Annotated in this window: 55 protein-coding genes, 1 pseudogene and 1 riboswitch (1 of these 57 running past the window's edge); of the genes and pseudogenes, 23 read left to right on the top strand and 33 right to left on the bottom strand. The window is 71.2% G+C overall.

Features of this window, described 5'->3' with window-relative positions; all coding sequences use genetic code 11:
• Positions 1-150: 150 nt before the first annotated feature.
• Positions 151-2,910, bottom strand: a complete 2,760-nt coding sequence (locus tag JMF97_RS17050) for a M14 family metallopeptidase (RefSeq protein ID WP_203222461.1) — start codon at positions 2,908-2,910, stop codon at positions 151-153.
• Positions 2,911-3,228: 318 nt separating this feature from the next.
• Between JMF97_RS17050 and JMF97_RS17055 the strand changes: the two genes are divergently transcribed.
• The 3 genes from JMF97_RS17055 (at position 3,229) to JMF97_RS17065 (ending at position 5,390) form a co-directional block, all read left to right on the top strand.
• Positions 3,229-3,546, top strand: a complete 318-nt coding sequence (locus JMF97_RS17055; protein WP_203222462.1) for a hypothetical protein — start codon at positions 3,229-3,231, stop codon at positions 3,544-3,546.
• Positions 3,547-3,624: 78 nt separating this feature from the next.
• The gene (locus JMF97_RS17060; protein WP_203222463.1) at positions 3,625-4,104 is read left to right on the top strand and encodes a hypothetical protein; all 480 of its coding nucleotides are present in this window, start codon (positions 3,625-3,627) and stop codon (positions 4,102-4,104) included.
• Between the two features lie 77 nt (positions 4,105-4,181).
• Positions 4,182-5,390, top strand: a complete 1,209-nt coding sequence (locus JMF97_RS17065; RefSeq protein WP_307817000.1) for an MFS transporter — start codon at positions 4,182-4,184, stop codon at positions 5,388-5,390.
• A 15-nt stretch (positions 5,391-5,405) separates the two neighbouring features.
• On the opposite strand, the gene JMF97_RS17070 is transcribed toward JMF97_RS17065, so the two are convergent.
• Positions 5,406-6,206, bottom strand: coding sequence for an SAM-dependent methyltransferase (locus JMF97_RS17070; RefSeq protein WP_203222465.1), 801 nt, complete (start codon positions 6,204-6,206; stop codon positions 5,406-5,408).
• Positions 6,207-6,396: 190 nt separating this feature from the next.
• Here JMF97_RS17070 and JMF97_RS17075 point away from each other — a divergent pair, with 190 nt between their 5' ends.
• A complete protein-coding gene (locus tag JMF97_RS17075; RefSeq protein ID WP_203222466.1) occupies positions 6,397-7,017 on the top strand; it encodes a hypothetical protein in 621 nt (206 codons plus the stop codon).
• Positions 7,018-7,118: 101 nt separating this feature from the next.
• Here the strand turns inward: JMF97_RS17075 and JMF97_RS31340 are convergent, their stop codons facing one another.
• The gene (locus tag JMF97_RS31340; RefSeq protein ID WP_307816955.1) at positions 7,119-7,661 is read right to left on the bottom strand and encodes an RICIN domain-containing protein; all 543 of its coding nucleotides are present in this window, start codon (positions 7,659-7,661) and stop codon (positions 7,119-7,121) included.
• Positions 7,662-7,674: 13 nt separating this feature from the next.
• On the opposite strand from JMF97_RS31340, the gene JMF97_RS31345 reads away from it, so the two are divergent.
• Positions 7,675-7,905: a hypothetical protein gene (locus JMF97_RS31345; RefSeq protein WP_238359573.1), complete on the top strand. Its 231-nt coding sequence runs from the start codon at positions 7,675-7,677 to the stop codon at positions 7,903-7,905.
• Positions 7,906-8,286: 381 nt separating this feature from the next.
• Here JMF97_RS31345 and htpG read toward each other — a convergent pair whose 3' ends face one another.
• The 5 genes from htpG to JMF97_RS17105 form a co-directional block, all read right to left on the bottom strand.
• Positions 8,287-10,143 carry a molecular chaperone HtpG gene (gene htpG / locus JMF97_RS17085; protein ID WP_238359616.1) on the bottom strand — a complete coding sequence of 619 codons (1,857 nt, stop codon included), beginning with the start codon at positions 10,141-10,143 and terminating at the stop codon, positions 8,287-8,289.
• A 201-nt stretch (positions 10,144-10,344) separates the two neighbouring features.
• Positions 10,345-10,611, bottom strand: coding sequence for a GlsB/YeaQ/YmgE family stress response membrane protein (locus tag JMF97_RS17090; protein WP_203222469.1), 267 nt, complete (start codon positions 10,609-10,611; stop codon positions 10,345-10,347).
• Between the two features lie 136 nt (positions 10,612-10,747).
• Positions 10,748-11,326, bottom strand: a complete 579-nt coding sequence (locus JMF97_RS17095) for a GerMN domain-containing protein (RefSeq protein ID WP_203222470.1) — start codon at positions 11,324-11,326, stop codon at positions 10,748-10,750.
• Positions 11,323-12,678 carry a sensor histidine kinase gene (locus JMF97_RS17100; RefSeq protein WP_203222471.1) on the bottom strand — a complete coding sequence of 452 codons (1,356 nt, stop codon included), beginning with the start codon at positions 12,676-12,678 and terminating at the stop codon, positions 11,323-11,325. The genes JMF97_RS17095 and JMF97_RS17100 overlap by 4 nt, the downstream gene beginning before the upstream one ends.
• Positions 12,675-13,358 carry a response regulator transcription factor gene (locus JMF97_RS17105; protein ID WP_013734240.1) on the bottom strand — a complete coding sequence of 228 codons (684 nt, stop codon included), beginning with the start codon at positions 13,356-13,358 and terminating at the stop codon, positions 12,675-12,677. The genes JMF97_RS17100 and JMF97_RS17105 overlap by 4 nt, the downstream gene beginning before the upstream one ends.
• A gap of 153 nt (positions 13,359-13,511) precedes the next feature.
• On the opposite strand from JMF97_RS17105, the gene JMF97_RS17110 reads away from it, so the two are divergent.
• The 6 genes and pseudogenes from JMF97_RS17110 to JMF97_RS17135 all read left to right on the top strand — a co-directional run bounded on the left by JMF97_RS17110 (position 13,512) and on the right by JMF97_RS17135 (position 17,097).
• Entirely contained in the window at positions 13,512-13,937 is a 426-nt protein-coding gene (locus tag JMF97_RS17110) for an STAS domain-containing protein (protein WP_203222472.1), read from the top strand.
• Between the two features lie 37 nt (positions 13,938-13,974).
• Complete coding sequence (locus JMF97_RS17115) at positions 13,975-14,244, top strand: GlsB/YeaQ/YmgE family stress response membrane protein (protein WP_203222473.1); 270 nt, start codon at positions 13,975-13,977, stop codon at positions 14,242-14,244.
• Between the two features lie 86 nt (positions 14,245-14,330).
• Positions 14,331-14,900: pseudogene (locus JMF97_RS17120) on the top strand (STAS domain-containing protein); the annotation flags it as partial.
• 259 nt (positions 14,901-15,159) lie between these two features.
• Positions 15,160-15,939 carry a hypothetical protein gene (locus JMF97_RS17125; protein ID WP_203222475.1) on the top strand — a complete coding sequence of 260 codons (780 nt, stop codon included), beginning with the start codon at positions 15,160-15,162 and terminating at the stop codon, positions 15,937-15,939.
• 113 nt (positions 15,940-16,052) lie between these two features.
• A complete protein-coding gene (locus tag JMF97_RS17130; protein ID WP_238359619.1) occupies positions 16,053-16,565 on the top strand; it encodes a DUF6529 family protein in 513 nt (170 codons plus the stop codon).
• Positions 16,566-16,581: 16 nt separating this feature from the next.
• The gene (locus tag JMF97_RS17135) at positions 16,582-17,097 is read left to right on the top strand and encodes a Rieske (2Fe-2S) protein (RefSeq protein ID WP_203222477.1); all 516 of its coding nucleotides are present in this window, start codon (positions 16,582-16,584) and stop codon (positions 17,095-17,097) included.
• A 109-nt stretch (positions 17,098-17,206) separates the two neighbouring features.
• Here JMF97_RS17135 and JMF97_RS17140 read toward each other — a convergent pair whose 3' ends face one another.
• The 7 genes from JMF97_RS17140 to JMF97_RS17170 all read right to left on the bottom strand — a co-directional run bounded on the left by JMF97_RS17140 (position 17,207) and on the right by JMF97_RS17170 (position 25,808).
• Positions 17,207-19,186 (bottom strand): cellulase family glycosylhydrolase, encoded by a 1,980-nt coding sequence (locus JMF97_RS17140; protein ID WP_203222478.1) that lies wholly within the window; start codon positions 19,184-19,186, stop codon positions 17,207-17,209.
• A gap of 196 nt (positions 19,187-19,382) precedes the next feature.
• Complete coding sequence (gene urtE, locus JMF97_RS17145; protein WP_203222479.1) at positions 19,383-20,075, bottom strand: urea ABC transporter ATP-binding subunit UrtE; 693 nt, start codon at positions 20,073-20,075, stop codon at positions 19,383-19,385.
• Positions 20,075-20,842: an urea ABC transporter ATP-binding protein UrtD gene (urtD, locus tag JMF97_RS17150; protein ID WP_203222480.1), complete on the bottom strand. Its 768-nt coding sequence runs from the start codon at positions 20,840-20,842 to the stop codon at positions 20,075-20,077. The genes urtE and urtD overlap by 1 nt, the downstream gene beginning before the upstream one ends.
• Positions 20,839-21,999 (bottom strand): urea ABC transporter permease subunit UrtC, encoded by a 1,161-nt coding sequence (urtC, locus tag JMF97_RS17155; RefSeq protein WP_203222481.1) that lies wholly within the window; start codon positions 21,997-21,999, stop codon positions 20,839-20,841. Before urtC ends, urtD begins: the two co-directional genes overlap by 4 nt.
• Positions 21,996-22,883, bottom strand: a complete 888-nt coding sequence (gene urtB, locus JMF97_RS17160) for an urea ABC transporter permease subunit UrtB (RefSeq protein WP_013734251.1) — start codon at positions 22,881-22,883, stop codon at positions 21,996-21,998. The genes urtC and urtB overlap by 4 nt, the downstream gene beginning before the upstream one ends.
• Positions 22,884-22,955: 72 nt before the next feature.
• Positions 22,956-24,200, bottom strand: coding sequence for an urea ABC transporter substrate-binding protein (urtA, locus tag JMF97_RS17165; protein ID WP_203222482.1), 1,245 nt, complete (start codon positions 24,198-24,200; stop codon positions 22,956-22,958).
• A gap of 480 nt (positions 24,201-24,680) precedes the next feature.
• On the bottom strand, positions 24,681-25,808 hold the full coding sequence (locus JMF97_RS17170; protein WP_273543874.1) for a substrate-binding domain-containing protein: 1,128 nt from the start codon (positions 25,806-25,808) through the stop codon (positions 24,681-24,683).
• A 96-nt stretch (positions 25,809-25,904) separates the two neighbouring features.
• On the opposite strand from JMF97_RS17170, the gene JMF97_RS17175 reads away from it, so the two are divergent.
• On the top strand, positions 25,905-26,348 hold the full coding sequence (locus JMF97_RS17175) for a MarR family winged helix-turn-helix transcriptional regulator (RefSeq protein WP_203222483.1): 444 nt from the start codon (positions 25,905-25,907) through the stop codon (positions 26,346-26,348).
• A 306-nt stretch (positions 26,349-26,654) separates the two neighbouring features.
• Here the strand turns inward: JMF97_RS17175 and JMF97_RS17180 are convergent, their stop codons facing one another.
• The 9 genes from JMF97_RS17180 to JMF97_RS17220 form a co-directional block, all read right to left on the bottom strand.
• The gene (locus tag JMF97_RS17180; RefSeq protein ID WP_203222484.1) at positions 26,655-27,695 is read right to left on the bottom strand and encodes a serine hydrolase; all 1,041 of its coding nucleotides are present in this window, start codon (positions 27,693-27,695) and stop codon (positions 26,655-26,657) included.
• 92 nt (positions 27,696-27,787) lie between these two features.
• On the bottom strand, positions 27,788-28,534 hold the full coding sequence (locus tag JMF97_RS17185) for an SAM-dependent methyltransferase (protein ID WP_203222485.1): 747 nt from the start codon (positions 28,532-28,534) through the stop codon (positions 27,788-27,790).
• A gap of 54 nt (positions 28,535-28,588) precedes the next feature.
• Positions 28,589-28,936 carry a DUF6968 family protein gene (locus JMF97_RS17190; RefSeq protein ID WP_203222486.1) on the bottom strand — a complete coding sequence of 116 codons (348 nt, stop codon included), beginning with the start codon at positions 28,934-28,936 and terminating at the stop codon, positions 28,589-28,591.
• Positions 28,920-29,693 (bottom strand): urease accessory protein UreD, encoded by a 774-nt coding sequence (locus tag JMF97_RS17195; protein WP_203222487.1) that lies wholly within the window; start codon positions 29,691-29,693, stop codon positions 28,920-28,922. Before JMF97_RS17195 ends, JMF97_RS17190 begins: the two co-directional genes overlap by 17 nt.
• The gene (gene ureG, locus JMF97_RS17200) at positions 29,693-30,508 is read right to left on the bottom strand and encodes an urease accessory protein UreG (protein ID WP_307816958.1); all 816 of its coding nucleotides are present in this window, start codon (positions 30,506-30,508) and stop codon (positions 29,693-29,695) included. Before ureG ends, JMF97_RS17195 begins: the two co-directional genes overlap by 1 nt.
• Positions 30,498-31,250: an urease accessory protein UreF gene (locus JMF97_RS17205; protein ID WP_203222488.1), complete on the bottom strand. Its 753-nt coding sequence runs from the start codon at positions 31,248-31,250 to the stop codon at positions 30,498-30,500. Before JMF97_RS17205 ends, ureG begins: the two co-directional genes overlap by 11 nt.
• Positions 31,250-32,953, bottom strand: a complete 1,704-nt coding sequence (locus JMF97_RS17210; RefSeq protein WP_203222489.1) for an urease subunit alpha — start codon at positions 32,951-32,953, stop codon at positions 31,250-31,252. Before JMF97_RS17210 ends, JMF97_RS17205 begins: the two co-directional genes overlap by 1 nt.
• Positions 32,950-33,279, bottom strand: a complete 330-nt coding sequence (locus tag JMF97_RS17215; RefSeq protein ID WP_203222490.1) for an urease subunit beta — start codon at positions 33,277-33,279, stop codon at positions 32,950-32,952. The genes JMF97_RS17210 and JMF97_RS17215 overlap by 4 nt, the downstream gene beginning before the upstream one ends.
• Complete coding sequence (locus tag JMF97_RS17220; RefSeq protein WP_013734263.1) at positions 33,276-33,578, bottom strand: urease subunit gamma; 303 nt, start codon at positions 33,576-33,578, stop codon at positions 33,276-33,278. Before JMF97_RS17220 ends, JMF97_RS17215 begins: the two co-directional genes overlap by 4 nt.
• A 433-nt stretch (positions 33,579-34,011) precedes the next feature.
• Positions 34,012-34,124: riboswitch (SAM riboswitch) on the top strand.
• Between the two features lie 283 nt (positions 34,125-34,407).
• Here JMF97_RS17220 and JMF97_RS17225 point away from each other — a divergent pair.
• From JMF97_RS17225 to JMF97_RS17235, 3 genes are read left to right on the top strand one after another with little or no spacing between them, the layout of a single operon-like run.
• Positions 34,408-35,268 carry an ABC transporter substrate-binding protein gene (locus JMF97_RS17225; protein WP_203222491.1) on the top strand — a complete coding sequence of 287 codons (861 nt, stop codon included), beginning with the start codon at positions 34,408-34,410 and terminating at the stop codon, positions 35,266-35,268.
• A gap of 35 nt (positions 35,269-35,303) precedes the next feature.
• Positions 35,304-36,086, top strand: a complete 783-nt coding sequence (locus JMF97_RS17230; protein WP_203222492.1) for an amino acid ABC transporter permease — start codon at positions 35,304-35,306, stop codon at positions 36,084-36,086.
• Complete coding sequence (locus JMF97_RS17235; protein ID WP_203222493.1) at positions 36,083-36,814, top strand: amino acid ABC transporter ATP-binding protein; 732 nt, start codon at positions 36,083-36,085, stop codon at positions 36,812-36,814. The genes JMF97_RS17230 and JMF97_RS17235 overlap by 4 nt, the downstream gene beginning before the upstream one ends.
• 21 nt (positions 36,815-36,835) lie before the next feature.
• On the opposite strand, the gene JMF97_RS17240 is transcribed toward JMF97_RS17235, so the two are convergent.
• From JMF97_RS17240 to JMF97_RS17255, 4 genes are all read right to left on the bottom strand, one after another.
• The gene (locus JMF97_RS17240; protein ID WP_203222494.1) at positions 36,836-37,354 is read right to left on the bottom strand and encodes a hypothetical protein; all 519 of its coding nucleotides are present in this window, start codon (positions 37,352-37,354) and stop codon (positions 36,836-36,838) included.
• Between the two features lie 140 nt (positions 37,355-37,494).
• Positions 37,495-39,612 carry an AfsR/SARP family transcriptional regulator gene (locus tag JMF97_RS17245; RefSeq protein WP_203222495.1) on the bottom strand — a complete coding sequence of 706 codons (2,118 nt, stop codon included), beginning with the start codon at positions 39,610-39,612 and terminating at the stop codon, positions 37,495-37,497.
• Positions 39,613-39,735: 123 nt separating this feature from the next.
• A complete protein-coding gene (locus JMF97_RS17250) occupies positions 39,736-41,361 on the bottom strand; it encodes an ABC transporter permease (protein WP_203222496.1) in 1,626 nt (541 codons plus the stop codon).
• Positions 41,358-42,260 carry an ABC transporter ATP-binding protein gene (locus tag JMF97_RS17255; protein WP_203222497.1) on the bottom strand — a complete coding sequence of 301 codons (903 nt, stop codon included), beginning with the start codon at positions 42,258-42,260 and terminating at the stop codon, positions 41,358-41,360. The genes JMF97_RS17250 and JMF97_RS17255 overlap by 4 nt, the downstream gene beginning before the upstream one ends.
• Before the next feature lie 105 nt (positions 42,261-42,365).
• On the opposite strand from JMF97_RS17255, the gene JMF97_RS17260 reads away from it, so the two are divergent.
• The gene (locus JMF97_RS17260; protein WP_203222498.1) at positions 42,366-43,142 is read left to right on the top strand and encodes a TetR family transcriptional regulator; all 777 of its coding nucleotides are present in this window, start codon (positions 42,366-42,368) and stop codon (positions 43,140-43,142) included.
• Between the two features lie 22 nt (positions 43,143-43,164).
• Here JMF97_RS17260 and JMF97_RS17265 read toward each other — a convergent pair whose 3' ends face one another.
• Positions 43,165-44,496: a carbohydrate-binding domain-containing protein gene (locus tag JMF97_RS17265; protein ID WP_203222499.1), complete on the bottom strand. Its 1,332-nt coding sequence runs from the start codon at positions 44,494-44,496 to the stop codon at positions 43,165-43,167.
• A gap of 131 nt (positions 44,497-44,627) precedes the next feature.
• On the bottom strand, positions 44,628-46,145 hold the full coding sequence (gene glpK / locus JMF97_RS17270; RefSeq protein ID WP_203222500.1) for a glycerol kinase GlpK: 1,518 nt from the start codon (positions 46,143-46,145) through the stop codon (positions 44,628-44,630).
• Positions 46,146-46,403: 258 nt separating this feature from the next.
• Here glpK and JMF97_RS17275 point away from each other — a divergent pair, with 258 nt between their 5' ends.
• Positions 46,404-46,910, top strand: a complete 507-nt coding sequence (locus JMF97_RS17275) for an ATP-binding protein (RefSeq protein WP_203222501.1) — start codon at positions 46,404-46,406, stop codon at positions 46,908-46,910.
• A 24-nt stretch (positions 46,911-46,934) separates the two neighbouring features.
• On the opposite strand, the gene JMF97_RS17280 is transcribed toward JMF97_RS17275, so the two are convergent.
• Positions 46,935-47,249 (bottom strand): TraR/DksA family transcriptional regulator, encoded by a 315-nt coding sequence (locus JMF97_RS17280; RefSeq protein WP_203222502.1) that lies wholly within the window; start codon positions 47,247-47,249, stop codon positions 46,935-46,937.
• 486 nt (positions 47,250-47,735) lie between these two features.
• Here JMF97_RS17280 and JMF97_RS17285 point away from each other — a divergent pair, with 486 nt between their 5' ends.
• The 3 genes from JMF97_RS17285 (at position 47,736) to JMF97_RS17295 (ending at position 50,691) form a co-directional block, all read left to right on the top strand.
• Positions 47,736-48,071, top strand: coding sequence for an SCP2 sterol-binding domain-containing protein (locus JMF97_RS17285; protein WP_203222503.1), 336 nt, complete (start codon positions 47,736-47,738; stop codon positions 48,069-48,071).
• Positions 48,068-50,110: an amylo-alpha-1,6-glucosidase gene (locus tag JMF97_RS17290; RefSeq protein WP_203222504.1), complete on the top strand. Its 2,043-nt coding sequence runs from the start codon at positions 48,068-48,070 to the stop codon at positions 50,108-50,110. Before JMF97_RS17285 ends, JMF97_RS17290 begins: the two co-directional genes overlap by 4 nt.
• A 68-nt stretch (positions 50,111-50,178) precedes the next feature.
• Positions 50,179-50,691 carry an NUDIX domain-containing protein gene (locus JMF97_RS17295; RefSeq protein WP_203222505.1) on the top strand — a complete coding sequence of 171 codons (513 nt, stop codon included), beginning with the start codon at positions 50,179-50,181 and terminating at the stop codon, positions 50,689-50,691.
• 27 nt (positions 50,692-50,718) lie between these two features.
• Here the strand turns inward: JMF97_RS17295 and JMF97_RS17300 are convergent, their stop codons facing one another.
• On the bottom strand, positions 50,719-51,888 hold the full coding sequence (locus JMF97_RS17300) for an LLM class flavin-dependent oxidoreductase (protein WP_203222506.1): 1,170 nt from the start codon (positions 51,886-51,888) through the stop codon (positions 50,719-50,721).
• A gap of 167 nt (positions 51,889-52,055) precedes the next feature.
• On the opposite strand from JMF97_RS17300, the gene JMF97_RS17305 reads away from it, so the two are divergent.
• From JMF97_RS17305 to JMF97_RS17315, 3 genes are read left to right on the top strand one after another with little or no spacing between them, the layout of a single operon-like run.
• Positions 52,056-53,024 (top strand): aliphatic sulfonate ABC transporter substrate-binding protein, encoded by a 969-nt coding sequence (locus JMF97_RS17305; RefSeq protein ID WP_203222507.1) that lies wholly within the window; start codon positions 52,056-52,058, stop codon positions 53,022-53,024.
• Entirely contained in the window at positions 53,021-53,857 is an 837-nt protein-coding gene (locus tag JMF97_RS17310) for an ABC transporter permease subunit (protein WP_203222508.1), read from the top strand. Before JMF97_RS17305 ends, JMF97_RS17310 begins: the two co-directional genes overlap by 4 nt.
• Positions 53,830-54,555 (top strand): ABC transporter ATP-binding protein, encoded by a 726-nt coding sequence (locus JMF97_RS17315; RefSeq protein ID WP_203222509.1) that lies wholly within the window; start codon positions 53,830-53,832, stop codon positions 54,553-54,555. The genes JMF97_RS17310 and JMF97_RS17315 overlap by 28 nt, the downstream gene beginning before the upstream one ends.
• Before the next feature lie 63 nt (positions 54,556-54,618).
• On the opposite strand, the gene JMF97_RS17320 is transcribed toward JMF97_RS17315, so the two are convergent.
• Positions 54,619-55,667, bottom strand: the 3' portion of a protein-coding gene (locus JMF97_RS17320; RefSeq protein WP_203222510.1) for a YeiH family protein. It continues 106 nt past the right edge of the window; 1,049 of the gene's 1,155 nt are visible here — the last part of the coding sequence; its start codon lies beyond the right edge, outside the window; the stop codon is at positions 54,619-54,621.

Here is a 55,667-nt window from a genome sequence, read left to right on the forward strand (position 1 = left end):
GTCACCTCCACCCCGGCATCGTCACCCGGCTCAGCGAAAGCAGGCGAACCCACCGCCACCACACCGGCCAGCAGCGCACCGGACGCACCGGCGGCCAGCAGCCGCTTACGACTCCATGTGTTCATTCGTATCTCCGTCGTCGCTTGTCGGTTACTGGGCGGGCCGCGGGTCGGCGCAGTTGACGGCCGCGTACTCCTTGGTGACGGTGGTGGTCACCGTCTCGCCGCCGAGGGCACCCGTGGCGTGCGCCGAGGCGGAGCCCTCCGAGACCGTGCCGGAGCGGGTGTTGAACTGCTGGAAGGTGCTCGCGCCCGGCGCGACGTTGACGGCGGCCTTGGTGCCGTAGCTGCTCTCCAGGGAGATGCTGACGGCCGCGTCGTTCTGGTTGTGCGCCTGCACCGCGACGTACGCCTTGCCGGCCACGCACCGCACCTGCGTGGTCACCGTGACCCGCAGTGCCTCCGGGTCCCAGGCCTTCGTCGTGTTGTGGTTGGTGCCGGTGCCGTCGGGCACGTAGCCGTTCTCGACGTTGCCCTTCGAGTCGACCGAGAACCAGTTCAGGGTGGTGCCGTTCGGCAGGGTCAGGGTCTCCCCGCCCTCCCGGACGCCGCCCGAGCCGTAGAGGGTCGATTCGAAGGTGGGCCGGCTGCCGTCGACGGTGTAGAAGACCGCCGCCGGCTCGCTGGTGTCGAAGGTGACGTCGACCATGCCCGACGTGGCGCTCGGCGCGATGTTGACCGTGCTGGTCGGGGCCGCCGTGTCGGTGTCGTAGTCGCGGGCCACCCGCAGCATCTCGACCAGACCGTTGGAGAACTCCATGGTCTCTTCCTTGGCCGAGGCCCACGGCGGCTGGAAGGAGGTGCCGACCTCGAAGTTCCAGGCGTAGATGCCGTACTTGTACCAGAGCATGTCACCGGAGTTGCCGGCCGCCGAGTAGAGCACGTCGGCGATCGGACCGGTCCGCGCCGGGGTGACGGCCAGGTTGCGGTGCCGCTTGATGGCGGTCAGGATCCGCGACGAGGCGCCCCAGAACAGCGACTCCTCGGCCAGGGTCGGCCGCGGCGCCGAGATCCGGCCCGGGGTCGCGTACGAGCCGGGCGACCACATGAAGTAGTTGCCGGAGGAGTGCAGGTTCATCGAGAACTTGACGTTCGGCCGGGAGGCCAGCCAGTCGACGTTCTTGTTCTCCGGCTCGGACAGCTCGGCCGGACCGGCGTACGAGCCGCTGGTGCAGGAGTGCGAGGCGCCCGAGTAGCCGTCGAAGAGGCTGTACTCGGTGTAGTTGCGGTTGTTGTCCACACCCCAGGAGGTACGGCCGAGGAAGTCCCCGTTCGTCTCCGGCGTGCAGTGGTTGGTCATGCTCTTGCGCTGCGAGGCGAAGTCGTAGAACGAGAAGTGACCACCATCCGGGTTCACCGACGGGGCGATCCAGATGTCCAGGTTGTCGACCAGCTCGCGGGTGTTCGCGTCGTGCTCGTAGTTGCGCAGCAGCCGCTCGGCCGTCTCGATGGTCACCAGCGGCGGCACCCACTCACGGGCGTGTTCCTGGGCGTAGGCCAGGACACCGAGCTTGGAGCCGTCGCGGTGCTTGCCGATCCGGATGGCGTAGACGGAGTGCGGCTCGCGGGAGACCGACTCCGGCGCGGAGAGGCCGTCCGACAGCTGGGTCGGCGCGGCCGGCGCGACCACACCGGCGCCCTCGTTACCCCGATAGGTGTACGCCTTCAGCAGGGTGCCCGCCTCCGCGTTGAGCGCGGCGGCGACCTGCGCGGCGGTGCTGGTGACCGCGCCGGAGGCGTCGGTGGCCAGGCTGACCCGCACGTCGTTGCCGGTGACGGCCACCGTCAGCGCCGAGTCGGCGGCGCCGGGGTTGACCAGTTCGACCGAGATGTCGTTGCCACCCTCGTGGCCCCAGGCCAGCGAGTCGATGCCGACCCGGTTGGCGTTGCCGCTGCCGAGCACGGCCTGCGCCTTGCGCCGGTAGCCGTTGGTCTTGTGCGGCAGCTCGACGATCTCCGAGATGCTCGGGTACTGGGCGGCCAGGGTGTGGATCCGGTCGTACAGCTCCGTGGGGGTCAGGTAGCTGTTGACGAAGTCCTTCTGGTAGCCCGGGCCCTCGGGGGCGTCACCGGAGATCGGCAGCCACTCCTTGACCTTGGCCACCGCGACGTCACCGGTGGGGCTGGTGATCTGCACGTACTCCGGCCGGCTGGTCACGTTCGACGCGCCCCGGTGGTACATGTAGACCCCGGCGTCGACGAAGCGGCTGATGTTCTGCGTACCGCCGGAGCCCATCTCGGTGCCCGGCCCGCTGTCGCGCTGGACGGTGAGGGCGTTGTTGGCGTCCTGGCCGCCCGCCCACTTGGCCTCCACGGACAGCACCTGGTTGGTGCCGTTGGTGAAGTAGTCCGCCCGGATGATCTTGACGTCGGAGGCGGCGGACCGCGCCGCCATTCCGGCGCCGCCATCCATGAACTCCTGGTTGTCGGCCAGGTGGGCGGCGATGGTCGCCTCCCGCTCGGCGATCCGCGCCGCGGAGTCGGCCGGGGTGTGCAGCACCTCGCCGAAGGTGAACCCGGCGGCGGTCAGCGTGGCCACCTCGTTACCGGTCACCACCGCGTGGACGACGATGCCGTCCTCGCTCTGGTGGACGTGGTGGTCGAGGTCGACGCCGGTGGCCACCAGCGCATCCAACTCGTCCTTGTCGGCCAGCAGCACCTCGACCACGTTGGCCTGCTCGTCGGCCAGTCGGCCGAGGTCCTCAGGCACTTCGCTTACCGGGGTGGTGGCGTTCTGCGACACGACGGCGGCCGCCGGGTTGACCAGCAGCAGCACCGCGGTGCCGGCCGCCAGTGCGGCAGCCATGGGTACCCGGCGTCGCCACCGGGCACTGGAACGGAATTCGGACATGAGGCTCGTAGCCCCTTCTCGGTGTGCGGTGGGGGTTAGGCATGCGCCTCGGCCGCGCTCGACTTGTGCGGGCAGCGCGACGAGGCATCCGATGTAGACGCTGCCCGCATCACCGACTACGCAGCGTCACACACCGGACCGTTAGGAGTGATCAGGTTGCGGACAACTTTCACGCGCTGAAGGTCATCTGTCAATCGTCCCGAAGTATGGGCGGGTGATCACCCCCACCTCGGCCAACCGTCCAGGGTCACGTGTTTGACCTGCGTGCAGACTGGAGAGGCAAGAGCAAGGAAGCTTGAGTGCAAGGGGGGACCACCCGTGTCCGACAATGCCGGCAATCGGCCCAGCCACACCTATGACCGCCCGGAAGAGGTGACCGATCCACTGCTGTGGCGGCTCGCCCTGGACGTCGCCGAGGCGCACGCTCCGGCAGAGGACGGCGGCTGCGCTCACCTGCTCTGCGCCGGACAGGACTGGCCCTGCGGGCCCTGGGAGCAGGCACAGCGGGCGCTCAGCCTGGCACAGGGCGGCTCGACGCAGCAGACCAGGACCACCGAGCGGACCACCTACCCCGCGCCGTTCACGCTGCCGGGCTGGCAGGGCGAGCAGTCACGCGGCGACTCCGCCGCCGCCTGACCCTCCTCGACCTCGGACGCGCCGCTCACGGGGGCGGCGCCGCGGAGGGTCCGGTGCTTGTCAATGTAGCGTTGACGGATGCTTGACCCGCTGGACCGTCTCGCCGGGATACCGGCGGCCCGCGACCGCCTGGACGAGGCGGAACTGGACCTGATCGACCAGGCCCGGCAGGCCGGAGCGACCTGGCACCAGGTGGCCGGGGCGCTCGGCCTGAGCAGCCGCCAGGCCGCCGAACAGCGGCGTCAGCGGCTGGCCGCCGGCCGCCGGGCCCGCCGCGCAGCGGCCGACCGGCGCTGGCCGGGCGAGGTCGCCGGGTTGCGCGCCGCGCTCACCGGGCTGCACCGCTGGATCGAGGCGGACCGCCGGTGGGACGGCAGGCTTCCCGGCGCCAACCTGACCCGGCACACCGTCCTGCTGGCCCTGGACGCCGAGCCCGGTGCGCTCCACGATCTGGCCCGGCACGTCGCCGCCGATCTCACCGCCGCCGGGCATGAACTGCCCGGACCGGTCCGCCTCATCACCGCCGAACTGCACGCCACCCTGTCAATGCTGCATTGACAGGGTCTCACCAGTCTTGCCTCAACTCGACTCAGAACCGAGGCTGTGAGTCAGGTTGACTCAACCCTGGAGGCGTGGTGCGGCGCAACGCGGCCCTGTTCGTGACCATCTCCGTGTTGTCCGGCTTCGGCGGCAGCGCGATGGCGCTGGTCGCCGGCATCTGGATCCTCGACCTGACCGGGTCCAGCGGGCTCGCCGCGCTCGCCGGGCTCTGCGTGTACGCCCCCACGCTCGCCGGACCGTGGCTGGGTGCCCTGGTCGACCGGCTGCCCCGCCGAGGGCTGCTGATCACGACGAACCTGACCCTGGCCGCCGTGCTGCCCACCCTGCTGGCGGTGCACGGTCCCGCCCAGCTGTGGCTGCTGTTCACCGTCTGCGCGGTGTACGGCGTCGCGTACGTCGTCGTCGACGCCGGCGAGAGCGCCATCCTGCCGGCCGCCCTCTCCCCCGCCGAACTCGGGCACGTCAACGGTTGGCGGTCCAGCGCCCAGGAGGGGGTCAAACTCGTCGCCCCGCTGGCCGGGGCCGGCCTGTACGCCTGGCAGGGTGGACACCTCGTCGCCCTGCTCGCCGCCGTCCTGCCGCTGCTGGTGGCGGTCGGGTACGCGGCGTTACGCCTGACCCCGACCCCGTCGGCCAGCGCGAGGCGACGTGGTGTCGTCCGCGCCGGTCTCGCTGTCCTGACCGGCTCGGCGTCGATCCGGCGTACGGTGGGCCTCGCCGCGACCGCGATCGGCATGCAGGCCCTCACCACCGCCGCCGGGTACGAGATCGTCACCGTCGAGCTGGGCCTACCGGCGACCTTCCTCGGCGTGCTGCTCAGCGCGCAGGGCGCCGGCTCGGTCGCCGGCGGGCTGGTCGTCGGCCGGCTGATCACCCGGTTCAGCCCGACCACCGTGGCCGTCGTCGGCACGGCCCTGTTCGCGGCGAGCTGCCTGGGCCGCTGCGTACCGTGGTGGCCGGCGGTGCTCGCCGCCTCGGTGGTGGCCGGTGTCGGCCTGCCCTGGACGCTCGTCGCCGCCGTCACCGCGGTCCAGATGCACAGCCCTGACGACCTGCTGGGCCGCGCCTCCGCGACCGCCAACACGATCATGTTCGGGCCGATCGCGCTGGCCACCCCGCTCGGTGCCGCCGCCGTACTGCTGGGTGCCCGCCCGCCGCTCGTCCTCGCCGCCGTCGTCTGCCTCACCGCCGCCGTGGCCGTCGGCCGGCGCTCCCGGCCGGGTCGGCCCCGGTCCGGTCGGGCCGGCACGCGGTCACCGCAGCCGGCGCCGACCGGGGCCTGAGCCGTACGGCGGACTTCAGTTGGTCTTGCGGGCGACCACCGCGTACTCGGAGACGGGGGTGGTGTCGTTACCGTCCGGCCGCCAGTGGGAGCAGGTGACCAGGCCGGGTTCGAGGATTTCCAGACCGTCGACGAAAGCGGCGATCTCCGCCGGGGTACGCACGGCCATCGCCGCACCGCCGCCGGCCCGCCACGAGTCCATCGCCCGATCCACCGCCTCGGGGTTGACCTCCCGGGTGGGATGGGAGATGACCAGGTACCCGCCGACGGGCAACGCCTCGACCAGACGTCGCACGATCCGGGTGGCCTCGGCGTCGTCGACCACGAAGTTCAGGATGCCGAGCAGCATGACCGCCACCGGCCGGGTGAAGTCCAGGGTGCGCCGGGCCTCGGTGAGGATGTGGTCGGGCTGGCGCACGTCGGCGTCGATGTAGTCGGTCGCGCCCTGCGGGTCGCTGGTGAGCAGGGCACGCGCGTGCACCAGCACCATCGGGTCGTTGTCGACGTAGACGACCCGCGTTTCCGGTGCCACCGACTGGGCCACCTCGTGGGTGTTGTTCGCGGTGGGCAGCCCGGTGCCGATGTCGAGGAACTGCCGTACGCCTGCCTCCGCGACGAGGTGTCGCACCGCCCGGCCGAGGAACTCACGGTTGAACCGGGCCGACTGCACCAGCTCCGGCATGTAGGCCAGGACCTGCTGGGCTGCCTCCCGGTCGGCGGCGAAGTTGTCCTTGCCGCCGAGCAGGTAGTTCCACAGTCGAGCGGAGTGGGGTATGTCGCTGGAGATGGCTGCGCTGAGCGGGGATGCGTCGGTCACCTGGGCTCTCCGATGTGCGGTGGCACGGCTTCGTCCATCTGGGACGGTAGCACCCGGAGATCGACTGCGGAGCATCCGATGATCCACTGACAATCGACGAAACGGTGGGTGTCCAGACGGGCACCCGCCGTCAGACTTCCTGTTCCCACCACGAATGGGCGGCATACCGGAGACGAGACGGAGTGGTCACATGGGCATCTTCAGACGGCGCAAGCAGTTGCCGCAGCAACCACCGCCGGACCTGCCGTATCCGCCACCGCCACCCACCCTGGCACCGGGCGACCTGGTGGCCGCGCGGCAGGTGGTCCGCGCCTTCCTCGCCGGCCTCGGCGACGACGACCGGATGTGCACGGCCGGCACGGCGGTGGTCCAGGCCGGCGGGGGCGTCGCCGATCTCGATCAACTGATGCGCAACGCCCGCCTGATCCACCAGACCGGCGACCTCGGCATCGACCGGCCCTGGCGTTGGCTGGCCGTCGTCACCGCCGAGGCTCGACAACTCGGTGACCTCGCCCTCGTCGCCGACATCGCACACTTCGTCCACCTCTGGGACACCCGCCTGCGCAGTCGGATGGCTTCCGGCGAGCTGACGATGGCGCTGCAAACCCCACCCCAGGATGCCGTACGGGAGATCTACGCGATCGCGGTGGCCGCCCTCGCCGAGGTCGACCCCGACCACGTCGTCGCGGACGGCACGGGCGGCATCACGGTGGCCGCGCTGCGGACCGGCATTGCCCACCGCGTCCTGGACGCCGACCCGCCGTACCCCGCGGAGGTCTCGGCCGAGGCCCGACGGATCGTGCCCACCTGAACAGTCCAGCTTGCGCGGCCTGGACCGTACGGTGCCGGCGGACATCACCGCGCGGAGGAGCCCGGACCGCGGTCCGGGCTCCTCCAGTCAAGGCGAAGGCGTCAGGCCGGGATCGCGGTGACGTACCAGAGCTGGCCGGTGACGTTCTGGCACTTGTCCATGAACGACGCGCCCTTCAGGACGGACTCCGGCGCGAACCGGTTGCCTTCCAGGCATTCACCTTCCTTCTCCCGGAACTTCGTCTGCAGCCGGAAGAGGTTGTCACCGGCCTTGACCAGCTTCCACTGCTGGCCGGTGACCTCTTGACAGGTGTCGAGGAAGGCGGCGCCGCCGAGGACCTTCCCGGCGACCTGGTTACCTTCCAGACACTTCTCCTCGCCGAGGAACTTCGTCCGCAGCGTGTAGTAGCCGTCCGGGCGCTTGGTGAAACTCCACGCCTGCCCGTCCACGTCCTGACAGGTGTCCTGGAACGCGGCACCGGCGAGGGTCGAGTTGCCGTCGATCCGGTTGCCTTCCAGGCACTCGTCCTCGCCCCGGAACACCGTCTTGAGCTTGTAGTACCCCGAGGCGGCGGCTGGGATCGGCGCCGCCGGCTGCGCCTTGACGTCGACCGTCTTCACGGCAGCGGGGTCCGAGCCATCCACCGGCTCCTCGTTGATGGACGTGTCGATCGCCGCCGCGGACGAGGCCGCGGTGGGGGATGCCGCGGTGGGGGATGCCGGATTCGTCGATGCGGTCGGCGTGGACGCCGGCGAGCTGGACGTCTCGGCCTGCCCACATCCCGCTGTGGCCATCACCAAGACCGCCAATACCGCCACAAAACGCCTCATATTGTCCAACTTTCGCTACTGCATGGCAGGGATTTCGGTTCCGCCAGCCCCGCCGTGATCGCCCTGACTTGGTCCGGCTGGTCACCCGAGCGGCTGGCGTCGTAACCGTACGTGTGTGCCAACGGCGCCGACAACGGGCAAGCGGACGGCAAATTCGCGCCCGTCGGGGGCATCCCGGTCCGTTTGTCAGTCCAATGTGGACGCTGGCCGGTGACGCTCTATTCGCCGGTCGGCCAGAGGCCGATGGGTGAAGCGGATGAAAGATCCACGGTGGACAGTGAACTTACGCATAGTTCACAGTGGAAGTGGTTGCCACAGGCCGGACCGAGTCGAGGCCGGCGGTCCATCGCCGCTCGCAGGGCCATCCGGTTCAGGGTCGGGTGGGTGTACCGCCACACCCGACCCCGAACCGGACGCTCAGTCTGCGAGCAACCAGCGGCTACAGGGTGCGGGCAAGGCGGTCGGCGAGGATCCGGGCGAACCGCGACGGGTCGGCCAGGTCACCGCCCTCGGCCAGCAGCGCCGTGCCGTACAGCAGCTCGGCGGTCTCCGCCAGCGAGTCGTTGGCACCATCCTGCTCGTACGCCTTGCGCAGCCCGGTCACCAGCGGGTGCCCCGGGTTGATCTCCAGGATCCGCTTGACCTTCGGCAGTTCCTGACCCATCGCCCGGTACATCTTCTCCAGGGTGGGGGTCAGGTCGTGAGCGTCACCGACCACGCAGGCCGGCGAGGTGGTCAACCGCGACGACAGGCGTACCTCCCGGACCGAGTCGGCGAGCACGCCGCCCATCCAGGTGAGCAGGTCGGCGTACTCGGTGCGCTGGCGTTCCCGCTCCGCCTCGGCCTCGGTGCGCTCCTCCTCGGTGTCCAGGTCCACCTCACCCTTGGCGATCGAGCGCAGCGTCCTGCCGTCGTAGCTGCCGACCCGCTCCACCCAGACCTCGTCGACCGGGTCGGTGAGCAGCAGCACCTCGTAGCCCTTGGCCCGGAACGCCTCCATGTGCGGGGAGTTCTCGATGGTCGCGCGGTTCTCACCGGTGGCGTAGTAGATGTCGCTCTGGCCGTCCTTCATCCGGCTGACGTAGCCGGCCAGGTCGGTCAGCTCCGCCGGGTCGTGGGTGGAGGCCGCCGACAGGATCTCCAGCAGGGTGTCCCGGTTGTCGGTGTCGTCGATCAGGCCTTCCTTGACGGCGGCACCGAACTCGGTCCAGAAGGTGCGGTACCGCTCGGGGTGCTCGGTCTTGAGGTCCTTGACGGTGGCGAGCACCTTCTTGACCAGCCGACGGCGTACCGCCCGGATCTGCCGGTCCTGCTGGAGGATCTCCCGGGAGATGTTCAGCGACAGGTCGTGGGCGTCCACCACACCCTTGACGAAGCGCAGGTAGTTGGGCATCAGCGCGTCGCAGTCGTCCATGATGAACACGCGCTTGACGTACAACTGCACGCCACGACGGCCCTGTGGGGAGAACAGGTCGATCGGCGCGTGCGACGGGATGAACAGCAGCGCCTCGTACTCGAAGGTGCCCTCGCCGCGCATGTGGATGGTTTCCAGCGGGTCGGCCCAGTCGTGGCCGATGTGCTTGTAGAACTCGTGGTACTCGGCCGGCTCGACCTCGCCCCGGGGACGCGCCCACAGCGCCTTCATCGAGTTGAGCGTCACCGTCTCGGTGGTGGTCTCGGCACCGTCGGTGCCGGGACGCTCGACGGTCATCCGGATCGGATGGGCAATGAAGTCGGAGTACCGCTTGACAATCTCGCGGATTGTCCACTCGGCGGTGTAGTCGTGCAGGTTGTCCTCGGCGTCGGCCGGCTTGAGGTGCAGCGTCACCGCCGTCCCCTGCGGCGCGTCGTCGAGCGCGGCGATGGTGTACGTGCCCTCGCCGCTGGACTCCCACCGGGTGCCACCGCTCTCGCCGGCCCGGCGGGTGGTCAACTCGACGGAGTCGGCGACCATGAACGCCGCGTAGAAGCCCACCCCGAACTGCCCGATCAGCTCCTGGGAGGCGCCCGCGTCCTGGGCCTCGCGCAGTTGGCGCAGCAGCTCGGCGGTGCCGGACTTGGCGATCGTGCCGATGACGGAGACGACCTCGTCGCGGGTCATCCCGATGCCGTTGTCCCGCACGGTGAGGGTGCGGGCGTCCCGGTCGACCTCGATGGTGATGTGCAGGTCATCGGTGTCGACGGCGAGGTCCTTGTCGCGCAGCGCCGCCAGCCGCAGTTTGTCCAACGCGTCGGAGGCGTTCGAGATCAGCTCGCGAAGAAACACGTCCTTGTTCGAGTAGATCGAGTGGACCATCAGCTGGAGCAGCTGACGGGCCTCGGCCTGGAACTCCAACGTCTCAGCCCGGTCGTTCACACCTTTCCCCTTCTTCGCTCGTCAGCTACGACGACTCGCGGAAAGGATACGAGCCGTCGCTGTCCGCGTGCGTGGCCGGTCCGCCTCTGCGGACACGACACCGGCCCGCCCCCGGCGACAGCGGGGACGGGCCGGTGAAGGTCAGCGCCGGCGGCCGTACGTGCTGGCGAGCAGCACGACACCGACCGCGGCGAAGGCGATCTGGATGAACAGCTCGATCCAGTCGATGCCGGGGGTGTCGTCCACGCCGAGCACGCCGGCGACGAGTGTGCCGAGGAGCGCGGCGACGACGCCGATCGCCAGGGTCAACAGGATCGGGATGCGCTGACGCCCCGGCACGACGAGCCGGCCGAGCGCACCGATGATCAGACCGATGATGATGGCGGTGAAGAAGCCGGTGATTTCCACGAGAGCCTGTCCTTCCGAACGGTTACCTCGCCGGATGTGGTGCCCCGACCGACCCGAAGGGCAAACGCCGGAGCCCCGTCACCGACGGTTTGTGTCGTAACCGTCACGGTTCCGCGTGACGTCCGTCATCGACCGGTCACCGAAGGGTGATCAGGACCGCGTAATCGGCGGCGGTGAGCGGGTCCGACGACAGCGAGTGGTCTCCCCGGGGGACGCTCAACGGCGCGCCGTCGCGTAGGAAGATCACCGCGTCGACGTCGGCGCGGGCGGTGAGCGTACAGACGATCTGCCCGTACGCGAGCATCTCGTCGGTACGACCGGTGTCGGCGACCGTCGGCGTGACCGTGACCCGGGCCTGCCCGTCGACGAGTTCCACCTCGGCGTTGCTGAGCGCACCGGTCAGGGCGTTGGTCAGCCCGTCGTCGCGTTCGGTGTGGGTCGGCCCGGCCAGCAGGTCCCGCATCTGCACGTCGACGGTGGGCACCTCGTCTATCCGGCGGATCACCGGCACCAACCGGTCCTCGCGGGAGAAATAGAGCACCTCGGTCACCGCGCCGGTCTCGGCGGTGGTCGGCGCGGCGGTCGCGGTCGGCGGGAACGGGCCGGGCGGTGGGGTGACCGCACGGGGTCGGTCCTCGCCCGGCACCCCGCACGCCGCCACCAGGGTGAGTACGACAGCCGCCACGGCGACCGGGACGCGTCGGGCGCCGATCATGACACGCTCCCGGGCAGGGTGATCCGGAACCGGGCGCCGCCCTCCGGGCGGTCGCTGACCGAGGCGCTGCCACCGTGGGCGGCCGCGTGCTGGGCGACCAGGGCGAGCCCGAGGCCGGTGCCGTCGCCGCCGCCGCGGTAGTGGGCCGCCCGGCCACGGACGAAACGGTCGAAGATCGCCTCACGGTCCTCCACCGGCACCCCCGGTCCGTCGTCGTCCACCTCGATGACCCCGGTGTCGCCGGTACGCGACAGCAGCACCGCGACCGGCCCCGCGCCGTAGCGTTCGGCGTTGTCGAGCAGGTTGGTCAGCACCTGCGCCACCCGACGCCGGTCCACCCGCCAGGTCGCGGGGGTGTCCTCGGTCAGCTGCACCATCGTCTCCGGCAGATCCCGGTCCCGGCAGACCTGCCGGGCCAGCTCGGCCACGTCCACCGGCTGCCGGTGCACCGACTGGTCGCTGCGGGCCAGGTCCAGCAGGTCGTTGACCAGCTGCTGGAAACGGTCGATCTCGTCGGCCACCAGCCGGGCCGCGGTGGCGGTCCGCTCGTCCTGGTTGTCCCGACGTCGGGACAGCACGCTGGCCGCCGCGGCGAGCGTCTGCAGCGGTGACCGCAGCTCGTGGCTGACGTCGGCGGCGAAGCGCCGGTCCCGGTCGATGCGCTGGGCCAGCTCGTCGACCATCCGGTTGAAGGAGGTCGACAGCCGGGTCAGGTCCGGATCGGTGTCGGGTGCCAGCCGGGTGGTGAAGTCACCGGCGGCGATCCGCTCGGCGGCGTCCGCGACGGCGGTGAGCGGGCGCAGCCCGTGCCGGGTGGCGTACCAGCCCAGCGCCGCGCCCGAGCCGGCCACCATGATCGCGACGGCGGTCAGGGCCAGCGCCAGGACCTGGAAGGTCTGCTCCAGCTCCCGCAGCGAGGCGATCTCGTAGAACGACGCCGACTCCGACAGCGGCACGCCGACCAGCAGGACCGGCTGGTCGTCGACGCGGATGCGTTGCACCGCCGGCTCCCCCGCGCTGACCAGTTCCCGTAGTCGCGCCGGGATCGCGGCGGTGAGGCCGTTGTCGGCGGCCCGGCCGTACCAGTCGTCGTTGAGATGCAGCACCGCCCGCCGGCCGGTCCCGGTGTCCAGCGTACGCAGCGCCTCTCCCGCGTCCGGGTTCTCGGTGTCGAGTCCGGCGCGCACCACGGCCGCGTCGTAGTAGGCGGCCCGCAGCACGGTGCGTTCCCGCTCGTCGAGCAGCGTACGGCGGGTCAGCTCGTAGGACACCAGGGCCATCGAGGCCGACAGCAGCAGGGCACCGACGGCGAAGGCCGCGGTGACCCGGGCACGAAGTCCGAGGCGTCTCATCGTTGCAGCTTGTAGCCGAGCCCGCGCAGGGTGACCAGGTGTTTCGGATTGGCCGGGTCGGCTTCGATCTTCTGCCGCAGCCGGCCCACGTGCACGTCGACCAGCCGCTCGTCGCCGCTGTCGTATCCCCAGACCCGGCTGAGCAGCTGTTGGCGGGAGAGCACCCGCCCGGCGTGCTCGGCCAACTCGCAGAGCAGCCGGAACTCGGTACGGGTGACCGCCACCGGCGCACCCGCCCGGCGTACCTCCCCGGCCTCGGGGCTGACCTCCAGCTCGCCGAAGACGAGCACGGGCACCGGCTCCTCCACGGGGGTCACCGTGCGGGCCCGCCGCCGCAGGGCCCGCAGCCGAGCCGTCAGCTCCTTTATCGCCACCGGTTTGACCACGTAGTCGTCGGCGCCGGCCTCCAGCGCGGCGACGATGTCGTGGGTGTCGTCGCGGGCGCTGACCACCACGATCGGCACGTCGTCGTCGCGCCGCAGCTGACGGATGCACTCGAAGCCGTCGATTCCGGGCAGCATCAGGTCGACCAGGACGTAGTCGGCCGGGCTGCGGCGCTGCGCCCGCAGGCCCTCCTCGGCGGTGGCCGCACCGTGCGCCTCGTAACCCTCGTCCTCCAAAGCGAGCAGCAGCGCCAGCCGGATGCGGTCGTCGTCCTCGATCACCAGTACCGCTGTCATACCGGGAATCATCCCCAAGCGCCCGCCGACCGGCCAACCACCACCGCCTCCAGGGTGTTTTGTCACGCAACTGTCATACGTCCGCGCAGTGCCTGCCAACCCCGCTGGGCAGGGTGAGAGCCACCTGGGGACCGCCGGAGAGGGGGCAGCGACGTGACCACGCCACGACGCCCCGAGTGCACCGTGCCGCTGGTGGAGGTGGCCATCACCGAGTTCGACCTGGCCTGCCTGCCGGAGACCGGAACGGTGTTCGACCGACTGCTCACCCTGCACCCCGGCCAGGTCGTGGTCGATCTTTCCGACTGTCGGCACATCGACGCGGCGGGCATCGGGCTGCTGCTCGACGTGCACCGCCGGATGGTGCGCATCGGCGGAGTGCTGTCGGTACGCAACCCCAATCCGCGCATCGCCCGCATTCTGCAGACCGCCCGGCTGGACCAGATCCTGCCGGTGCACGTCGACGGCGCGGCGCCGTCGGCCACGACAACCGCCCCCGGGGCTGTATCCAGTGACGCGGCCGTGAGTGCCGCCGGTCATCCGACGGTGTACGGCCGGGCGGCCGTCACCGTACGCAGCTGACCCGGCGAACACCGCCACCGCCAGGACGAGGAGCAGCATGACCATTCCCGGGATCGCCGCAGCCATCACCGTCGGTCTCACCGTCGGGGCGCTCGGCCGGCTCTTCGTTCCCGGCCGTCCCGGTGTCCCGCTGTGGCTCACCATGACCATCGGCGCCGCCGCCGCGCTGCTCGGCGCCATCAGCGCCTGGCTCGTCGGCGCACGTGAGCTCAATCTGCTGGCGCTGATCGTGCAAGCCGGTCTGGCCACGATCGGCGTGGTGATCGTGCTCGCCACCGCCAGCAAGGAACACTCAGACTCCCGCTGAGCCGACCCGGCGACGGCTCAGCGACCGTCCGCCCCGAGTCCCGTCCCGTTCCGCCCCCGCACCGCCAGCACCGGAGAGGAAACAGGATGACCGTCGTACCGGACGACAACCTGATGACCCTGATCTGCGACACGTGCGGCGAGACCACCACCGGCATGGCCTGCGTACTGCCCGATGCCGAGGTCGTCTGGACGCTTGTTTCCGATCACGGCTGGAGCGGCTCCCCGTTCGCCACCGGTCCGCACCGCTGCCCACGGTGCAGCACCCTGCCGCCGGGCGTCACGACGAACGGCGGCCCCGACCGGCCCGGTTCCGGCGACTCCACGGCCGGTGGGCCCGGTGCCGGCGGGCAGAGTCACGAGGTGACGGTGCTGAGCAACGACGCCGCCATCGGCGCGGAGTCCGGCGAGGCGCTGCGTGCCGCGTTGCGCGCGGCCGCCAGCCTGGCCGGGACGGTCGTGGTGGACCTGGCACGGGTCCAGGTCATCGACTCGGTCGGGCTGGGCCTGCTGGTCCGTGCGCACCGGGAGGTCCGCGAGCGCGGCGAGCGGCTCTGCCTGGCCGCCCCGTCGCGCTTCATCCGTACGGTGCTGCACACGATGAAGCTCGACGGCGTCTTCCCGATCTTCGCCAGCCTCGACGAGGCCCTCACCCAACTGCGTGCCCAGGCCTCCGCCACCGGCGACCCGGTACGGGTCGACGTGACGCCGGCCGAGGCCGGGCGGGTGCGGACCAGCGCGCCCCGAAACGCCACCGCCGGCCGCCGCCCGGCCACCCGCCTAACCGTCTGAGCCCGGCCACCGGCCGGGCGGGGTGGCCCGGCCCGGGAGCGCCGGCTCGCGGCGAAAAGGTTTTCCAGCCGGTGTTGAACCGATCCACTTCCGATGCCGTACCTGATGGCGAAGGGAGTGGCCCATGAAGCGCCTGACCCCGTTGCTCACCCTCCTGTCGGGGGCGGTGACGGCTGCCGTGCTGTTCACGATGAGTGCGCAGGCATCACCGCCGCGCACCCAGCCCACCGGCGAGACCGCCCCACCGGCCGTCGCCGCGCCGCCGCAGGACGAGGCGGACGTCGACGTCGACGACGAGGCTCCGGTGGACGACGAGCAACCCGATCCGGAGAACAGCCGCCAGCCTGGAGTCTCCCCGCCCGACGAGCCGGAGGAGTCGCCGGACGACGTCGACGCCGACTCGGTCGAGCAGAACTGGATCGGCCAGCTGGAGAACGGCGCCACCATCGCCATCACCGTCAAGGGCGGCAAGGCCGAGGCGTACGTCTGCGACGGCCGGAGCATGGAGCTGTGGCTGTCCGGCACGGTCCGCGACGGAAAGATCGAACTGACCGGCAAGGACGCCAAGCTGACCGGCATCATCCGCGGCGACAGCGCCAGCGGCGAGATGATCGTCGGCGTACGGCGCTGGAAGTTCACCGCCCGGCCGGACAGCGAGAAGGCCGACGAGGCGGTCACCAAGTCCGGTTCGGGCACCGCCCCGGCGATCTACCGCGCGACCGACGAGGTTCGCAAGGCCGGCATCGACGGCGGCTGGATCATGCTGCCCGACGGTACGCAGATCGGCATCGTCACCTGGAACGGCAAGCCGATCCCCGCGCCGCCGCTGGACCCAGCCTTCAACAGCACAGTGGTCAACGGAGTCACCATCGTCGCCGAGCCGGTCATCCCCGGGGCGCGGTGATGTCCCAGCACCGTCAGGGCAACGTGCGTACGGTGCCCCGCCGCCCGCCGGAGCCCGACGTCGAGGTGATCCGCGAGTTCGGCGCCGCACCGGCGCCGCGACGGCGGCCCTCGATGATGCTGCCGCTGCTGGTCGGGGCGGGTGTGGCGGTGGCGCTGGGCGTCTACGGCCGCACCCACACCCCGACCGGCATCGCGGTCAACGTGGCCGGTTTCTCGTCACCGCTGACGGTGAAGGTGTGGCTGGGCACCGGGGCGGCGTTCTTCGCCGTCATCCAACTGCTGTCCGCGCTGTCGATGTGGGGCCGGCTCGGCGGGTTCTCCCCGTCCTGGGCCGGTGCCGCGCACCGCTGGTCGGGGCGGATCGCCTTCCTGCTGACCGTACCGGTCGCGGTGCACTGCCTGTACGCGCTCGGCTTCGACGGCTACGACACCCGTACGCTGCTGCACTCCCTGCTGGGTTGCTTCTTCTTCGGCGCGTTCGCCACCAAGATGCTCACCCTGCCCAAACGTGGTCTCGCCGGTTGGGTGCTGCCGGTGGTCGGTGGCGTGGTCTTCGTCGCCTTGATCGGCATCTTCCTGACCTCGTCGGTGTGGTACTTCACCACCTTCGGCATCCAGTTCTGATCTTCGAAAGGCAGAGATGAACCACGATCAGGCCGGCTGTTGCCGGTCGCGACGGGCCCTGTTGGCCGGCACCGGCGCGGCGGGAGTGGCCGCGCTGACCGGCTGCGCGACGTACGGCCAACCGGCCGCAGCCCCGCCGCCACCCGCACCGGGCGGCAACACCGCCCCGGCCGGGGGTAGTTCCGCCCCTGGCGGGGGCAGTCCCGCTCCCGGCGGATCCGGTGCGCCGGACGACGAGCCGGGCCCAGCGGCGCTGGCCACGCTCGCCGACATCCCGGTCGGCGGTGGAGCGATCTTCGCCTCGGCCGGGGTGGTGGTCACCCAGCCCACCGAGGGCACCATCAAGGCGTTCTCGGCCACCTGCACCCACCAGGGCTGCACGGTCACCTCGGTGGACAACGGCGCCATCACCTGCGCCTGCCACAACAGCGTCTTCGACATCACCGACGGCTCGGTACGCAGTGGACCGGCACGTGCCCCGCTGCCGGCCGCGAACGTCACCGTCGACGGTGACGCCATCCGGCTGGCCTAGACGCGGCCCATCCCAGGCCCGGGCCGCGCGGGGCCGTCCGGATCACGTGATCCGGACGGCCTCTGCCCCACCCGCCGGGCGGATGGGGCAGGGGTGCGCGCCGGTCGCGTCAGGACGCGACGCAGCTCAACCCGGTCGGCACGCCCGACCCGTTGCCGGTCAGCCCGAAGGTGGTGCTGGCCGAGGCGGCGAGTTGCCCGTTGTACGGCTCGTTGCGCACCGTCACCGAGGTGCCGGACGTGGTCAACCTGCCGTTCCACAGTGACGAGATGGTGGTGCCGGCCGGGGCGGTCCAGCTGACCGTCCAGCCGCCGATCGCCGCAGTGCCGGAATTGCGGACGGTCACCTCCGCCTGGTAGCCGCCCTGCCAGGAGTTGGTCACCCGGTACGTCGCGGCGCAGCCCTGATCGCCACCACCGCCGTTGTCGGCCGGTGTGGTCAGGGTCAACGGCGGCGAGGCCGCCGAGATGTTGCCGGCCGCATCGCGTGCCCGCACCGTGAAGGTGTAGCTGGTCGAGGCGGTCAGGTTGGTGGCCCGGTAGCTGGTGCCGGAGACCGTGACCACGCTGGCCCCACCGGAGCCGCTGGTGGTCCGCAGCACCTCGTACGAGGTGACACCCACGTTGTCGGTGGCGGCGGCCCAGTTCAGCGTGGCGGCGGTGGCGGTCACCTCGGTGGCCGTGGGCTGGCCCGGCGCAGTCGGCGCGGTGGTGTCCACCGGGTCGGTGCCGTCGGCGTACCGCTCGGCGAGGCTGATGCCGGTGGTGGCGCCGGCGCCACCGAGGCGCACCTGGTGGTCGAGGCCGACGAACTTGCCGTTGTGCTGCCACAGCGCCGGCTTGAGCATCTGGTTGTACTTCGTCTCGTCCCAGCTGGTCCAGTCGTCGAGCAGCAGACCGCCGGTGTCACCGGAGTTGGGGTTGAGGCACCAGAAGGTGTGGTGAATGCCGTTGTCGATCATCAAGTCGCGCAGCGCGGCCATCCAGCGGTCCTGCCGGGCGTCCTGGCCCAGCCGTCCACCCCACTCCCCGACCAGCAGCGGAGCGATGTTCTGTTCGTGGATGTAGAACCAGTTCGGCCGCCACACGTCGTTGGTCAGCGACTCCTTGTCGAAGTCACCGGCGAACCAGGGCTGCTCGAACACCAGCGGCCCGTAGTCGTGCGGCGAGTAGACCAGCTGGTCCTGGTGCGCGCCCAGGTCGACCGGGTGCTCGGCGACGCCGCGCAGGTTGCCACCCCACCAGTTGTAGAAGTAGTTGGGGCTGCGGTCCGGATTGGTGTTGGGCGAGTTCCAGGTGGCGCCGGGACGCGGGTAGACCTCGATGCCCTCGCAGAGGATCAGCAGGTTCGGGTTGATGGCCAGGATCCGCTTGCCCGCCGTCTCACAGGCGTACTTGAAGTTGTCCTGGTCGGTGCTGGAGTCCCACTTGGCCCGCTGCGGATCGTTGGGGGTGCCGTGCGGCTCGTTCTTGATGTCCATCGCGACGATGGTGTCGTTGGTGCGGTAGCGGGCGGTGACCCATTCCCAGCCCTGGTAGAACAGCTCCGAGGTGACGGTGCCCTTCCACCACACGGGGTAGGTGTGCCCGGAGTTGTCGGCCTCGGCGCTGTGCACGTCGAGCATGACCTTCAGGCCGTACTTCTCGCACAGCTGCAACCAGTAGTCGAAGACCTGGAGGTTGTTCATGCCCTCCAGCTCCGGGTTGACGTAGGTGTTGACGTTCGGCCGGATCGCCTGACCGGCCTTCCACTCCAGCAGCAGCTGGGTGGAGATGGGCACCCGGACGATGTTGATGCCGCGCTGGGCCATCTGGCGGGTGATGTTCTCGATGTTGGCCGACCACAGGCCGTGGAAGACCCGTTCGGTGGCGTTGAAGCCGAACCAGTTGGCGCCGGTCAGCCAGACCTGGTTGCCGGCCTCGTCGACGATCTTGTTGCCGTCGGTACGCAGCCAGTCGTTGGCCGGGACGGCGGCGTTCGTTACGGCGTCAGCCGTGGGGGCCGCCGTTGCGGCGGGCGCGGCGGCAGCCAGGCCGAGCAGCACCGCAGCCGCGGTGGCGACGGCCTGGATTTTTCTCCGTGCGGACATGCGACTTCCTCTGTGGTGGGTGATGAGGAACGTCGACACAACGGCCCTGCCCATGACCGTGGGAGCGCTTCCACGGACACCTTATGCGGTCGTGGTCGGCAGCGGAAGTGGATGTCCGCCGTTTCGCCGCGATGGTGGTGACACCCTCGACCGGACACCACCATCGCGGCGAAACGGAGTCGATCAACCGCCGCTGCTACACGGCGAGCGCCTCCCGCACGGTGAGCTCCGCGTCGCCGCCACCCTCGCCGGCGGAGGTGACCCGGCCGGACTCCAGCACGTGGTAGCGGTCGGCGACCCGCAACGCGAACCCGAGATGCTGCTCGACCAGCAGCACGCTGAACCCGGTCTGCGCGATCAACGCCACGATCCGGTCCTGGATCTCGGCCACCACCGACGGCTGGATGCCCTCGGTCGGCTCGTCGAGCATCAGCAACCGGGGTCGGGTGATCAGCGCCCGGGCGATGGCCAGTTGCTGGCGTTGCCCGCCGGAGAGCAGCCCGGCCCGGCGACGCAGCAGCGGTGGCAGTGCCGGGAACAGGTCCAGCACCTCGGCGGTGGCCGCCGCACCGTCGCGGCGGCCGTCGGCGACCAGGCGCAGGTTCTCCGCCGCTGTCAGGTGCGGGAAACACTGCTGGCCCTGCGGTACGTACGCGATGCCCCGGGCGACCCGCTGGTGCGGGGCGAGCCGGGTGATGTCCTCGCCGTCCCACTCGACCTGACCGGCGGTGGGCCGCAGCAGTCCGGCGGCGACCCGCAGCAGGGTGGACTTGCCGGCGCCGTTGTGCCCGAGCACCGTGGCGACCCCGTCGCCGGGCACCTGGACGTCGACGCCGTGCAGCACCCGGCTGCGGCCGTAGCCGGCGTGCACGCCACGCAGACGGAACATCATGCCTCCCGAGGGGTCGGACCGGCATCGACCGGGTGACCGAGGTAGACCTCCTGCACGCGGGGGTCGGCCTGCACCTGGGCGACGCTGCCCTCGCTGAGCACCCGGCCGGCGTGCAGCACGGTGACCGTCCGCGCGAACCGGCGCAGGAAGTCCATGTCGTGCTCGATGACCACCACCGTCCGGTCCCGGCTGACCTGCTCCAGCAGCTCACCTGTAGCGTCGCGTTCCTCGTGGCTCATCCCGGCCACCGGCTCGTCGAGCAGCAGCAGCCGGGCGTCCTGCACGAGCAGCATGCCGATCTCCAGCCACTGCTTCTGACCGTGGGCGAGGGTGCCGGCGAGCTGGTCGGCGCGGCCCGCCAGGCCGATCACCTCCAGCGCCTCGGCCACCTCGTCGGGGATGCCGTGCCGGCGGCGCAGCATGGTCGCCCAGCTGCGCTGGGCACCGGCGGCGATGTCCAGGTTCTGCAGGACGGTGAGTTCCTCGAAGACCGTGGAGGTCTGGAAGGTGCGCCCCACCCCGAGGCGGCTGATCCGGTGCACCGGGCGGCCGAGCAGTTCCCGGTCGTCGAAGCGTACCGAGCCGGTGGCCTTGACCAGCCCGGTCACCGCGTCGACCAGGGTGGTCTTGCCGGCACCGTTGGGGCCGATCAGGAACCGGATGTCCCCCGGCGCCACGTCGAGGCTCACCCCGTCGACCGCGGTGAAGCCGTCGAAGCTGACCCGCAGATCCCGTACGTAGAGCCCGGGTAGCTGTTCCGTCATGTCGCCTGCCCTTCCGTGCGGCGGGTCCGCCGCAGCCGACCGAACCACCGCTCACCGTCGCCGCGCCGGGCCAGGCCGATCAGCGAGGCCAGGCCGCCGGGCAGGAACGCCACCACCACCACGAACAACAGCCCCTGCAGGTACGTCCAGCCGCCCGGAAACCGTTCCGACAGGGCGGTACGCGCCCAGGCCACCGCCACCGCGCCGAGCACCGGCCCGAGCAGGGTGGCCCGCCCGCCGACGGCCACCCCGATGACGAACTCGATGGACGGGACGATCCCGATCAGGGCCGGGGAGATGATGCCGACCGCGGGCACGAACAGCGCACCGGCCAGTCCGGCCATGCCGGCGGCCACCACGTACGCGACGAGCTTCACTGCTGCCGGGTCGTACCCGAGGAAGCGGACCCGTTCCTCGCCGTCGCGTACGGCCACCAGCAGTTCGCCGTAGCGGCACTGCATCAGGTGCCGGGCCAGGGCCAGCAACGCCAGCAGGGTGCCGGCGATGATGAAGTAGACCATCCGCTGGTTGACCGGGTCGTCCAGGTCGTAGCCGAAGAAGCCCTGGATGTCGGTGAGGCCGTTGGTGCCGCCGGTGGTGCCCTGCTGGCCGATCAGCAGGATCACCATGGCGGCGGCGAGGGCCTGACTCAGGATGGCGAAGTACGCGCCGCGGACCCGACGCCGGAACACCAGCGAGCCGAGCACGAACGCCACCGCCATCGGCAGCAGCACCGTGGCGGGCAGGGCGAACCAGGGGCTGGCGAAGGGTCGCCACCACAGTGGCAACTCGTCGAGTTGCCCGTACAGCAGCATGAAGTCGGGCATGTTGCCCGGTCCCGCGTCGGCGAGCTTGAGGTGCATGGCCATCGCGTAGCCGCCGAGGCCGAAGAAGACGCCCTGGCCGAGGGCGAGCATGCCGCCGCGCCCCCAGGCCAGGCCGATACCGACCGCGACCATCGCCACGCAGAGGTACTTGGCCAGCAGGGAGAGCCGGAAGTCCGACAGCACCAGCGGCGCCAGGGCGAACAACAACCCGGCGCCGAAGGCGAACCCGACGGCGGCGCGGAAGCGGTGCCGCGACGGCCCGGCCGCCGGCTTGGCCGGTGGCGGCGCGGGATCGACGACGGTACGGGAATCACGGGCGACGGTGGTCATGCCAGGCTCCGGGTTCGCAGGGTGAACATGCCCTGGGGCCGCCACTGGAGGAACGCGACGATGGCGACGAAGACCATCACCTTGGCGACGCTGAGGGTGGTCAGGTACTCGCCGGTGGCCTGGAGCACGCCCAGGGCGAAGGCGACGATCACGGTGCCCTTGAGCTGACCGATCCCGCCGACCACGACCACCAGGAAGGCATCGATGATCAGGTTGGTGCCCATGGTGGGGCCGATCGGGCCGAGCAGGGTGAGGGCGACACCGGCGATGCCGGCCAGGCCGGAGCCGATGAAGAAGGTCATCCGGTCGACCCGGGCGGTGGCGATGCCGGAGACGGCGGCCAGGTCACGGTTCTGCACCACGGCCCGGATCCGGCGCCCCAGCGGGGTGATGCGCAACGCGACGGTCAGCGCGACGACGGCGCCGCCGGCCAGCGCCAGGATGAACAGCCGGTTGTTGGCGACGGTGATCCCGCCGGGCAGCGCGATGTTGCCGGTGAGCAGCTCGGGGGCGCGGGTCTGCACGTTGGGGCTGCCGAAGATGTCGCGGGCCAGCTGTTGCAGGATCAGCGACACCCCCCAGGTGACCAGCAGGGTGTCCAGCGGGCGGGCGTAGAGGCGGCGGATCAGCAGGAACTCCAGCAGCACACCCATCGCGCCGGCCACCACGAAGGCCACCGGCAGGGCGATCAGCAGGGACCAGCCGGCCGCCGTGATGACCTGTTGCAGAACAAATGTGGTGTACGCGCCGGCCATGATGAACTCGCCGTGCGCCATGTTGATCACGCCCATCTGGCCGAACGTGAGGGCCAGGCCGAGCGCGATGAGCAGCAGCACCGCTCCGATGCTGACGCCGGTGAAGAGTTGGCCGATGAGAACTGTCACGGTGGGTACTCCGTACTGCTGGTGGGGCGGTTCGGGCGGAACCGTGAGGTCCCGCCCGAACCGGGGCGCCGGTCAGCTCAGGCCACCGGCCCACGGGTAGCTCTTGAGGTACGGGTCCGGGGTGATCGGCTTGCCGGAGTTCCACACCTCGGTGATCAGGCCGTCCGGGCCGACCTTGCCGACGCGGGCGGTCTTGGCGATGTGCTGGGTCGCGCCGTCCACGGTGACCAGACCCTCGGGCGCCTCGAAGGTGATGCCGTCGGAGGCCTGCCGGACCTTCTCCACCTCGAAGGTGCCGGCCTTCTCCACCATCGCCTTCCAGAGGTAAACCGAGACGTACGCGGCCTCCATCGGGTCGCTCGTCGGCTTGTCCGCCCCGTACTTGGCCTTGTACGCGGCGACGAACTTCTCGTTCGCCGCACCCGGGGTGGTCTGGTAGTAGTTCCAGGCGGTCAGCTGCCCCTCCAGGTACTGGGTGCCGATGCTCTTTACCTCCTCCTCGGCGATCGACACCGACACCACCGGCATGCTGGTGGCGGTCAGCCCGGCGGACTTGTACTCCTTGAAGAAGGCGACATTGCTGTCACCGTTGAGGGTGTTGAAGACCGCGTCCGCACCGGAGGACTTCACCTTGTTGGTGATCGTGCCGAACTCGGTCGAGCCGAGCGGGGCGTAGTCCTCCCCCAGCACCGTCATTCCATTGGCCTCGGCGTACGCCTTGATGATTTTGTTCGCGGTACGCGGGAAGACGTAGTCGGAACCGACCAGGTAGAGCGACTTGGCGCCCTGTGCCTTGAGGTAGTCCAGGCCGGGAACGATCTGCTGGTTCGTCGTCGCCCCGGTGTAGAAGATGTACGGCGACTGCTCCAGCCCTTCGTACTGCACCGGGTAGAACAGCAGCGCCTTGTGCTTCTCGAACACCGGCTTGACGGCCTTTCGGCTGGCCGAGGTCCAGCAGCCGAAGACGGCCGCCACCCGGTCCTCGCGGATCAGTTTCTCGGCCTTTTCGGCGAAGGTCGGCCAGTCGGAGGCGCCGTCCTCACCCACGGGTTGGATCTTCTTGCCGAGTACCCCGCCGGCCGCGTTGATCTCCTCGACCGCCAACATAATCGAGTCGCGGACGGTCACCTCACTGATGGCCATCGTGCCGGACAGGGAGTTGAGCAGGCCCACCTTGACGGTGTCGCCGGAGGTGTCGGCGGTGACGCCGGCGGAGGTCTTCTCGTCGGTGGTCTTGCTGCCGCACGCGGCCAGCGCGGCCGCGGCGACCAGGGTCATGGCACCCGCCAGGATGCGTCGTCCCCGGAACAGTGTCATCAAATCTCCCTGCGTCGCACGTGAAGCGTGGAGTCAGTAGCCCGGAAACGAACGCCGGTCCCGAGCGAAGGTGTCGAGCTGCGATTGCGGTGCGGTCCGGTGGAACATCGCGGCGTCCGACGGGCGGGTGGACGCCGGCCGGGCACCGATTCGGATATCGGGCAGGGAAAGCTTCGATCCGCTTCATTGCGCGGATGTTTCCCGATCCTCAATAGACTGTTTCCGCTACCGCGAAACGGCCGGTGCAGCGGACACGGAAAATGCCGGCACCTGCCGCCACAAAAGGGCGTACAAGCCACCGGCATGCGATTATCGGCCGCAGTGGACGGCAATTATCAGACTGCCGTCGAGCGGTTGGTGACATCCGGCTCGGCACCGAATACTTCACGCAGGAAGTATCTTATGTGGCCGCTTCCCGGACGTGTCAAGGCACGGTCGGGTCACGCCGTGATCGATACGGCCCGATCGCGCCGCCGCGGGTCAGAGTTCGGCGACGACGGTGAAATCCAGACCGTCGGCCTCGGCCAGGTAGATGCGCTGCCGCACGTGCCGCCGCCGCAGCCGCAACTCGCCACGCGGTCCGTCGTACGACACCACGTCCGCGGACGCCTCCACCGCCCGTACGTCCAGCGTGCCGGCCTTGGCGATGAGCGCGGCCAGCAGCATGACCCCCTCATAACAGGACTCGCCGAGGCTGCCCAACGGCGGCGCCTCCAACCCGAAGCGGCGGGCGAACGCACCGTGGAAGTCCAGGTTCTCCGGAGTGACCAGGCCGGCGAAGAAACCGGCCGTGCTGAACAGCCCTCGGGTGCCGGCCACCCCGCTGGCCAGCAGCATGTTCTCGTCCATCAGCGTGCTCAGCCGCAGACAGCGCTGATCCAGCCCGGAACGGGCGAACGCCCGGTTGAAGCGCACCGCGTCCGCACCGACCAGCAGCATCAGCACCGCGTCGGCGTCGCTGCGCTCGATGCGCCGCAGCACCTCGGCGTAGTCGTGGGTCTCCAGCGGCAGGAAATGATGCCCGACCACCCGGCCGCCAGTGCGCTGCGCGTACCGGTAGGCGGCCTGCGTGGTCCGCCGGGGCCAGACGTAGTCGTTGCCGACCACGAACCAGCGCCGCACCCCCAGGTCGGTGGCGAGCACCCGCATCGCCGGCAACAGCTGCGCATCCGGGGTCTCGCTGGTCAGGAAGACCCCTTCGGTACGCTCACCGCCCTCGTACAGGGCGGTGTAGACGTACGGCACCCGGTGGGCGATGCGCGGTGCCACCGCCTGCCGCACCGAGGAGATGTGCCACCCGGTGACGCCCTGCACCGCACCGACCGACACCAGCGCCTCGACCTCGGCGGCCACCTCGGCCGGCGGCGCCCCACCGTCCACCGGGATCAACCGCAGTTGGCGACCGAGCACCCCGCCCCGGTTGTTGACCTCCTCGACGGCCAACTGGGCGCACAGCTCGCAGCTAGGGCCGAACATCCCGGCGGGCCCTCGCATCGGAAACACCAACGCGATGCTGACCACGCCCCGGTCGACCGTCAGCCAGGAGGTCCCGGCGGCGACACTCGACGTCGCCGATGGACTCCCGTTCCCCGATGCCGGACCGGACATGAACACATCGTGGCCGCCACCGATCCCGGTGACCAGTTCTCCCCATTGGGCGGGACGTCTCGGTACGATGACCGGCAACCGCAAGGCGGGAGTGACATGTCAGAGTTTCCCGGCTCCGCAGCCGACCTGCTGCCCCTGCTCACCCGCGCCGAACGACTACTCTCCCGCCGGGTCGGCGCTCTGCTGGCCGACGAAGGGCTCAGCATCGAGGCGTGGCGGGTGCTCGGTCTGCTCGCCGACGGGCTGGGCCATCCGATGACTGAGGTGGCCGCCGAGGCCTCCCTGCCCCCAGGCACCCTGACCAAGCTGGTCGACCAACTCGTCGACCGCAACCTGGTCTTCCGCCGGGTCGACCCGATCGACCGCCGCCGCATCCGGGCCTACCTGACCGCCCGTGGCCGCCGCGAGCACGAACGCCTCTCCACGCTGGTCCACACCGACCTGGCCGCACTCAGCACAGTGGACGACATCACCCTCGCCACCCACCTGACCGCCCTGATCACCCGCCTGACCCCCCACCCCCACCCCACCCCCGCCTGACCCACCCAGACCCGCCCGCCCCAGCCCCTGCCCGACCCAGCCCTCGCCCGACCCAGCTCGGCTCGCCGATCTTGCACTTTTGGTCGCCGATATGCCCCCTTCGGGGCCTTTGCCGCGACAGAAAGTGCAAGATCGACGGGCGCGGGGCGCACGGCGCCGCCCCACCTGCCTCGACCCCGCCCGACCTCGCCCGACCCCGCTCGGCTCGGCTCGGCTCGGCGATCATGCACTTTTGGTCGCTGATACACGGCTTATGCGGCTTATGTGGCGACGAAAAGTGCAAGATCGGCGGGGCGCAGGGGGTGGTCAGCCGCCGTTGGTGGGGTGGAATTGTGGGACGCGGTGGTGGGCGCGGGCCTTCGGGTTGGTGATCGGGGAGATGGCGTCGAACATGGTGCGGCCGAGGATCGCGTGGGCGCGTACGGCCGGGTGGGTGCCGCCGTAGTTGTCCAGGTCGGCGAGGGAGTCGGCGAAGAAGGCGTAGGTCAGGGTGGGTGCGCCGGTGGGGTCGAACATGATGCCGACCTCGTGCCGGGCCGCACCTAGCGAGTCGTAGTCCGCGCCGTACTTGGTGGCGACCCGGCTGCGCTCGGCCGAGGACATGTCACGGCGGATCCCGTCGTGGTAGCCGTTGATCCAGCGCAGGATTCCGAGCAGGAAGTCGCTTGACCGGGTCGACAGCAGGGTCTTGTTGGCCAGCCGCCACAGCAGGTCGTGGGTCTCCCGTGGGGTGGTCACGCCGAGGAAGAACCGGTTCGGGTTGGCCACCGGATCCACCCGGGTGTGGGTGAAACCCTTGGCCGCGAGGATCTCGTTGATCTCCAGGGCCGGCACCACCCGGCCACACATCCGTACGGCGGTGTTGTCGGAGACGAGCAGCAGCGCGGTGAGGAAGTTCGCCACGGTGATCTCGTCACCCCAGACGGTGTGCAGGAAGTAGATCCCGCTGCCGCCGAGGATGATGTCTCCGGTGAGGTCCAGGCGCTGCCCGAGGGCCAGCTCACCACGGTCGATCTTGTCCATGACGGCCACCGCGACGGCGAGCTTCTGCACGCTGTAACCGTGCGTCACCCGGTCGGCGTCGTCGTCCACGACGACATTCAGCCCACCGGCGGCACCGACCATCGCGACATGCGCATGCCACACACCCCCGGCCTGCGCCTTCTGCTTCCGGTACGCCCGCCGGATCGCCTCCTGTCGGGACAGTGCGTCGGCCGACGAGACCAGGCCGGCGTCCGTTGTTCCGACGCCACCCGGCGCCGCCATGGCAGTACGCGGTGTCGCCACCAGCGCCGCTGCTGCCGCCCCGATCCCGATCGCGGCCCGACGACTCACCTGCTCGGCCATTCACCACTCCCCTACCTCGCGGTCCGGTGCCGGGTGTCCACCGGCACCGGACACACGGTGCCATACCGTTCGATCCGGTGCAGTCCCGTGAGTCAGCGGCGGATCAGGGCGAAAACGCCCCACCCCAGGTAGTCGCGGCGATAGCGCACGTGACGCAGGGGGTCCTCGGTCAACTCCTGGCGCAGCTCGGGAGCGAGTGGATCGTCCGGGTTGTCGTCCAGCCAGCGGCGCAGGTTGAGCCAGTGGGCCGCCGCGTAGCGGTCCCAGCTGTCCTGGTCGGCCAGTACCATCTCGACCAGGTCCCAGCCCTGCTCACCGAAGAGACCGACCAGGCCGGGCAGGTCATGGAAGTCGTCCCGGTGGTGGGCGTGGCAGCCCTCGACGGTCGCCTGGTCGGGTGGCTCGATGCGCCAGTACGGCTCACCGACCAGCGCCATCCCACCCGGCCGCAGCCGACGGGCCAGGATCTCCAGGGTGCCGGGAACACCGTCGCCGATCCAGGTGGCCCCCACACAGGCCGCCACATCGACCGGTTCCTCGCAGTCGTACGCGGCGGCGTCTCCGTGTACGAAGCTGACCTGTTCCGCCACCCCCAGTTCGGCGGCCCGCTGCCGGGCGGCGGCGGTGAAGGCGGTGCTGATGTCCACACCGGTGCCGACCACCCCGTGGTCGCGGGCCCAGGTGCAGAGCAGCTCCCCTTTGCCGCTGCACAGGTCGAGGATCGAGGTGCCCGGGGCGAGTTTCAGCGCCCGGCCCAGGGTGGCCAGCTTGCCGGCGTCGAAGGGATTGAGGATGCGCAGGTCACCCTCGCGGATGACGAACTGTCGCGGCAGGTCCATGCACCGGCACGCTAGCCACCCACGCCACCGGGGCCAACCGGATTACGAGACCGGTCAATCCAGGCCGGCGGGTGGCACGGTCAGACCCGGGTCGACACGCAGGCCGAAATCCGGCTGCCCCAGCCAGTCCAGCCGGGCCGAGGACCGCTCGGCGTGTTCGGCCAGCAGCAGCCGGACCCGGTACGCGGCCAACAGCAGCGCCTGCAGGGAGTCCACTCCGTACGCGGTCTGCACCGAATCCTCGCCCAGTCCCTCGACCTGGAACGGGCAGCACCAGTCGCCGTTGCGCGACAACGGATCCGGATACGGCTTCCCGAGGCGGACCAGCAGCTCGGAGGTGGCACCATCCGGGTCGACCACCGCGATGCGCCGCTCGGCGACGACCTCACCCAGTTCGGACAACCTCCTGCTCCTCTCCCCCGGTCGAAGCAGCGATGCTATCCGGAAGATCTAGGTACGACCGCAGGGTGTGAGCGTCGGGAGCCGTGGCGGTCCACAGGGTCGCCGGTCCACCGGCCAGCGGCAGCCGGGCCAGGGTGCCGCGTACCACCGGCGGCTCGGGGGGTCGGGCGGGGTCGAGAACCAGCAGCGAGCCGGTGGCCGGTGCGCCGTCGAGCACCGCCGGGCCGGCCCAGCCGGGCGCCTGGGGTCCGACCGTCAACGACTGCCGCAACAGCGGCCGACCGGCCAGGTCCACCCAGGTGTTGATCTCGGCGTGACCTGGCTGTTCGCGATGCCGGCCGCAGATCAACTCGTCCCGCCAGTGCAGGGTGCCGCCCTCGGCGACCTCCACCTGGGCGTCAGCGATGTGCGCGCAGCCGGCCGCGGCGACCAGTTGTTCCGGCAGCCAGTTCAGGACGGCCTCCGCCGCGACGGTCGCCCGCACCAGCATCCGGGAGACCGCGCCGGGGCGGCCCGGCAGCGCGATGGAGGCGGCGACCGTGTGCACGCGTACCACCGCACCCGGGCCGACCTCGACGTCCAACCGCAGGTCGTCGCCGGCGAGCGGACCGGCCGCACCGCCGACGACGTACACCGTGACGCCACCGTCCGGGCCGGGGACCTGGCGCAGCAGCAGAGGGCTCTCGCCGCGTAGCTCGGCCAGGGTGGTGCGGCCGTGCCGGTCGGCACGGGCCACCAGCCGGGCGGTGGCCCGCATCAGGCCTGCCCGGCGGAAACCGCGCCGGCCGCCACGACCCGGCCTACATCGCCCACCGCCACGACCCGGTCCGCATCGGCCACCGCCGTGGCCCGGTCGGCATTGCCGGGGGCAAGGGTGGTGGCGCGGTGGTGGGCCAGTTCGTGCCGGATCCACGCGGCGACCTGGGTGGCGAGGGGATCCTCGGTGATGGACTGGAACACCGTGGGCAGGTTGCCGCGCCGGGCCCGGGCGTCACGGTCCATCACGGACAGGTCGGCACCGACCATCGGCGCCAGATCCGTCTTGTTGATCACCAGGAGGTCGGCGGCGGTCACCCCCGGACCACCCTTGCGGGGCACCTTGTCCCCGCCGGCCACGTCGACCACGAAGATCTGCCGGTCGACCAGCCCGCGGCTGAAGGTGGCGGTCAGGTTGTCGCCGCCGCTCTCGACCAGCACCAGGTCCAGCGGGCCCAGCGCCTCGGCCAGTTCGTCGACCGCGTCGAGGTTCGCGCCGATGTCGTCGCGGATGGCGGTGTGCGGGCAGCAGCCGGTCTCCACCGCGCGGATCCGGGCCGGGTCGAGCACCCCGGCCCGCTTGAGGAAGTCGGCGTCCTCGGTGGTGTAGATGTCGTTGGTCACCACACCGAGGCGCAGTTCGTCGGCGAACGCCCGGCACAGCGCGGCGACCAGGGCGGTCTTGCCGGAGCCGACCGGACCGCCGATGCCGACCCGCAGCGCCCGGGCGGCGGTGGGCAGCGGGGCGTGCGGGTCGACCCCCGGTTCGGGGTGGGTGTGGGGAACAGACTCGTCGTGTGCGATGTCAGGACGCAAAGAGACGCACCTCCCAGGTGGCATGAGCTTCGGCGTGGATGTCGGCCAGTGGCGCGGCGGCGGCCGGCAGCCGCCGCGGTGGTAGTTCGGCGGCCCGCGCCGCGCGGGTCGCGGTCGCGTCGCAGGCGTCGGCGAGCCGCATCAGCAGGGCCTGCACCTGGTACGGATCAAGCCCGAGCAGGCGTACGGCGGCGCTCGCCGACCCGGTCACCGTGGCGTGCACGGCGACCGTGGCGACCTGGGCCGGACCGAGGCCGGCGGCGGCCCCGACCAGACCGAGCGCGAGCGGTTGGTGCGGGCCGCCCGGTGTGGCGGGCAGGTCGTCGAAGGTCGCGGCGGGCCAGATCTCCCGACCGGCCCGCAGCAGCGCACGGCCCTGCCGACGGGACACCGCCCGCTGCGCCGGCGAGGCGGTACGGGCATCCAGCTCCGCATCGAGCAGGGCGAGCGCCGACCGTCGATCGTGGACACCGTCCGATCCCGGCGGCGCTGGAGACCGGTCAGCCGCGGACAGCGGGAGTTGGTCGGGTCGCGGCGGGCCGGCCGCCCGGCGGGCGGCTGCGGCGAATGCCGCCGCGACCAGGCCGGCGGTGGCCAGTCGGCCGCGCAGGTACGCGTCCAGCGTGGCCAGGTCGGTCACCCGCCCGGCCGCGACGGCCGCCTCCAGGCCGGACGAGTGGGCGTGCGCCCCGGCCGGGAACCGCCCGTCGGCCACCAGCAGCAGAATCGTCGGTACGGCCATCAGAACAGGAAGTACCGCTGGGCCATGGGCAGTTCGGTCACCGGGTCGGGTTCGACCACCTCGCCGTCGATGCGGACGGTGAAGGTGTCCGGGTCGACCTCGATGCGCGGCAGGGCGTTGTTCTCCGGCAGGTCCGCCTTGCCACGTGAACGCACGTCGGCCACCGGCACCACCCGGCGGCGTACGTCGAGACGCAGCCCGGCCTCCAGCGCCGCCGGGGCGACGAACGCCAGGCTGGTCGCCGCCGCCGCACCGCCGTAGGCGCCGAACATCGGCCGCGGCAGCATCGGCTGCGGCGTCGGGATCGAGGCGTTCGCATCACCCATCTGGGCGTACGCGATCATGCCGCCCTTGATCACCAGGTGCGGTCGTACGCCGAAGAAGGCCGGCTCCCAGAGCACCAGGTCGGCGAGCTTTCCCGGCTCCACCGACCCGATCTCGTGGTCGAGGCCGTTGGCCATGGCCGCGCAGATGGTGTACTTCGCCACGTACCGCCGGGCCCGGTGGTTGTCGGCGGCCCCGTCACCCGGCAGCGCCCCCACCCGGGCCTTCATCACGTGCGCGCTCTGCCAGGTGCGCAGCACGACCTCCCCGACCCGGCCCATGGCCTGCGAGTCCGAGCCGATGATGGAGATCGCGCCGAGGTCGTGCAGCAAATCCTCGGCGGCCATGGTGGACGGCCGGATCCGGCTCTCGGCGAAGGCCAGGTCCTCCGGTACGGCCGGGTTCAGGTGGTGACAGACCATCAGCATGTCGAGGTGCTCGGCGAGGGTGTTGCGGGTGTACGGGCGGGTCGGGTTGGTCGACGAGGGCAGCACGTTGGGTTCCCCGGCGACGGTGATGATGTCCGGCGCGTGCCCGCCCCCGGCCCCCTCGGTGTGGTACGAGTGGATGGCCCGACCGCCGATCGCCCGGAGCGTGTCGGCGACGAACCCGGCCTCGTTGAGGGTGTCGGTGTGGATGGACACCTGCACGCCGGAGGCGTCCGCCACCCGCAGGCAGGCGTCGATGGCGGCCGGGGTGGTGCCCCAGTCCTCGTGCAGCTTGAATCCGCCGGCCCCGGCCCGCAGCTGCTCCCACAGCGCCTCGGTGGAGACCGTGTTGCCCTTGCCGAGCAGCAGCACGTTGACCGGGAACGTGTCGAGGGCCTCGTGCATCCGCGCCAGGTGCCAGGCGTTCGGGGTGACCGTGGTGGCCCGGGTGCCCTCGGCCGGCCCGGTGCCGCCGCCGACCAGGGTGGTGACCCCACCGGCCAGGGCCTCGGTGACGATCTGCGGGCAGATGAAGTGCACGTGGGTGTCGACCGCCCCGGCGGTGAGGATGCGGCCGTTGCCGGCGATGACCTCGGTGGCCGGGCCGATCACCAGGTCGGGGTGCACCCCGTCCATGGTGTCCGGGTTGCCGGCCCGGCCCAGCGCCACGATCCGTCCGTCGCGCAGCCCCACGTCGGCCTTGACGATCCCCCAGTGGTCGAGCACCACCGCCCCGGTGATGACGGTGTCCAAAGCGCCCTCGGCCCGGGTGGCCCGGGACTGGCCCATCGACTCGCGGATCACCTTGCCGCCGCCGAAGACCGCCTCGTCGCCACCGACGCAGTGGTCGTGTTCGACCTCGATGAGCAGGTTCGTGTCGGCCAACCGGATCCGGTCACCCGTGGTCGGCCCGTACAGCGCGGCGTAGCGGTTCCGCTCGACGATGCTCATGCCGCTGCCTCCGACCCGGTGTCCAGTGCCCCGCCGCACCCGCCGCGCAGGCCGGGCACGATCCGGGCACCGGCCAACGGCACCAGGTCGACATTGCGACTGACCCCCGGCTCGAAACGCACCGAGGTGCCCGCCGGTACGGCCAGCCGCTGCCCCCAGGCGATGTCCCGGTCGAAGTCCAGCGCAGGGTTGGCCTCGGCGAAGTGGTAGTGCGAGCCGACCTGCACCGGCCGGTCGCCGGTGTTGACCACCAGCAGCGTGGTCACCGGCCGCCCGGCGTTGATCTCCACCGGGTCGGCGGCCAGCAGGATCTCCCCCGGGATCACGGGATCGGGTGGTGCACCGTCACCAACTTGGTGCCGTCCGGGAACGTCGCCTCCACCTGCACCTCCCCCAGCAACTCGGGGATGCCGTCCTGCACGTCCTCGCGGGTCAGCACGGTACGGCCGGCGGACATCAGGTCGACCACGGAGCGCCCGTCGCGGGCGCCTTCGAGCAGGAAGGCGGTGATCACCGCTACGGCTTCGGGATAGTTCAGACGCAGGCCGCGTTCGCGGCGGCGCCGGGCGACGTCGGCCGCCACGTGGACGAGCAGACGATCCTGCTCATGGGGAGTGAGATACAAGGGTGGCTCCCGGTGGGTGTCCGCGCCCCGTCGACCGCCGGCTCCGACGCCTCGACGCGCCGTCCCACGGTTCGGGGCTCGCCCGCCGGGTCCCGCCACGTGTGCGAGCCTCGGGAGTTCCACCCTCCCGGCCCACCTGGCGAGGCACCGACGGTGTCTTCTCGGATGCGGACCGCACCGCCCACCGCTGACCAGACCGTAAGGGATCACGCAGGCGGTGGCAATGGGCGGCCCACATCGCGGCCCCGGCTGCTCGCGTCGACCGGCCCTGGCCCGCGCGCCCGCCGAGCGCCGCCGCCCTCACCCCCCGCTGCACCCGGCGCGACTTCACCTCTCGGTGCGTCTACCTGCCGCAGCACCCGGATGACCAGGGCGTGAGGGCCGTCATATCGGGTGGACGCTGACCGGTCACCTGGTGCTAGCCTCGGCCGCAGGTCATGAGTGCCAGCGTGAAGCCCCGGCTTGCTGGCCGGCAACCCTCGTCCGCGCAGGGGTGCCCCGGGTGAGGACCAGGCACCGGTGCAACCACCGGTGCAAGCGTGGCCTGGTTTCCAGGTCATCACGACCTTGAGGGAGACCCATGTCGTACCGCAGTCGATCCGCACCCGTGACGGCCTGCCTCGATCTGACCCAACGTCGGCACGTCGACATGATGCGGGTCTGCAGCGCCGCGTGTAGCTGACCGCGTCGCTGCCGGTCGCCGAGCCTGCGGGCCTCGGGTAACCGGATCAACTCCCCCTCTTCCATCGGTTCATTCCAGCGGTCCGTCGTACGGCGGACCGTCGGTGCGGCACGTCCGTGCCCGCCGTCGTTCATCCAGGAGACACCTGTGCGAATCGTTCCTGCCCTGACCCGGGCCGCCGCCGTCGGCGTCGCCGCAGTCCTCGCCGCCGTCACGCTGACCGCCTGCGGCTCGGACTCGGCCGGCGAGGCCGACAACCCGTACAACCTGCTCCAGCCGGGGGTGCTGCGGGCCGGCACGCTCACCGACGCGCCGCCGAACGTGTACCTCAAGGACGGCAAGTTCACCGGCTTCGACAACGACCTGCTGGTCGCCGCCGCCGACAAGCTGGGGCTGCGGGTCGAGTTCGTCGGCACCGACTTCTCCGGCCTGCTCGCCCAGGTCAACAACCGCAAGTTCGACATCGGCAGCTCCTCGATCACCATCACCGAGGCGCGGAAGAAGACCGTCGACTTCGGCAACGGCTACGACTTCGGCTACCTCGGCCTCAACGTGCCCGCCGGTTCGACGCTGAGCAGCTTCGACGAGCTGGCCGGCAAGCGGGTGGTGGTCGTGCAGGGCACCGTCCAGGACGACTACGCCACCACCAAGGGCCTCGACCCGGTACGGGTGCCCGACTACAACGGCGCGCTCAACCAGCTCAAGGCGGGCACCGCGGACGCCTGGATCTCCCCGGCCGAGATCGGTGAGAAGACCGCCGCCGACAGCGGCGGCAAGATCACCGTGGCGGCGAAGGAACTCAGCCCGGCCCCGACGGCGTACGCCTTCGCCAAGGGCAACGACGCGCTGCGCGAGGCGCTGAACAAGGCCCTCGACGAGGTCATCGCCGACGGCACCTGGACCCGCCTCAACGCGCAGTACTACCCGGGTCGGGCGATCCCGGCCGACTTCGCTCCCGGCAGCGGCGCCGTGACCGCCCCGTCGGCGGCCCCCTCGGCCGCTTCCTGACCGGTACGACCAGCTAGCAGGGCGGAGGTTGACCCGTGGATCCGTTGCGCACCCTGTGGGAGACGTTCTTCGACTGGGAGTCGATGCGCGAGGCGCTACCCGAGATGATCACTGTCGGGTTGCCGAACACGCTGATCCTGGCGGTCACCGCCGCCCTGCTCGGCTCGGCGCTGGGCATCGTGCTGGCCGTCGCGGGCATCTCGCGGACCCGCTGGCTGCGGTGGCCGGCACGGGTCTGGACCGACGTGTTCCGGGGGCTGCCGGCCGCGGCGACGATCCTGCTGATCGGGGTCGGGCTGGCCCCGCTCGGCATGCAGGTGTGGGGACCCAACCCGTACCCGCTGGGCATCCTGGCGCTGTCGCTGATCGCGTCGGCGTACATCGGGGAGATCTTCCGTTCCGGCATCCAGTCGGTGGAGGCCACCCAGTTGGAGGCGGCCCGCGCGCTCGGCTTCTCCTGGGGCGAGGCGATGCGCCGGGTGATCATTCCGCAGGGCATCCGGCGGATCCTGCCGGCCTGGGTGAACCAGCTGATCGCCCTGATCAAGGACTCCAGCCTGGTCTACTTCCTCGGCCTGCTGGCCAGTCAGCGGGAACTGTTCCGGATCGGGCAGGACTACGCCGCCAACACCGGCAACCAGTCGGCGTTGCTGCTGGCCGGGCTCTTCTACCTGGTGCTGACGGTGCCGCTGACCCACTTCGTCAACTGGATCGACCGGCGACTGCGGCACGGCCGACCGGCCACCGGCCCGGCCGACGACGACCCCGACGACCTCGACCTGGCGCTGCCCGGCGCCGCCGGAGGGAACCAACGATGAGCGACTCGGTCAGTCTGAGCCTGCGCGACGTGCACCTTGCCTTCGGGCGTCACCAGGTGCTGCGCGGGGTGGATCTGGACGTGGCCCGGGGCGCGACGGCCTGCGTGATCGGCCCCTCCGGGTCGGGCAAGTCCACCCTGCTGCGTACTGTCAACCGGTTGTTGGAACCGGACCGCGGCGACGTGCTGCTGGACGGGCGCAGCGTGCTGCGCGACGACCCGGACGCCCTGCGGCAGCGGGTCGGCATGGTGTTCCAGCAGTTCAATCTCTTCCCGCACATGAGCGTGCTGCGCAACATCACCCTCGCGTTGCGGCGCATCCGCAAGCTCGGCGAGGACGAGGCGGCGGCGGTGGCCCGCCAACACCTGGACCGGGTGGGGCTGGCCGCGAAGGCCGACGCCCGCCCAGCACACCTGTCCGGTGGGCAGCAACAGCGGGTCGCCATCGCCCGCGCGCTGGCCATGCAGCCACAGGTGATGCTCTTCGACGAGGCCACGTCGGCGCTTGACCCGGAGCTGGTCAAGGGCGTCCTGGCGTTGATGGCGGACCTGTCGGCGCAGGGCATGACCATGGTGGTGGTGACCCATGAGATGGGTTTCGCCCGGGAGGTCGCCGACACGGTCGCGTTCATGGACGCCGGGGTGGTGCTGGAGGCCGGCCCGCCGGCCGCGATCTTCGAAGCGGCGCAGCACCCGCGCCTGCGCCGCTTCCTCTCCCAGGTGCTCTGAGCGGCGGCCCGGGGGCCGTCGTCACTGCCCCGTCGGCAACTGCCCGTCGAACTCAGGGCATCGCTTCATGGTGTAGTCCGACACCGGCGGCATCGCCGTCTTCAGCCCTTCGGTGGTCTGGCCGACGCGGGCCCACGCCGCCGGGTCCTCGGGCATGCTCTTGCCGGAGGCGTCGATGACCGCGGCGTAGAACTCGCCGAGCGTCGTCACGTCGGACTTGATCTCGGCTGGTGCCGCCGCCTTCAACTCCTTCAGCCGGGTACGGGCCTGATCCAGCTCGGCCTTGCCCGCGCTCTCGGTGAATAGCGGGTCCATCGAGGTGCTGAACGCCTGCACCGCGTCGCACCAGCGGTCCCCGTCACCCGACCCGGTGTTCGTCCCGCCGCTGCCCTGGTCCGGCACCTGCCCGCCGTCGGCCTCGGAGGTCGCCGCCGGCGTCTCCGCCCCACCCGAGGCGGTGCCGTCGTCCGTTCCGCCGGCACAGCCGGTCAGCATGAGCCCGGCCGCGAGCACGACAAGCAGCCCTCGAACCCGTCCCATCGTCTTCTCCTTCGACCTGAACACGCTGACCGCCCCCGTCTGCCTCCGGCATCGCCACCGTCGCGGCACCCGCCACATCGGCGTCCACCACGGCCCTGTCCGGACACCGAGCAGTCTGATCGGCGGTCTTCGGGGGTGGTTCAGGAATTGTTCAGGCGAGCCCGATCCGGTAGCGCGGCCGCGGCCGGTTCGACACCGATCTCGGCCATCCGCACGACGTACTCCTGATGGCGCCGGTTGGCCTCACCGTGCCGTCCGGCGGCCGACAGCGCGCCGATCAGCCCGAGGTGGGCCGGCTCGTCGTAACCGTCCTCGCCGACCAGCCGCAGGTACCAACCGATCGCCGCGTCGGCCCGGTCCAGGTGCAGATACCGCCTCGCCAGCCGGTGGGTCACCTCGCGGTGCAGCGCGGACAGCAGCGCCCGGGGCCGCTGGACCGCCGCACCGACGACCTCGTCGTCGGCACAGAGATCACCGGCGTACATGGCCACCACCGTCTCCAGTTGGCTCAGCAACCGGTCGTCGGCGGCGGTGCCGGTCGGCGGCGGGGTCGCGGTGTCGGCGACGACGGCCGCCCGGGCCGCGTCGTGGAAACGTAACGCGTCCACCACCACATGTGCCGTACTGAGCTGCACGGTGGCCGAATCGGTGATCAGGTAACGATCCGCCGAATGTCGCCGACCCGGGTCGAGCACACCCCGTACGGTCGAGATCAGCACCGACAGGCGGCGCAGCGCCACCTCGGCGCGGGCCTGCGGCCAGAGCGCGGCGGCCAGGGCGTCGCGGGCCACCGGTCTGCCGAGTTGTGCGGCCACCATGTGGAGCAGATCGCGCGCCTTGCGGGACTGCCAGCTGCCGACCGGCACCGTCGCGCCGGCCAGCCGCACCGCGAACTGGCCCAGGATCTGCACCTCCACCTCGGGAACCGGTGCCGGCCCGATCGCCGCCAACGGCCCGGCGACATGCCAGCCACCGTCCTGTACGCCGATGCGGCGCAGCCGCTCGTACGCGATCCGCTCCGCGACCAGGTCACCGGTGAGCCGGGCCTGGAGCAGGGCGTTGGTGGCGAGCGCGAACTCGTTGCCGAGCTCGGCCCAGATCGTCGCCGCCTCGACCAGGTCGGCGAGCAGTCGGCGTACCGTCCGGGGTGAGGTCGCCTCGGGGTTGGCGCGGTGGGCGGCGAGGGTGACGAGTTCCACGGCCTCGGCCAGGCCCGCCGTGTCCCGCCGGCGACCGGCCTCGGCGCGGACCTGTTCGCCGTACCGCAGGGCGGTGTGCGGGTCTCCGGAGCAGAGGGCGACCCAGCCGGCGGCCAACTCGGCGACGGTGGGGCCGGCGGAGCTGGGCAGCGACAGGGCCCGCTCGGCGTGGCGGGCCGCCGCCTGCGGGTCGTCGGCGTAGCTGAGCCGAGCGAGCCCGGCGCACGCCTCCACCAGCACCTGCGCGTTGCCATCCGGCTCTCCCATGGCCAGCGCCGCCCGGTAGGCGGCCACCGCCTGGTGGGTCGCCCCCCGCACCCGGTGCACCCGGGCGGTGAGCGTCAGCCCGAAGGCAGCCAGCGGGGAACCGGCCCGCTGCCACCGGGCCAGCGCCTTGTCCGCGTCGCTGCGGGCACGATGCAGGTCACCTAGGCCGAGCCACGCCTCCGCGCGGTTGTGCAGCGCCAACGCGAGCAGCATCTGCTGGCCGAGCAGCTCACCGAGCCGGACCGCCTCGTCGAGTTCCTCGATGGCCGGTCGGTAGTGTCCCTCCTCGACCAGCCGCGACCCGACATTGCACCGGATCCGCAGTTGCTGCCCGAAGTCGCCGGCGCGTTCGGCCGCCGCCAGGGCCTGGGCGTACGCGTGCTCGTTTCCCGCGCGGTCGCCGTCGCCGAACGCGGCCAGCGCCTGCGCCAGGTAGGCCGCCGCCACCGCCGCGTCGTCGCCGCTGCGTTCGGCCACGGCGACCGCATCGGTGGCCAACTGCCGGGTACGCGCCTGGTCGCCCTGGGCCCAGCGGGTCGCGGCCCAGCCGGCGAGGACCTGGGCACGGTCCGCCAACGCCGACGGGTGTTCGTCGTCGAGATCGAGGTCGACCCGGCGATAGCAGGCGTCGGCCGCGTCGAACCGGCCCTGCTGGTGCAGCAGCACACCGAGCCGCCAGGCCAACCCCGCCGGTAGCGGCAGGTCCGCCGGGACGGCCGCCAGCCGGCGCAGCGCCTCGTCCTGGTGTCCCCGGTGGACGGCCGTCTCGATCGGGGTGAGCAGGTCGCGCATGCCAGGACCGCCCGTGCCGTGGCCTGAGCGTCCTCGTCCCACCTCATCGAGTCTAGTGAGCCTCGCCGCACCGGCCTGTCGACGCGCGGTGGGCGTGCCGGGAGCGCACCCGAGAAGAGCCGGTCACCGTGGGGTGTCGCGGTGGCGGAAGGCGGCCAGCCCGGCGCCCAGCAGCACCACCGCCACGGCGGTGAGGGCGAGCAGCGGCGCTGCGGTCGCGTCGGCGGCGGGTACGGACGGCACGTGCGTGTACGGCGACAGGTTGAGTGCGGCCTGCGGCAGGTCGAGCACCGTACCGAGCTGACCGAGGAGCAGGAACGCGATCAGCGACGCCCAGCTCAGTGCGACCGACAAGCGCGGCAGCGCGCCGAACAGCGCGGTGACCACCCCGGCGACCACCAGCAGCGCCGGTAGCCGCAGCAGCGCCGCCCCGGCCAGGTCGACCGTCCAGCCCACCGGATCGCCGTCGGCCACGCCGTACCCGAGGCCGGTGGTGATCCCGGCCAGCAGCACCAGCACCGACGCGCCGAGGACCGCGCCGAGGACCTGCGTGCCGAGCCATCGGGTACGGCTGACCGCCGTGGCGAGCAGCGCCTCCAGGATGCCGTCGGACTCGTCGGTGCGGGTCCGCAGCAGCGCCTGCACCACGTACGCTCCGATGGTCAGCGCGAAGATCCCGAGCATCGCGGCCAGGTACGCGTCGACCAGTTCGGCACCGCCGCCGAGCTGGGCGATCACCTCGGCCGCCTGCGGGTTCTCCGCGATCATGGCGTCGACCTCGTGCCCGGCCGCGCCCATGGCGAGACCGAGAATCGCCACCGCGACCGCCCAGCCGGTCAACGCCCCCCGGTGCAGCCGCCAGGTCAACCCGGCGGGGCTGAGCAGCCCGGACGCGGCTCGGGCCGGCCCGCGACGGGCGGCGAGCAGGCCCGCGCCGACGTCCCGACGCTCGGCCAGCAGGTAGGCCACGGCGACGCAGCCGACGAGCAGGGCGACCGGCAGGGCCAGCACCCACCAGCGTTCCGGGCCGAAGGCCCGGACCTGGGTGCCCCAGCCCAGCGGGGACAGCCAGACCGGCCAGGCGCTGTCCAGGCGGGTCGCGGCGGCGGCCCGCTCACCGAGCACGTCACCGGCGGCACGCAGCAGGAACGCGACTCCGACCGTGGCGGCGGCGAGGGCGTTCGCGCCGCGCGAGGTGACGGTGAGCTGGGCGGTGACGGCGGCGACGCCGGTGAAGGCGACACCCACCCCGCCGACCGCCGCCGCGGCGGCCACCGATCCGGCGACCGGCAGGCCGGTGCCGATCAGGGCCAGGGCCAGCAGCCCGGCGGCCAGCACGTTGGCGCCCACCACCACGACCAGGGCGGCGGTGAGCAGGGCGTACCGCCCGACCGGCGCGGCGCCGAGCAGTTCCGCCCGCCCGGTCTCCTCGTTCTGCCGGGTGTGCCGGATCACCGCGAAGGTGCTGAGCAGCGCGGCGAGCAGCGCCAGGGTCAGGTACGACTCGGTGACCACCACGGCACCGATGTCCGTGCCGGCGATCGGGCCGTTGAAGGCCCGGGCGACCACGCTGCTGATCGCGGTCTCGGCGTAGCCGAGGCGGGTCTGCGCGTCGGGGTAGAGCCCGGCGACACTCTCGGCGAGGGCGTACCCGATCAGGGGGGCGCCGAGCACCCAGACGCCCAGCCGGACCCGGTCGCGGCGCACGGCGAGCCGGGCCAGCCGACCGGTGCCGGTGAGGGTGCTCATCGGGCACCGCCGTCGGTGACGGTGTCGCCGTAGTGGCGCAGGAACAGCTCCTCCAGGGTGGGCGGTGCGCTGGTCAGGGCCCGGACCTGGAAGCGGAGCAGGTGAGCCAGCAGGGTGTCGAGGTGCGCCGGCTCGACCTCCAACCGGACCCGCCCGTCGACGGCGCGGACCTCGTGCACCCCCGGCAGCTCGGCCACCCCGGTCAGCGGGCGTACGGTCTCGACGGTGACCGTGGTGCGGGCCAGGTGCCGCAGCTCGGTGAGGCTGCCGGACTCCACGATCCGTCCCTCCCGGATGATGCTGACCCGGTCGCAGAGCGCCTCGACCTCGGCCAGCACGTGGCTGGAGAGCAGCACGCTGGCGCCGCCGGCGGTGAGTTCGCGGACCTCCTCCTGGAACACCGCCTCCATCAGCGGGTCGAGCCCGGAGGTGGGTTCGTCCAGGACGTACAGCTCGACGTCGGAGGCGAAGGCGGCGACGATGGCGACCTTCTGCCGGTTGCCCTTGGAGTAGGTGCGGCACTTCTTCGTGGGGTCCAGTTCGAAGCGGCGCAGCAGCTCGTCGCGGCGGCGTTCGTCGAGGCCGCCGCGCAGGGCGCCGAACAGGTCGATCGCCTCGCCGCCGGAGAGGTTGGGCCAGAGGTTGACGTCGCCGGGCACGTACGCCAACCGCCGGTGCAGCGTCACCGCGTCGCGCCACGGGTCGCCGTCGAGGACCCGCACCTGCCCGGAGTCGCGACGCAGCAGGCCGAGCAGGATCCGGATGGTGGTGGACTTGCCGGAGCCGTTGGGGCCGAGGAAGCCGTGCACCTCCCCCGGTTCCACCCGCAGATCCAGCCCGTCGAGGGCGCGTACGCTGCCGAAGGTCTTGACCAGGTTGTCGATGGCTATCACGGACATGGGGGGCCTCCCGCCGCACCGGACACGACTCACTGCACTGACCGATGGTAAGGGCTCGATGCGAGTCTGTCCGACCGCCGGTCAGGAGCGGCTACCCTCGACGGTATGACCTTGGCGGAGACCGACGGCACCCGCGAGAGGATCCTGCGCGCCGCGTTCGACCTGTTCACCGTGCACGGCTACCAGCGCACCTCGTTGCGCCGCATCGCCGAGCGGCTCGGGCTGACCAAGGCCGCGATCCTCTACCACTTCCCCAGCAAGGGGCACCTGCTCACCGCCCTGGCCGAACCGATGGTCGGCGACCTGGAGAGGCTGGTCGACGCCGCCGAGGCGCTGCCGCCCGGGCCGGCGAGGTGGACGCTGCTGGAGGGCTGGGTGGACACCATGCTGGAACACCGCGGCCGTCTCGGTCTGCTCCTGCACGACCTCGCGCTCGTCGATCAGGGCAGCACCTACCAGCGGCTGCTGCGCATCGCGATGCGGGCCAACCAGATCCTCGCCGGCCCCGACCCGAGCCGGCGGGACCGGGTCCGCGCGGTGCAGGCGATCGCGATGTGCAGCGACCCGGTGGTGTTCCTGATGGAGGTGCCCGCGCCGGTGCTGCGCGCGGACATGCTCGACGGCGTACGCCGTCTGCTGGCCGACGAACCCGCCGCCGCCGATTCCCGGGGCGACGGCGTGGAGCCGACGGTCGGGGCGGTGGGCCGGCGGCGACCCGGCCGACCCCGTTCGATGGGCCCGGAGCAGCTGCTGGCGGCCCGCCGGATGCATGCGGCAGGTACGCATTCCATCGACGAGATCGCCGCCGCCTGCGGCGTGTCCCGGGCGACCCTCTACCGGCATCTCAATTCGTCGGACAATAAAGAGACCGTTTCAAGATAGTTTTGCGACACGGGTCGCGGGATCAGCGCACCAGACCGAGACCGGTGTACCGGCGCTCGTGGGCCGGGAAGTTCTCGGTGGTGTGCGGCGCGTAGATCCAGGTGCGCAGCGAGTCGGCCGCCGTGTCGATCTCGACAAGCCGGACCGGGTTGGTCCGCTTGGAGTGGAAGGTCTGCAGGAACGAGTGGATCCGGTTGCCGTTCACACCGGTGTCCACCCGCGACGCCGCCGTGCCGGTGTGCCCGGAGAAGACGAACCTGATGTTGGGGTAGCGCCGCACCAGGTTGTCGAAGAGGTACTGCGGGCTGCTGGCACCGAATCCGGCGCTCTGCCCGATGCTCGCGTCGCTCTCCAGGTAGTGGTGGGTGACCACGACGACGTTGTGGCGCGGGTGCGCGGCCACCACCTGCTGCGCCCAGGCGACCGCCGCCCGCCTCGGCCACAACTCCAGGGTCAGCACCAGCCAGCGCACTCCCCCGGCCGTGTAGGTGGCGTACGCGTTGTCGACCTTGCCCGCCTCGAACTGGCCCTGCACCGAGCCGAAGCGTGCGGCGGTGAAGTACCTGTTGAACACGGCGGTGTCGCGCAGCAGCGGCCCGGCGGGGCTGCGCGGCTTGCCGTCCGGGCCGAAGACCTGCCCGTCGTGGTTGCCGATGGCCAACGTGTACGGCACCCCGGCCTGCTCCAGCGGACGCAGCGCGTTGCTCGCCCGCACGAACTGGACGTGGTCCGGGGTGTCGTAGTTGACCACGTCCCCGGAGTGCGTGACGAAGCGCAGATCCAGCGCGTTGCGCTGCGCCACCAGCCAGTCGATCCGCTGCCGCAGCCGGTGGTCCGCGGCGTTCAGCACCTCCTCCTGGGTGTCCGGGACGACCGCGAAGCTGAATGTGGTGTCGGTCGGCGGGGTCGCCTCGGTCCGGACGTACGCCAGGTGGGCGTTGCGGTCGCACGCGCCGGTGTAGCGGTCGTTGATCAGGTCGATCCGGACGGTGTGCTGTCCCGCGGGCAGCGGCGCGCCGACCTGGTAGGCGCCGTAGTCGGTGGCGCTGACCACGGTCACCTCGCCGACCGGGGTGCCGCCCACGCTCACCCGCAGCGTGGGCCATCCCTCGCAGTGGTCGCCGATCGCGCCCACCACAAGCGTCCCTGCGCCCTGCACGGTGGTCAGCGCGTAACTGGTGTTGCGCCACAGGGTGGCATGGGTTCCCGACGCCGGCTTCGGTGTCCCGGTGGCCGGCTGGATGGATCCGTTGACCACGGTGAACGGTGACGACGCGGCCGCGTTCGCCGATCCCGCCAACACCCCGGCCGACAGTACGACGACGATCGCCACGATCGCGCGCGTGACCCGCATGGCTGGCTGCCCCTCTCCACGCCTGGCCCCCGTGCCCGACATCGGGGATGTTAAGCCACATCGGCCGGATATGCCCGGCAACGGGCCGTCAGCGGGCGCGCCCCGCCGACGACCGGCCACCGAAGGTGAGGTCACTCCACGTCCACCCAGTCGAGCGTGCGCCGGACCGCCTTCTGCCAGCCCGCGTAGCCGGCCGCGCGTTGCTCCGCCGACCAGGACGGGTGCCACCGGCGGCTCTCGTTCCAGTTCTCCCGCAACTCGTCGGTGTCCTTCCAGAAGCCGACGGCCAGCCCCGCGGCGTACGCGGCCCCCAGCGCCGTCGTCTCGGCGACCACCGGCCGGCTGACCGGCACACCGAGGATGTCCGCCTGCAACTGCATGCACAACTCGTTGACGGTGACCCCACCGTCGACCTTGAGACACTCCACGGCCACCCCGGAGTCCTGTGCCATGGCCTCGGCCACGTCCCGGCTCTGGTAGCAGATCGCCTCCAGGGCGGCCCGGGCGAGGTGGGCGTCGGTGTTGTAGCGGGACAGCCCGACGATGGCCCCTCGGGCGTCGGCGCGCCAGTACGGGGCGAACAGGCCGGAGAAGGCCGGTACGAAGTAGACCCCGCCGTTGTCGTCGACCTGCCGAGCGAGATCCTCACTCTGCGCGGCGCTCCTGATGATCTTCAGCTGGTCGCGCAGCCACTGCACGGCGGAACCGGTGACGGCGATGCTGCCCTCCAGCGCGTACACCGGCCGTTCGCCGGCGAACTGGTAGCAGACGGTGGTGAGCAGTCCCGACTCCGAGCGGACGATCTCCGTACCGGTGTTGAGCAGCATGAAGTTGCCCGTACCGTAGGTGTTCTTGGCCTCGCCCGGCGCGAAGCAGACCTGCCCGACGGTGGCGGCCTGCTGATCACCCAGGTCGCCGGTGATCCGGACCGTCCCGGCGAACGGGCCGCCCGACGCGGTGGTGCCGTAGGCGTGTGGGTCCGACGACGCGACGATCCGGGGCAGCATCGCGCGGGGAATGTCGAAGAACGACAGCAGCTCGTCGTCCCAGTCCAGGGTCTCCAGGTTCATCAACATGGTGCGGCTGGCGTTTGTGGGGTCGGTGAGGTGCACACCGCCGTCGGTGCCGCCGGTGAGGTGCCACAGCAGCCAGGTGTCGGTGTTGCCGAAGATCGCCTCGCCGCGTTCGGCGGCGGCCCGCACCCCGTCGACGTTCTCCAGGATCCACTGGATCTTCCCACCGGAGAAGTAGGTCGCCGGTGGCAGCCCGGCCTTGCGCCGGATGATCTCACCGCGACCGTCGCGGTCCAGGGCCGCGGCGATCCGGTCGGTACGGGTGTCCTGCCAGACGATGGCGTTGTAGTACGGCCGGCCGGTGCGCCGGTTCCACACCACCGTGGTCTCCCGCTGGTTCGTCACGCCGAGCGCGACCAGGTCGGAGGCGGCCAGGCTGTGCGTGTTCAGCGCGGTACGCACCACCGTCTGAGTCCGTTCCCAGATCTCCAGCGGGTTGTGCTCCACCCAGCCGGCCCGCGGCAGGATCTGCTGGTGTTCCAGCTGGTGGCGACCCACCTCGTTGCCGCCATGGTCGAAGATCATGAAGCGGGTGCTGGTGGTGCCCTGGTCGACGGCGCCGACGAAGTCAGCCATGTCCGGATCTCCTTGTCATGCTCGTCGCGCCCCTGGCCACTACGGGCGCGGTCCGGCCACGCCGCACCCGACTGCGGTGGCGGAGCGTGGCAACGGATTGAAGCAGAGCAAAGCACGGCCAGGGCACGGCGGCCACCGCGACGCCCGCCGCACCCGACCGGTGCCTCGGGGCCGCGAAGCGTCGCCGAACCGCCCGCTCGCAGGAGCTTGCCGTCGGGCAAGGGGTGCGGATGTCGCCGGACGACGTAATCTGCCAGCATGAGCAACCTCGACCGACCGGATGCCAACGGCCCGGACGGCGCCTCATCCGGCGGTGACGAGGTCGAATCATTGCTCTCGCTGTCCTTCACCGGGCAGACGGTGACCGCGCTGCGGCACCTGCTCGCCGCGCGGATCGCCGCCGCCGGCCTGGGCGGCGACGCGGCCGAGGATCTCGTCCTGGCCGTCCACGAACTGGTCACCAACGCCGTGCTGCACGGCGGCGGCCGGGGCCGTCTCGAACTGCTCCGGTATCCCGACCGCCTGGTCTGCGAGGTGAGCGACCACGGGCCCGGCGGGGTCGGCCTGACCGTGCAGCGGCCGGGCACCGACACCCCGGGCGGTCGGGGGCTCTGGTTGGCTCACCAGCTGACCGGAGCGTTGACCCTCATTCACCGCAGCGATGGCATGACCGCCACGGTCACCGCCTCACTGATCGCGGGCCCGACCGACCCCACCCGGGCGGAGGGCACCGCGACCGGCGACGGCGGGCTGCCGCACCGGTGATCCGGTCCGGCAGCCCGTGCCGGGTCAGCCGTTCTGCTTCTGCTGGCAGGGCACGCAGAAGCGGGCCTGCGGCAGGATCTCCAAGCGCTCACGCGGGATGGCCGTGCCGCACTTCTCGCAGTCGCCGTAGCTTCCGCTGCTCATCCGTCGCAGCGCGTCGGTGATCTGGGCCAGGCTCTGGCGGGTGGCGGCGATCAACGCGGCGTTGGTGTGTGCCTCGGCCGGGTCGCCGGTGTCAGCGGTCAACTCGGTCAGCCGTGCGGTCTGCGTTTCGAACTCGTGCGTCAGCGTCGTCCTGAGGTCGGTCAGCCACTTCTGGTCGAACGTGTCGGTGCTCATGTCGGATCCCTCTCCTGGAAAATAGAAAAGGGCCGAAGCCTTTGGCTTCGCCCTTGGTCGTCCGGTGGGTTGGACGATTCCCGGAGGGCTCCGACCTGCGGGGCTCGGCTGGCCGTGACCAACCTGCCCGGAAACCCAGACCGTGCGAACCGCCGCAGCCAGCACCGGCGTCGCCGTGACGACGGCGACGCGGTTCATCAGCGCGACGGGGTACATCGAACCACCATAGACGCATTCGCAGGGCAAACCAACGGCAATATCGAGGACCTAACCGCCGGAGCCGACGGCCCGGCCGAGGAGGGCTCGTACCAGGATCAAAGCCGCTAAAGTGACAAACAGCGGCGGGGTCTGCGCTCCACCCGACCGACCGTTCGCGCGGATTCGGTCCTTCGCTGCCGATCGTCGCCGGACGGGACCCTTGGAGTTGGTGCGATGTCGGAGTCGGTTCGGGCGTTTTTCGACGATCTCACCCATAGCGGTGGTCGGATGCTCCGGAAGGTCTCCGGCAGCGTGCGCTTCGATCTCGCCCACCCCCGCGGAGTGGATCACTGGCTGGTCACCATCGACCAGGGCCGGATCACCGTGTCCCAGGGCGGCGCGGTGGAAGCCGACACGGTGATCGGCGCCGACGAGACGTTGTTCCTCCGGATGGCGCACGGGGAGATCAAGCCCTTGTCCGCCTGGCTGCGCAACGACTTCACCGCGGACGGCGAGTTCCGTTTCGTGATCATGTTGGAGCGCCTCTTCGCCCCGCCGAAGGGGGCCCGCCATCCGCGGGTCGCGGCGATGCTGCCGTCGGCGGACGATCGGGAACCCGCATGAAGCGGATGGTACGCATCCTCGACGGCAACATCTTCGCGCTCAGCGAGGACAACGGGGACATGACCTTCGACCCGCCCAGCCCGAGCGGGTTCTTCGTCTTCGACACCCGCTTCCTGTCCACCTGGCGGCTGACCCTCGACGGCGAGCAGTTGCACCCGCTGGCGATCCACGAGCCGAGCTACTACGAGATCCGCTTGTTCCTGGTCCCCGGCAACCCGACGCACTACGTCGACGCGAAGGTCTCGATCATCCGGGACCGGTGGATCTCCGACAGCAGCTTCACCGAACGCCTCACCGTGCTCAACCACACCTGCGAGCCGGCCGAGTACGTGTTACGCATCGACATCGACAGCGACTTCGCGCCGATCTACAACGTGGTCTGGCCGCGGGCGACGCGGTTGCGCGGATATCGGGAGGTGTTCGAGGACCGGTTGCGGCTCGGCTACCGGCGGGAACGGTTCCACCGCGCCACCGAGGTCTCGACCACCGAACCGGCAGCTGTCGACAACCAGGGGATGACCTACCGGATACAGGTCGACCGACAGGGGCGGTGGAGCACGACCCTGACCGTCCGGAGCCTGGTCCTCCGCCCGGACGGTGCCGACGTACGCGAACAGTTGGGGCACACGCACGGCCAGGTCGGCACCCAGTTGCGCCACGACCTGAGCCGGTGGCTGGCCGACGCGCCCCGACTGCACTGTGACTGGCAACCGCTGACCACGACCTATCGACGCGGCCTGACCGACCTGGCCGGCCTGCGATTCGCCCCGCTCGCGATGCCGCACGAGACGATGCTCACCGCCGGGCTGCCCTGGTCGGCCACCATCGTGGGCCGCGACGCCATCCTCACCTGCTACCAGACCCTGCCCTTCGTCCCCCGCACGGCCGCCACCACGCTCCGGCTGCTCGCCCTGGACCAGGGCACGGTGCTCGACGACTTCCGGGACGAGGAACCCGGGAAGATCATCAACGAGTTCCGGTACGGGGAGATGGCGGCCTTCGAGGAACGGCCCCAGTCGCCGTACTTCGGTGGCGCGGACGTCACGCCGCTGTTCGTCGTACTGCTCGACGAGTACGAGCGGTGGACCGGCGACGGTCAGCTGGTCCGCGACCTGGAGGAGGCCGCCCGCGCGGCCCTGCACTGGATCGACGAGTACGGCGACATCCGCGGCGACGGCTACCTCTGGTACCGGCGACGCAACGAGAACAGCGGTGCCATGAACCACTGCTGGAAGGACTCGCCGGAGGCGATCTGCTACCGCGACGGCCGGCTGCCGGGACTGCCCCGCGCCACCTGCGAACTGCAGGGTTACGCGTACGACGCCCGACGTCGTGGGGCCCGGCTGGCCCGTGAGTTCTGGGGTGACCCGGCGTACGCCGACCGCCTGGAACGGCAGGCCGAGGAGCTCAAGCAACGGTTCAACCGGGACTTCTGGATCGAGCAGGGCGAGTACTTCGCGCTGGCGCTCGGCCCGGACGGCGACCACGTCGACGCCCTCGCCTCGAACATGGGCCACCTGCTGTGGAGCGGCATCGTCGACGAGTCCCGGGCCCCGGCGGTGGCCCGACACCTGCTCGGGCCCCAGATGTTCTCCGGCTGGGGAGTGCGGACGCTGGGCACCGGACAGGCCAGGTACAACCCGCTCGGCTATCACCTGGGCACGGTGTGGCCGTTCGACAACGCGTTGATCGCCGCCGGGCTGCGCCGGTACGGCTTCGTCGCCGAGGCCGGGATCATCGCCGAGGGCGTCATCGACGCCGCCCAGCACTTCGGCGGGCGGATGCCGGAGTCGTTCGCCGGCTACGACCGGGCGCTGACCCGCTATCCCGTGCCGTATCCGGCGGCGAACAGCCCGCAGGCGACCGCGACCGGCTCGACCTTCCTGCTGCTGCGTACCCTGCTCGGCCTCGAACCGTACGGCGAACACCTGGTGGTCCACCCCGCCATCCCGCAGCGTTTCGGCCGGATCGAGTTGCTCGACATCCCCGGACGGTGGGGGCGGATGGACGCGATCGGCAACGCCCGCATCACCACCTGACCACACTGGACGGTCGACCCCGCCCCGGGCCGGCGACCACGGGCCGGCGGGGCGTAATGTGCATCGACATGACCGGGGTGGCCTACTCGCACTGCTCGTACTGCGGCACGGCATATTCCGCGGCGGCCGGTTGGCCCCGGCTCTGCGCGAACTGCGGTCAGACGGTGTGGCGCAATCCGCTGCCCGTCGCGGTGGCGCTGCTGCCGGTGCTCACCCCGGACGGTATCGGTGTGGTGGCCGTGCGGCGTGCCATCGAGCCCGCCCGTGGGCTGCTCGCCCTGCCCGGCGGCTTCATCGAGTACGGCGAGCGGTGGGCGCAGGCGCTGGTGCGTGAACTGCGGGAGGAGACCGGGCTGCTCGCCGACCCGGACCAGGTCGACCTCGTCGCGGTGCAGAACGCGCCGGCGGGCGGCACCCTGCTCGTCTTCGGTGAACTGCCGCCCCGCCCGATCGAGGAGCTGCCCGCCTCGGCCCCCACGGCGGAGGCCACCGAATGGTTGGTGCTGACCCGGCCGACCGAGTTGGCCTTCTCCACGCACACCGAGGTGCTGGCCGACTTCTTCGCCCGCCACGCCGGCTGACCTGCCCGGTTCCGCGCGACGACCCCGCTAGCCACGCCCCGCCGGCACCGGTGGGGTGGCGAACGGGATGCCGGTCGGTTCGGGCACGGTGACCGCCGGTCGGGCCGGGTGCCGCCACAGGCCACGCTCACCCAGCACCGGCAGCACTCCCTCGCCGAACCAGTACGCCTCCTCCAGATGAGGCTGTCCGGACAGGACGAACTCGTCGATGCCGAGGGCGTGGTACTCGGCGATCCGGTCGGCCACCTCGATGTGGCTGCCCACCAGGGCGGTGCCCGCGCCGCCGCGGACCAGCCCGACGCCGGCCCAGAGGTTCGGCGAGACCTCCAGGCCGTCACGGGACCCGCCGTGCAGGTCGAGCATCCGGCGCTGCCCCTCCGACTCGCTGCGACGCAGCCCCTCCTGGGCAGCCTGGATGTCGGCGTCGGCGATGCCGTCGAGCAGCCGGCGGGCCTGCGCCCACGCGTCCTCGCTGGTGTCGCGGGCGATGACGTGCAGCCGGATGCCGAACCGGACGTCGCGTCCGGCTTCGGCGGCCAGCCCTCGGATCCAGTCGAGCTTCGCGGCCACCTGCGCGGGCGGCTCACCCCAGGTGAGGTAGACGTCGCTGTGCCGGGCGGCGACCGGACCGGCGGCGGCCGACGACCCTCCGAAGTAGACCGGCGGCACCGGGTCGGGCAGCCGGGCCAGTCGCGCCCGTTCGACCCGGACGTGCGGCCCGTCGTGGTCGACCGTCGCACCGCCCCACAGCGCCCGCACCACCGTCAGGAACTCGTCGGTACGGGCGTACCGGGCGTCCTTGTCCAGGAAGTCGCCGTAGGCGCGCTGCTCGTGGGCCTCGCCACCGGTGACCACGTTGACCAGCAACCGCCCACCGGAGAGGCGCTGGAAGGTGGCGCCCATCTGCGCCGCCAGGGTCGGTGAGAGCATGCCTGGGCGGAAGGCCACCAGGAACTTCAGCCGCTCGGTGACCTCGGTCAGCATGGCGGTGCTCAGCCAGGCGTCCTCGCACCAGGCGCCGGTGGGCGTCAGGGCGCCGACGAAGCCCAACTGCTCGGCCGTACGGGCGATCTGGCCCAGATAGGCGACGGTCGGCGGACGGGCGCCACCGGCTCTGCCCACCGGCACGCCGTGACCGCCGCCCACGATGTCCCGGCTGTCGCCGTACGTGGGCAGGAACCAGTGGAAGGTCAACATGGCTCGATCCTCCGGGCGCGGGTTGGCTGCTCCGACCGGCCGTCCTCAATGCGCTCGGGAACGACCACGCGAACAGACTACCCATAAAACCTATCGAGTTAGTAGGCTGTCGTCGCCGCTGGACCTCATCGATGTCCGCGGGACCCTTTCGCCGTCGAGGAGTGCTCATGCGTACCCCTGCCCCGCGCCGTTCCCGCGTCGTCACCGCCGCCCTGACGGTGCTCTCCCTGGTCGCCGTCGGGGCGCTGACCGGCTGCGCCGACGATCCGGCCGGCGGCGACGAGTCGCCCCGACTGCGCATCGGCTACCAGCGTTTCGGCGGGCTGAGCCTGGTCAAGGCCCGAGGTGAAGCGCCGGACGCCGAGTGGTCGCTGTTCGAGAGCGGACCGGCGCTGACCGAGGCGCTCAAGGCCGGCTCCATCGACATCGGCCAGACCGGAGAGGCGCCGCCGATCTTCGCCGCCGCCGGCCGGATTCCGTTCCAGATCATCGGGACCTCGGAGCCGGTCCCGCAGGGCGAGGCCGTACTGGTCAAGGAGGACTCCGGCCTGCGTACCTTCGCCGACCTCAAGGGCCGTACGGTGGCGCTCAACAAGGGCTCCAACGTGCACTGGCTGCTGGTCCGCCTGCTGGAGGCCAACAACCTGACGTTGTCGGACATCAACGTCAAGTACCTCAAGCCCGCCGAGGCCCGGCCCGCCTTCGACAACGGGCAGGTCGACGCCTGGATCATCTGGGATCCCTACTTCGCCCTCGCCGAGCGACCCGGGGTGCGGATCCTCGCCGACGCCACCGGCCTGGCCAGCAACCGCGAGTACGTGCTGGCCCACCCGGACGCGTTGACGCACAAGTCCCCGCAGATCGAGGCGTTCCTGCGCACCTACCGCACGGTCACCGACTGGGGTATCGCCAACCCCACCGAACGCGCCGCGGTGCTCGCCCCGGAACTGAAGATCCCCAAGGACGTCACCAGCCGGGCGCTGGCCCGTAGCGCCCGCGCGCTGGCACCGGTCACCCCGGCCGTCGGCGACGAGTTGCAGGCCATCGCGGACGGGTTCACCACCCTCGACCTGATCCCCGGGACGGTGGACATCCGGGCCCGGATCGACGGGCGCTTCACCGAGGTGTTCGAGTGACCAGGGCGACCGCCGTACGGCCGACACCGGTCACCGCCCCGGCCACCGCACCGGGCGTACCCGGACGGTCTGGACGCGGCCTGGCCTGGCGTCGGTCGACCACCCCGCTGCTGCTGGTCCTCGGGTGGGAACTGGCGGCCCGGTCCGGGTTGCTGGCCGCGGAGAAGTTGCCCGCCCCCAGCACGGTGCTGGCCACCGGTTGGCGACTGACCCGCGACGGCACCCTGCTGACCCACCTGCTCGACTCGCTCACCCGGGCCGGCATCGGGTTGCTCATCGGCGGCGGGCTCGCCGTCCTGCTCGGCGCGCTCGCCGGGCTGCTGCGCATCGGCGACGACCTGGTCGACCCGCCGGTGCAGATGGCCCGGATGCTGCCCCACCTCGGGTTGGTGCCGCTGCTGATCATCTGGGTCGGCATCGGCGAGTCGTTGAAGATCAGCCTGGTCGCCCTCGGCGCGTTCTTCCCGCTCTACTTCAACACCTACGCCGGCATCCGGGACATCGACGAACGGCTGGTCGAGGCGGCCCGTACCTGCGGGTTGGGAGCGCTCGCCCGGCTGCGACACGTGGTGCTGCCGGGCGCGCTGCCCGCGCTCTTCCTCGGCCTGCGGCTGGCCATCGGCGCGGCCTGGCTCAGCCTCGTGGTCGGCGAGCAGGTCAACGCCCAGACCGGCGTCGGCTTCCTGATGATGGAGGCCCGTGAATTCAGCCAGACCGACGTGGTCGTCCTCGGCCTGCTCGTGTACGCCCTGCTCGGCCTGCTGTCCGACGTCGCCATCCGGATCGTGGAGAGGAGGACGCTGACATGGCGTCGCGGACTTCGGGCCGGCTGACCGGGCCGGTGCTCACCGCGACCGGCGTACGCCGCCGGTTCGGTGCCACCACGGTGCTGACCGGCGTAGGTCTGCGCATCGCACCGGGTGAAGTGGTGGCCCTGCTCGGCGGCAGCGGCTCCGGCAAGAGCACCCTGCTGCGGGTGCTCGCCGGCCTCGACGACGAGGCCACCGGCGAGATCACGTTGCGCGGCCGGGCGGCGGTGGTGTTCCAGGAACACCGTCTGCTGCCGTGGAAGCGGGTGGCGGACAACGTCGCGCTCGGCCTGAGCGGTCCGGACGTGGCCGAGCGGGTCGCCCGGGCGCTGGCGGAGGTCGGCCTCGCCGAGCGGCACCGGGCCTGGCCCGCCGAACTCTCCGGCGGGCAGGCGCAGCGGGTGGCGGTCGCGCGGGCGCTGGTCCGCGAGCCGGACCTGCTGCTGCTCGACGAGCCGTTCGGCGCGCTCGACGCGCTCACCCGGCTCCGGATGCAGGGCCTGCTGCGCCGGTTACGGGCCGAACACGGCTTCGCCGCGCTGTTGGTCACGCACGACGTGGAGGAGGCACTGCTGCTCGCCGACCGCCTGCTCGTCCTGGAAGCGGGTGTCATCGCCGAGGAACTGCCCGTTCACCTCGGGCCCACCCGGTCCCCCGACGATCCGGCCTTCGGCGCGCTGCGCCGCCGCCTGCTCGACCGCCTCGGCGTACCCGCCCTGTGAGGACCGACGCGCGGCCGGGAACCGTTGTCCTGTCCCCGGCCGCGCGCCGGTGCCGCCCCAGGGTCAGCTGAGGCTGAAGCCCGCGAACAACAGCGAGGCCAGGCCGAGCGCGAGAACCAGGTTGAACACGGTGGCAGCACCGAACACCGCGATGGGACGCCAGCCGGCCTGCCGCAGCGCCGCCACCCGGACCTCCAGGCCGATGCTGACGAACGCCAGGATGAAGAACCAGGTCCGCAGGTCGTTGACGATCGAGATGGTGGCCTTGCCGTCGGCGCCGACCACCTTCAGGTACCAGGTGGCGATCACCGACGCCGCGACGAAGCCGAGGACGAACTTCGGAAAGCGGCGCCACAGTTCACCCAGCCCCGGCCGGGCCGACCCGGGCCGCCGTTCGACGTGCAGGGCGAAGTACGCGGTGAGCGCCACCGCGACCACGCCCATGAGCGCGTTCTGGGTGACCTTGACGATGCTGGCGATCTGCAGCGCGTCCTCGCCGGCCAGCGCCCCGGCCGCGGTGACCGCCGCGGTGGTGTCGATGTTGCCGCCGATCCAGGCACCGGCCACCGCCGGTGACAGCCCGAGCACGTCGGCCAACCAGGGCAGCAGGAAAATCGACGGAAGGGCAAAGACGATCACCAGGCTCGCCGTGTAGGCGAGTTGCTCACGACGGGCCCGGACTGCGCCGGCAGCGGCGATGGCGGCGCTGACCCCGCAGATCGAGACCGCGGAGGCGAGCAGCGCCCGCAGCTTGTCGTCCAGGCCGAGCCGCCCGGCCAACCACCAGGTGAACAGGAACACTCCGGAGATCAACAGGAGCGCTTGGGCGATGGCGGGCCCGGCGGCGCTGGCGATCACCGCCAGGTTGATGGAGGCACCGAGCAGCACCAGGCCGGTCTTGATGAAGAACTCGGTACGGAACGCGGCGGCGATGCGGTCGTGCAACCCGGTCAGCGTGACCACCAGGTTGCCGAGCAGACCGAGCACGATGGCGTAGACGGGATACTCGATCGCCGCCGCGATGTCCTCCAGCGCCGTGCCGGCCGCCCACTCGGGCACCTGCTGTTCGAGATAGCGGGTGAGCGCGGCGAGGAGCAGGACCACCAGCAGGC

Origin of the sequence: Micromonospora fiedleri (genome assembly GCF_016774385.1) — a bacterium.
Lineage (GTDB): Bacteria > Actinomycetota > Actinomycetes > Mycobacteriales > Micromonosporaceae > Micromonospora > Micromonospora gifhornensis.

Bases quoted from the DNA above. Each gene is read 5' to 3' on its own strand.
- JMF97_RS17185 (WP_203222485.1), bottom strand. From the start codon at position 28,534: ATGGACCTGCCGCGACAGTTCGTCATCCGCGAGGGTGACCTGCGCATC.
- urtC (WP_203222481.1), bottom strand. From the start codon at position 21,999: ATGACCACCGTCGCCCGTGATTCCCGTACCGTCGTCGATCCCGCGCCG.
- JMF97_RS17280 (WP_203222502.1), bottom strand. From the start codon at position 47,249: ATGAGCACCGACACGTTCGACCAGAAGTGGCTGACCGACCTCAGGACG.
- JMF97_RS17170 (WP_273543874.1), bottom strand. From the start codon at position 25,808: ATGTCCGGTCCGGCATCGGGGAACGGGAGTCCATCGGCGACGTCGAGT.
- JMF97_RS17140 (WP_203222478.1), bottom strand. From the start codon at position 19,186: ATGTCCGCACGGAGAAAAATCCAGGCCGTCGCCACCGCGGCTGCGGTG.
- JMF97_RS17095 (WP_203222470.1), bottom strand. From the start codon at position 11,326: ATGATCGGCGCCCGACGCGTCCCGGTCGCCGTGGCGGCTGTCGTACTC.
- JMF97_RS17235 (WP_203222493.1), top strand. From the start codon at position 36,083: ATGAGCGACTCGGTCAGTCTGAGCCTGCGCGACGTGCACCTTGCCTTC.
- JMF97_RS17315 (WP_203222509.1), top strand. From the start codon at position 53,830: ATGGCGTCGCGGACTTCGGGCCGGCTGACCGGGCCGGTGCTCACCGCG.
- JMF97_RS17130 (WP_238359619.1), top strand. From the start codon at position 16,053: ATGATGCTGCCGCTGCTGGTCGGGGCGGGTGTGGCGGTGGCGCTGGGC.
- JMF97_RS17275 (WP_203222501.1), top strand. From the start codon at position 46,404: ATGAGCAACCTCGACCGACCGGATGCCAACGGCCCGGACGGCGCCTCA.
- JMF97_RS31345 (WP_238359573.1), top strand. From the start codon at position 7,675: ATGGACGTGTCGATCGCCGCCGCGGACGAGGCCGCGGTGGGGGATGCC.
- htpG (WP_238359616.1), bottom strand. From the start codon at position 10,143: ATGGTCCACTCGATCTACTCGAACAAGGACGTGTTTCTTCGCGAGCTG.
- JMF97_RS17260 (WP_203222498.1), top strand. From the start codon at position 42,366: ATGACCTTGGCGGAGACCGACGGCACCCGCGAGAGGATCCTGCGCGCC.
- urtE (WP_203222479.1), bottom strand. From the start codon at position 20,075: ATGTTCCGTCTGCGTGGCGTGCACGCCGGCTACGGCCGCAGCCGGGTG.
- urtD (WP_203222480.1), bottom strand. From the start codon at position 20,842: ATGACGGAACAGCTACCCGGGCTCTACGTACGGGATCTGCGGGTCAGC.
- JMF97_RS17290 (WP_203222504.1), top strand. From the start codon at position 48,068: ATGAAGCGGATGGTACGCATCCTCGACGGCAACATCTTCGCGCTCAGC.
- JMF97_RS17210 (WP_203222489.1), bottom strand. From the start codon at position 32,953: ATGAGCATCGTCGAGCGGAACCGCTACGCCGCGCTGTACGGGCCGACC.
- JMF97_RS17205 (WP_203222488.1), bottom strand. From the start codon at position 31,250: ATGGCCGTACCGACGATTCTGCTGCTGGTGGCCGACGGGCGGTTCCCG.
- JMF97_RS17195 (WP_203222487.1), bottom strand. From the start codon at position 29,693: ATGCGGGCCACCGCCCGGCTGGTGGCCCGTGCCGACCGGCACGGCCGC.
- JMF97_RS17295 (WP_203222505.1), top strand. From the start codon at position 50,179: ATGACCGGGGTGGCCTACTCGCACTGCTCGTACTGCGGCACGGCATAT.
- JMF97_RS17180 (WP_203222484.1), bottom strand. From the start codon at position 27,695: ATGGCCGAGCAGGTGAGTCGTCGGGCCGCGATCGGGATCGGGGCGGCA.
- urtA (WP_203222482.1), bottom strand. From the start codon at position 24,200: ATGACACTGTTCCGGGGACGACGCATCCTGGCGGGTGCCATGACCCTG.
- JMF97_RS17255 (WP_203222497.1), bottom strand. From the start codon at position 42,260: ATGTCCGTGATAGCCATCGACAACCTGGTCAAGACCTTCGGCAGCGTA.
- JMF97_RS17240 (WP_203222494.1), bottom strand. From the start codon at position 37,354: ATGGGACGGGTTCGAGGGCTGCTTGTCGTGCTCGCGGCCGGGCTCATG.
- JMF97_RS17175 (WP_203222483.1), top strand. From the start codon at position 25,905: ATGTCAGAGTTTCCCGGCTCCGCAGCCGACCTGCTGCCCCTGCTCACC.
- JMF97_RS17245 (WP_203222495.1), bottom strand. From the start codon at position 39,612: ATGCGCGACCTGCTCACCCCGATCGAGACGGCCGTCCACCGGGGACAC.
- JMF97_RS17100 (WP_203222471.1), bottom strand. From the start codon at position 12,678: ATGAGACGCCTCGGACTTCGTGCCCGGGTCACCGCGGCCTTCGCCGTC.
- glpK (WP_203222500.1), bottom strand. From the start codon at position 46,145: ATGGCTGACTTCGTCGGCGCCGTCGACCAGGGCACCACCAGCACCCGC.
- JMF97_RS17115 (WP_203222473.1), top strand. From the start codon at position 13,975: ATGACCATTCCCGGGATCGCCGCAGCCATCACCGTCGGTCTCACCGTC.
- JMF97_RS17305 (WP_203222507.1), top strand. From the start codon at position 52,056: ATGCGTACCCCTGCCCCGCGCCGTTCCCGCGTCGTCACCGCCGCCCTG.
- JMF97_RS17125 (WP_203222475.1), top strand. From the start codon at position 15,160: ATGAAGCGCCTGACCCCGTTGCTCACCCTCCTGTCGGGGGCGGTGACG.
- JMF97_RS17265 (WP_203222499.1), bottom strand. From the start codon at position 44,496: ATGCGGGTCACGCGCGCGATCGTGGCGATCGTCGTCGTACTGTCGGCC.
- JMF97_RS17050 (WP_203222461.1), bottom strand. From the start codon at position 2,910: ATGTCCGAATTCCGTTCCAGTGCCCGGTGGCGACGCCGGGTACCCATG.
- JMF97_RS17105 (WP_013734240.1), bottom strand. From the start codon at position 13,358: ATGACAGCGGTACTGGTGATCGAGGACGACGACCGCATCCGGCTGGCG.
- JMF97_RS17135 (WP_203222477.1), top strand. From the start codon at position 16,582: ATGAACCACGATCAGGCCGGCTGTTGCCGGTCGCGACGGGCCCTGTTG.
- JMF97_RS17060 (WP_203222463.1), top strand. From the start codon at position 3,625: ATGCTTGACCCGCTGGACCGTCTCGCCGGGATACCGGCGGCCCGCGAC.
- JMF97_RS17300 (WP_203222506.1), bottom strand. From the start codon at position 51,888: ATGTTGACCTTCCACTGGTTCCTGCCCACGTACGGCGACAGCCGGGAC.
- JMF97_RS17285 (WP_203222503.1), top strand. From the start codon at position 47,736: ATGCTCCGGAAGGTCTCCGGCAGCGTGCGCTTCGATCTCGCCCACCCC.
- JMF97_RS17250 (WP_203222496.1), bottom strand. From the start codon at position 41,361: ATGAGCACCCTCACCGGCACCGGTCGGCTGGCCCGGCTCGCCGTGCGC.
- JMF97_RS17075 (WP_203222466.1), top strand. From the start codon at position 6,397: ATGGGCATCTTCAGACGGCGCAAGCAGTTGCCGCAGCAACCACCGCCG.